At 35.1% G+C, this 55725-nt stretch carries 66 protein-coding genes and 4 pseudogenes (1 of these 70 running past the window's edge); 53 read left to right on the top strand and 17 right to left on the bottom strand.

Annotation, left to right across the window (positions count from 1 at the left end; all coding sequences use genetic code 11):
- The 4 genes from C0T34_RS09830 to C0T34_RS09815 form a co-directional block, all read left to right on the top strand.
- On the top strand, nt 1-1758 hold the 3' portion of the coding sequence (locus C0T34_RS09830) for an ATP-binding protein (RefSeq protein WP_162556823.1). Its footprint begins 195 nt before the window's first position; the window shows 1758 of its 1953 coding nt (coding positions 196-1953); its start codon lies beyond the left edge, outside the window; its stop codon occupies nt 1756-1758.
- A 121-nt stretch (nt 1759-1879) separates the two neighbouring features.
- Complete coding sequence (locus tag C0T34_RS09825; protein ID WP_109850084.1) at nt 1880-2074, top strand: hypothetical protein; 195 nt, start codon at nt 1880-1882, stop codon at nt 2072-2074.
- Nucleotides 2075-2147: 73 nt separating this feature from the next.
- The gene (locus C0T34_RS09820) at nt 2148-3170 is read left to right on the top strand and encodes a site-specific DNA-methyltransferase (protein WP_109850083.1); all 1023 of its coding nucleotides are present in this window, start codon (nt 2148-2150) and stop codon (nt 3168-3170) included.
- Between the two features lie 195 nt (nt 3171-3365).
- A complete protein-coding gene (locus C0T34_RS09815; RefSeq protein ID WP_109850082.1) occupies nt 3366-3956 on the top strand; it encodes a hypothetical protein in 591 nt (196 codons plus the stop codon).
- Nucleotides 3957-4041: 85 nt separating this feature from the next.
- Here C0T34_RS09815 and C0T34_RS09810 read toward each other — a convergent pair whose 3' ends face one another.
- Nucleotides 4042-4254 (bottom strand): hypothetical protein, encoded by a 213-nt coding sequence (locus C0T34_RS09810; protein WP_109400952.1) that lies wholly within the window; start codon nt 4252-4254, stop codon nt 4042-4044.
- A 140-nt stretch (nt 4255-4394) separates the two neighbouring features.
- Here C0T34_RS09810 and C0T34_RS09805 point away from each other — a divergent pair, with 140 nt between their 5' ends.
- The 26 genes from C0T34_RS09805 to C0T34_RS09670 all read left to right on the top strand — a co-directional run bounded on the left by C0T34_RS09805 (nt 4395) and on the right by C0T34_RS09670 (nt 26590).
- On the top strand, nt 4395-4664 hold the full coding sequence (locus C0T34_RS09805; RefSeq protein ID WP_036904926.1) for a bacteriophage protein: 270 nt from the start codon (nt 4395-4397) through the stop codon (nt 4662-4664).
- Nucleotides 4664-5134 carry a lysozyme gene (locus C0T34_RS09800; protein ID WP_109850081.1) on the top strand — a complete coding sequence of 157 codons (471 nt, stop codon included), beginning with the start codon at nt 4664-4666 and terminating at the stop codon, nt 5132-5134. The genes C0T34_RS09805 and C0T34_RS09800 overlap by 1 nt, the downstream gene beginning before the upstream one ends.
- On the top strand, nt 5116-5274 hold the full coding sequence (locus C0T34_RS18215; protein WP_164530183.1) for a hypothetical protein: 159 nt from the start codon (nt 5116-5118) through the stop codon (nt 5272-5274). The genes C0T34_RS09800 and C0T34_RS18215 overlap by 19 nt, the downstream gene beginning before the upstream one ends.
- Before the next feature lie 2 nt (nt 5275-5276).
- The gene (locus C0T34_RS09795; protein ID WP_036904932.1) at nt 5277-5759 is read left to right on the top strand and encodes a lysis protein; all 483 of its coding nucleotides are present in this window, start codon (nt 5277-5279) and stop codon (nt 5757-5759) included.
- 1383 nt (nt 5760-7142) lie between these two features.
- Complete coding sequence (locus C0T34_RS09780; protein WP_109850080.1) at nt 7143-7493, top strand: HNH endonuclease signature motif containing protein; 351 nt, start codon at nt 7143-7145, stop codon at nt 7491-7493.
- The gene (locus C0T34_RS09775; protein ID WP_109850079.1) at nt 7490-7687 is read left to right on the top strand and encodes a hypothetical protein; all 198 of its coding nucleotides are present in this window, start codon (nt 7490-7492) and stop codon (nt 7685-7687) included. The genes C0T34_RS09780 and C0T34_RS09775 overlap by 4 nt, the downstream gene beginning before the upstream one ends.
- 147 nt (nt 7688-7834) lie before the next feature.
- On the top strand, nt 7835-8305 hold the full coding sequence (locus C0T34_RS09770) for a phage terminase small subunit P27 family (RefSeq protein WP_099660116.1): 471 nt from the start codon (nt 7835-7837) through the stop codon (nt 8303-8305).
- Between the two features lie 3 nt (nt 8306-8308).
- On the top strand, nt 8309-10042 hold the full coding sequence (locus C0T34_RS09765) for a terminase TerL endonuclease subunit (RefSeq protein ID WP_109850078.1): 1734 nt from the start codon (nt 8309-8311) through the stop codon (nt 10040-10042).
- A 9-nt stretch (nt 10043-10051) separates the two neighbouring features.
- A complete protein-coding gene (locus tag C0T34_RS18315; RefSeq protein WP_088495902.1) occupies nt 10052-10231 on the top strand; it encodes a hypothetical protein in 180 nt (59 codons plus the stop codon).
- Nucleotides 10231-11460: a phage portal protein gene (locus tag C0T34_RS09755; protein ID WP_023582514.1), complete on the top strand. Its 1230-nt coding sequence runs from the start codon at nt 10231-10233 to the stop codon at nt 11458-11460. Before C0T34_RS18315 ends, C0T34_RS09755 begins: the two co-directional genes overlap by 1 nt.
- A complete protein-coding gene (locus C0T34_RS09750) occupies nt 11438-12082 on the top strand; it encodes an HK97 family phage prohead protease (protein WP_180273015.1) in 645 nt (214 codons plus the stop codon). The genes C0T34_RS09755 and C0T34_RS09750 overlap by 23 nt, the downstream gene beginning before the upstream one ends.
- Before the next feature lie 13 nt (nt 12083-12095).
- Nucleotides 12096-13304: a phage major capsid protein gene (locus tag C0T34_RS09745; RefSeq protein ID WP_099660118.1), complete on the top strand. Its 1209-nt coding sequence runs from the start codon at nt 12096-12098 to the stop codon at nt 13302-13304.
- Nucleotides 13305-13395: 91 nt separating this feature from the next.
- Entirely contained in the window at nt 13396-13698 is a 303-nt protein-coding gene (locus tag C0T34_RS09740) for a head-tail connector protein (RefSeq protein WP_071425267.1), read from the top strand.
- A gap of 6 nt (nt 13699-13704) precedes the next feature.
- A complete protein-coding gene (locus tag C0T34_RS09735; RefSeq protein WP_109850077.1) occupies nt 13705-14031 on the top strand; it encodes a phage head closure protein in 327 nt (108 codons plus the stop codon).
- Nucleotides 14018-14407 carry a hypothetical protein gene (locus C0T34_RS09730; protein WP_109395809.1) on the top strand — a complete coding sequence of 130 codons (390 nt, stop codon included), beginning with the start codon at nt 14018-14020 and terminating at the stop codon, nt 14405-14407. The genes C0T34_RS09735 and C0T34_RS09730 overlap by 14 nt, the downstream gene beginning before the upstream one ends.
- A complete protein-coding gene (locus C0T34_RS09725) occupies nt 14407-14808 on the top strand; it encodes an HK97-gp10 family putative phage morphogenesis protein (RefSeq protein WP_204100978.1) in 402 nt (133 codons plus the stop codon). Before C0T34_RS09730 ends, C0T34_RS09725 begins: the two co-directional genes overlap by 1 nt.
- A gap of 11 nt (nt 14809-14819) precedes the next feature.
- On the top strand, nt 14820-15293 hold the full coding sequence (locus tag C0T34_RS09720) for a hypothetical protein (protein ID WP_006533916.1): 474 nt from the start codon (nt 14820-14822) through the stop codon (nt 15291-15293).
- Nucleotides 15293-15643: a phage tail protein gene (locus tag C0T34_RS09715; protein ID WP_109850075.1), complete on the top strand. Its 351-nt coding sequence runs from the start codon at nt 15293-15295 to the stop codon at nt 15641-15643. Before C0T34_RS09720 ends, C0T34_RS09715 begins: the two co-directional genes overlap by 1 nt.
- Before the next feature lie 258 nt (nt 15644-15901).
- Nucleotides 15902-19207, top strand: a complete 3306-nt coding sequence (locus C0T34_RS09705) for a phage tail tape measure protein (protein WP_204100977.1) — start codon at nt 15902-15904, stop codon at nt 19205-19207.
- A complete protein-coding gene (locus C0T34_RS09700) occupies nt 19208-19807 on the top strand; it encodes a hypothetical protein (RefSeq protein WP_075674150.1) in 600 nt (199 codons plus the stop codon). It begins immediately after the preceding gene.
- Nucleotides 19804-20385, top strand: coding sequence for a hypothetical protein (locus tag C0T34_RS09695; RefSeq protein ID WP_006533911.1), 582 nt, complete (start codon nt 19804-19806; stop codon nt 20383-20385). The genes C0T34_RS09700 and C0T34_RS09695 overlap by 4 nt, the downstream gene beginning before the upstream one ends.
- Nucleotides 20386-20398: 13 nt before the next feature.
- The gene (locus tag C0T34_RS09690; RefSeq protein ID WP_075674152.1) at nt 20399-20674 is read left to right on the top strand and encodes a hypothetical protein; all 276 of its coding nucleotides are present in this window, start codon (nt 20399-20401) and stop codon (nt 20672-20674) included.
- Between the two features lie 54 nt (nt 20675-20728).
- Complete coding sequence (locus C0T34_RS09685) at nt 20729-21127, top strand: hypothetical protein (protein WP_109850073.1); 399 nt, start codon at nt 20729-20731, stop codon at nt 21125-21127.
- The gene (locus tag C0T34_RS09680; protein WP_109850072.1) at nt 21128-24091 is read left to right on the top strand and encodes a DUF1983 domain-containing protein; all 2964 of its coding nucleotides are present in this window, start codon (nt 21128-21130) and stop codon (nt 24089-24091) included.
- A 2-nt stretch (nt 24092-24093) separates the two neighbouring features.
- Nucleotides 24094-25140, top strand: a complete 1047-nt coding sequence (locus tag C0T34_RS09675; RefSeq protein ID WP_109850071.1) for a hypothetical protein — start codon at nt 24094-24096, stop codon at nt 25138-25140.
- 43 nt (nt 25141-25183) lie between these two features.
- Entirely contained in the window at nt 25184-26590 is a 1407-nt protein-coding gene (locus C0T34_RS09670) for a hypothetical protein (protein ID WP_109850070.1), read from the top strand.
- 70 nt (nt 26591-26660) lie between these two features.
- Here C0T34_RS09670 and C0T34_RS09665 read toward each other — a convergent pair whose 3' ends face one another.
- Nucleotides 26661-28217 (bottom strand): methyl-accepting chemotaxis protein, encoded by a 1557-nt coding sequence (locus C0T34_RS09665; RefSeq protein ID WP_109850069.1) that lies wholly within the window; start codon nt 28215-28217, stop codon nt 26661-26663.
- Between the two features lie 715 nt (nt 28218-28932).
- Between C0T34_RS09665 and C0T34_RS09655 the strand changes: the two are divergent.
- From C0T34_RS09655 to C0T34_RS09645, 4 genes and pseudogenes are all read left to right on the top strand, one after another.
- Nucleotides 28933-29100 (top strand): annotated as a pseudogene (locus C0T34_RS09655) (isocitrate/isopropylmalate family dehydrogenase); the annotation flags it as partial.
- 309 nt (nt 29101-29409) lie between these two features.
- Nucleotides 29410-29514 (top strand): annotated as a pseudogene (locus C0T34_RS09650) (cold shock domain-containing protein); the annotation flags it as partial.
- A 7-nt stretch (nt 29515-29521) separates the two neighbouring features.
- Nucleotides 29522-29653: a hypothetical protein gene (locus C0T34_RS18310; protein WP_226892390.1), complete on the top strand. Its 132-nt coding sequence runs from the start codon at nt 29522-29524 to the stop codon at nt 29651-29653.
- Nucleotides 29654-29845: 192 nt separating this feature from the next.
- Nucleotides 29846-30304 (top strand): Hsp20 family protein, encoded by a 459-nt coding sequence (locus tag C0T34_RS09645; RefSeq protein WP_098943205.1) that lies wholly within the window; start codon nt 29846-29848, stop codon nt 30302-30304.
- 130 nt (nt 30305-30434) lie between these two features.
- Here the strand turns inward: C0T34_RS09645 and C0T34_RS09640 are convergent, their stop codons facing one another.
- On the bottom strand, nt 30435-31076 hold the full coding sequence (locus tag C0T34_RS09640; protein ID WP_098943204.1) for a ParB/RepB/Spo0J family partition protein: 642 nt from the start codon (nt 31074-31076) through the stop codon (nt 30435-30437).
- Nucleotides 31077-31088: 12 nt separating this feature from the next.
- Nucleotides 31089-32315 carry a DUF3440 domain-containing protein gene (locus tag C0T34_RS09635; RefSeq protein WP_098943203.1) on the bottom strand — a complete coding sequence of 409 codons (1227 nt, stop codon included), beginning with the start codon at nt 32313-32315 and terminating at the stop codon, nt 31089-31091.
- A gap of 301 nt (nt 32316-32616) precedes the next feature.
- Here C0T34_RS09635 and C0T34_RS09630 point away from each other — a divergent pair, with 301 nt between their 5' ends.
- From C0T34_RS09630 to C0T34_RS09620, 3 genes are all read left to right on the top strand, one after another.
- Complete coding sequence (locus tag C0T34_RS09630; RefSeq protein WP_098943201.1) at nt 32617-33276, top strand: class I SAM-dependent methyltransferase; 660 nt, start codon at nt 32617-32619, stop codon at nt 33274-33276.
- Nucleotides 33277-33338: 62 nt separating this feature from the next.
- Complete coding sequence (locus C0T34_RS09625) at nt 33339-33734, top strand: subtilase family AB5 toxin binding subunit (RefSeq protein WP_138158018.1); 396 nt, start codon at nt 33339-33341, stop codon at nt 33732-33734.
- A gap of 124 nt (nt 33735-33858) precedes the next feature.
- Nucleotides 33859-34194 (top strand): c-type lysozyme inhibitor, encoded by a 336-nt coding sequence (locus C0T34_RS09620; RefSeq protein WP_109850067.1) that lies wholly within the window; start codon nt 33859-33861, stop codon nt 34192-34194.
- Between the two features lie 40 nt (nt 34195-34234).
- Here the strand turns inward: C0T34_RS09620 and C0T34_RS09615 are convergent, their stop codons facing one another.
- Nucleotides 34235-34495: a hypothetical protein gene (locus C0T34_RS09615; protein WP_109850066.1), complete on the bottom strand. Its 261-nt coding sequence runs from the start codon at nt 34493-34495 to the stop codon at nt 34235-34237.
- 54 nt (nt 34496-34549) lie between these two features.
- Between C0T34_RS09615 and C0T34_RS09610 the strand changes: the two are divergent.
- From C0T34_RS09610 to C0T34_RS09600, 3 genes and pseudogenes are all read left to right on the top strand, one after another.
- Nucleotides 34550-34767: pseudogene (locus C0T34_RS09610) on the top strand (lysis system i-spanin subunit Rz); the annotation flags it as partial.
- 288 nt (nt 34768-35055) lie between these two features.
- Nucleotides 35056-35439, top strand: coding sequence for a NirD/YgiW/YdeI family stress tolerance protein (locus C0T34_RS09605; RefSeq protein ID WP_098943193.1), 384 nt, complete (start codon nt 35056-35058; stop codon nt 35437-35439).
- Between the two features lie 736 nt (nt 35440-36175).
- Nucleotides 36176-36634 carry an anti-virulence regulator CigR family protein gene (locus C0T34_RS09600; RefSeq protein ID WP_098943191.1) on the top strand — a complete coding sequence of 153 codons (459 nt, stop codon included), beginning with the start codon at nt 36176-36178 and terminating at the stop codon, nt 36632-36634.
- 229 nt (nt 36635-36863) lie between these two features.
- Here the strand turns inward: C0T34_RS09600 and C0T34_RS09595 are convergent.
- Nucleotides 36864-36998 (bottom strand): annotated as a pseudogene (locus C0T34_RS09595) (integrase); the annotation flags it as partial.
- Nucleotides 36999-37216: 218 nt separating this feature from the next.
- Here C0T34_RS09595 and C0T34_RS09590 point away from each other — a divergent pair.
- Nucleotides 37217-37537 (top strand): hypothetical protein, encoded by a 321-nt coding sequence (locus C0T34_RS09590; protein WP_109850065.1) that lies wholly within the window; start codon nt 37217-37219, stop codon nt 37535-37537.
- 73 nt (nt 37538-37610) lie between these two features.
- Nucleotides 37611-37925 carry a hypothetical protein gene (locus C0T34_RS09585; protein WP_109850064.1) on the top strand — a complete coding sequence of 105 codons (315 nt, stop codon included), beginning with the start codon at nt 37611-37613 and terminating at the stop codon, nt 37923-37925.
- 169 nt (nt 37926-38094) lie between these two features.
- Here C0T34_RS09585 and C0T34_RS09580 read toward each other — a convergent pair whose 3' ends face one another.
- Nucleotides 38095-38499, bottom strand: a complete 405-nt coding sequence (locus C0T34_RS09580) for a hypothetical protein (protein ID WP_109850063.1) — start codon at nt 38497-38499, stop codon at nt 38095-38097.
- Between the two features lie 558 nt (nt 38500-39057).
- Between C0T34_RS09580 and C0T34_RS18210 the strand changes: the two genes are divergently transcribed.
- From C0T34_RS18210 to C0T34_RS09570, 3 genes are all read left to right on the top strand, one after another.
- The gene (locus tag C0T34_RS18210) at nt 39058-39213 is read left to right on the top strand and encodes a hypothetical protein (RefSeq protein ID WP_192940876.1); all 156 of its coding nucleotides are present in this window, start codon (nt 39058-39060) and stop codon (nt 39211-39213) included.
- Between the two features lie 610 nt (nt 39214-39823).
- Nucleotides 39824-40081, top strand: coding sequence for a hypothetical protein (locus tag C0T34_RS09575; protein WP_196556539.1), 258 nt, complete (start codon nt 39824-39826; stop codon nt 40079-40081).
- Between the two features lie 335 nt (nt 40082-40416).
- The gene (locus tag C0T34_RS09570) at nt 40417-40638 is read left to right on the top strand and encodes a DUF465 domain-containing protein (RefSeq protein ID WP_098943185.1); all 222 of its coding nucleotides are present in this window, start codon (nt 40417-40419) and stop codon (nt 40636-40638) included.
- A 211-nt stretch (nt 40639-40849) separates the two neighbouring features.
- On the opposite strand, the gene C0T34_RS09565 is transcribed toward C0T34_RS09570, so the two are convergent.
- From C0T34_RS09565 to C0T34_RS09555, 3 genes are all read right to left on the bottom strand, one after another.
- Nucleotides 40850-41116, bottom strand: a complete 267-nt coding sequence (locus C0T34_RS09565) for a putative Se/S carrier-like protein (protein ID WP_098943183.1) — start codon at nt 41114-41116, stop codon at nt 40850-40852.
- Entirely contained in the window at nt 41091-42176 is a 1086-nt protein-coding gene (gene yedE / locus C0T34_RS09560; protein ID WP_226892299.1) for a YedE family putative selenium transporter, read from the bottom strand. Before yedE ends, C0T34_RS09565 begins: the two co-directional genes overlap by 26 nt.
- Nucleotides 42177-42411: 235 nt before the next feature.
- The gene (locus tag C0T34_RS09555) at nt 42412-42843 is read right to left on the bottom strand and encodes a hypothetical protein (protein WP_109850062.1); all 432 of its coding nucleotides are present in this window, start codon (nt 42841-42843) and stop codon (nt 42412-42414) included.
- Between the two features lie 299 nt (nt 42844-43142).
- On the opposite strand from C0T34_RS09555, the gene C0T34_RS09550 reads away from it, so the two are divergent.
- From C0T34_RS09550 to C0T34_RS09540, 3 genes are all read left to right on the top strand, one after another.
- Nucleotides 43143-43424, top strand: a complete 282-nt coding sequence (locus tag C0T34_RS09550; protein WP_098943178.1) for a DUF5339 domain-containing protein — start codon at nt 43143-43145, stop codon at nt 43422-43424.
- A 346-nt stretch (nt 43425-43770) separates the two neighbouring features.
- On the top strand, nt 43771-44157 hold the full coding sequence (locus C0T34_RS09545; protein WP_162556822.1) for a hypothetical protein: 387 nt from the start codon (nt 43771-43773) through the stop codon (nt 44155-44157).
- Nucleotides 44158-44200: 43 nt separating this feature from the next.
- Nucleotides 44201-44446: a hypothetical protein gene (locus C0T34_RS09540; protein ID WP_098943176.1), complete on the top strand. Its 246-nt coding sequence runs from the start codon at nt 44201-44203 to the stop codon at nt 44444-44446.
- A 52-nt stretch (nt 44447-44498) separates the two neighbouring features.
- Here the strand turns inward: C0T34_RS09540 and C0T34_RS09535 are convergent, their stop codons facing one another.
- The gene (locus C0T34_RS09535; RefSeq protein ID WP_098943174.1) at nt 44499-45038 is read right to left on the bottom strand and encodes an AAA family ATPase; all 540 of its coding nucleotides are present in this window, start codon (nt 45036-45038) and stop codon (nt 44499-44501) included.
- Between the two features lie 654 nt (nt 45039-45692).
- Between C0T34_RS09535 and C0T34_RS09530 the strand changes: the two genes are divergently transcribed.
- The 4 genes from C0T34_RS09530 (at nt 45693) to C0T34_RS09515 (ending at nt 48388) form a co-directional block, all read left to right on the top strand.
- The gene (locus C0T34_RS09530) at nt 45693-45890 is read left to right on the top strand and encodes a ParD-like family protein (protein WP_098943172.1); all 198 of its coding nucleotides are present in this window, start codon (nt 45693-45695) and stop codon (nt 45888-45890) included.
- 12 nt (nt 45891-45902) lie between these two features.
- Entirely contained in the window at nt 45903-46679 is a 777-nt protein-coding gene (gene map / locus C0T34_RS09525; protein WP_109850060.1) for a type I methionyl aminopeptidase, read from the top strand.
- A gap of 272 nt (nt 46680-46951) precedes the next feature.
- Nucleotides 46952-47293, top strand: a complete 342-nt coding sequence (locus C0T34_RS09520; protein ID WP_098943169.1) for an antiterminator Q family protein — start codon at nt 46952-46954, stop codon at nt 47291-47293.
- 231 nt (nt 47294-47524) lie between these two features.
- Nucleotides 47525-48388, top strand: a complete 864-nt coding sequence (locus C0T34_RS09515; RefSeq protein WP_098943168.1) for a triacylglycerol lipase — start codon at nt 47525-47527, stop codon at nt 48386-48388.
- A gap of 76 nt (nt 48389-48464) precedes the next feature.
- Here C0T34_RS09515 and C0T34_RS09510 read toward each other — a convergent pair whose 3' ends face one another.
- A complete protein-coding gene (locus C0T34_RS09510; RefSeq protein ID WP_098943167.1) occupies nt 48465-48902 on the bottom strand; it encodes a hypothetical protein in 438 nt (145 codons plus the stop codon).
- A 243-nt stretch (nt 48903-49145) separates the two neighbouring features.
- Between C0T34_RS09510 and C0T34_RS09505 the strand changes: the two genes are divergently transcribed.
- The gene (locus C0T34_RS09505; RefSeq protein WP_098943166.1) at nt 49146-49883 is read left to right on the top strand and encodes a phosphatase; all 738 of its coding nucleotides are present in this window, start codon (nt 49146-49148) and stop codon (nt 49881-49883) included.
- 74 nt (nt 49884-49957) lie between these two features.
- Here C0T34_RS09505 and C0T34_RS09500 read toward each other — a convergent pair whose 3' ends face one another.
- The 5 genes from C0T34_RS09500 to C0T34_RS09480 all read right to left on the bottom strand — a co-directional run bounded on the left by C0T34_RS09500 (nt 49958) and on the right by C0T34_RS09480 (nt 55089).
- The gene (locus C0T34_RS09500; RefSeq protein WP_204100976.1) at nt 49958-51556 is read right to left on the bottom strand and encodes a methyl-accepting chemotaxis protein; all 1599 of its coding nucleotides are present in this window, start codon (nt 51554-51556) and stop codon (nt 49958-49960) included.
- 675 nt (nt 51557-52231) lie between these two features.
- Nucleotides 52232-52831, bottom strand: coding sequence for an NADH:ubiquinone reductase (Na(+)-transporting) subunit E (gene nqrE, locus C0T34_RS09495; protein ID WP_098943165.1), 600 nt, complete (start codon nt 52829-52831; stop codon nt 52232-52234).
- Between the two features lie 336 nt (nt 52832-53167).
- On the bottom strand, nt 53168-53719 hold the full coding sequence (gene cyaB / locus C0T34_RS09490) for a class IV adenylate cyclase (protein ID WP_098943164.1): 552 nt from the start codon (nt 53717-53719) through the stop codon (nt 53168-53170).
- A 242-nt stretch (nt 53720-53961) separates the two neighbouring features.
- The gene (locus C0T34_RS09485; protein WP_098943163.1) at nt 53962-54342 is read right to left on the bottom strand and encodes a DUF2628 domain-containing protein; all 381 of its coding nucleotides are present in this window, start codon (nt 54340-54342) and stop codon (nt 53962-53964) included.
- A gap of 312 nt (nt 54343-54654) precedes the next feature.
- Nucleotides 54655-55089, bottom strand: a complete 435-nt coding sequence (locus tag C0T34_RS09480; protein ID WP_109850059.1) for a universal stress protein — start codon at nt 55087-55089, stop codon at nt 54655-54657.
- Between the last annotated feature and the right edge of the window lie 636 nt (nt 55090-55725).

Raw genomic sequence — 55725 nt, 5'->3', positions numbered from 1 at the left:
CACGAAAAAATAGACCAATTATTTGGTAGTTTGGGTGGATCTTGGAAGAAGTCAGCAAAAAAAACTCAAGGATATGAATACTTGCATGGTGAGAATGGTCAGGGAAGATTCAAGGCCTTTTCGTTGGGAGAGAAAGTTACATGGTCCAGTTTTAGTGAGGAAGTTGGATGCTTTAATATAGAAGCTAATGCTAATAACTTACTGACATTCAATGTAAAAAAAACAAATGGAATGAGACATAATGGAACTAATGTTAGCATCTCAAATGTAAGTAAAGATTCATCGATATTACTGAAATCCTCTGATATAAAATTAGCTGAGATATTTTTTCTTTACCTTTCAAAATATAAAAATAAAAAACTAACATTGAATAATGAAGTTATAAGTCCAGAGTTAGTTCAAGAGAGGGTTACAGAAAAAAATCTAGGTGACTGCTTTATTAATGAAGACTTAACCATACAACTTAAACTATATATAGTTGAATGGAAAAAAAATGTTAAAGCAGGTAAACAAATAAATTACTGTTGTGGTAACGGTTTTACTCTTTATGAAGAGAAGGTTGATAAAAAATTTGATGCTGTAGATTGCAAGTTTACAGTATTTGCAGAATCAGATTATTTCTCTATTTGTAATGAAAGCAATCAACTTAGTCAGATAGATATCAGCAATGAATTGACCACCATACGTGAAATTATTTTAGAATCAACTCGTTCATATTTTATCGAAAAAGAAAGGATAAAAAGAGCGAAGGTAGTTACAAACTGGATTGATGAGGGTATATATCCATATGACAAAAATAATTATATTGACCCAACTCGAGAATCTGAAAGAAAGGTGTTTGATATACTAGCGGTTAATGTTCAAACCTATCTAAGTAAATTTTCAAAAGCAGATAAAAAAACGAAAAAATTCACCTTTAAATTACTAAAGCAGGCAATAGAGGCGAATCCCAGTTCAGTACAAAAGATAATAAATGAAGTGCTAGGGTTGTCACCAAATGAGCAGCAGGATTTAGCAAACCTATTAGATCGGACAACGCTATCGTCAATTATTAGTTCGTCTAACATTGTGGCAAACAGGATTGATTTTCTTAATGGCTTAGAACGCCAATTATTTGATGACGAAAATAAAAAGAAAACTTTAGAGAGAGATCATCTACATAAAATACTAGAAAAGGAATCTTGGATCTTTAAAGAGGAATTTTATTTAGCTGGAAGTGAAATATGGTTAGAACAATTGTTAGAAAAGCATCTAAATATATTAGATAAAGGCGATGAGTTTAATAAAGATGATTCAGTTCTTTTACCTGATGGACGAAGAGGAAGAGTAGACTTAATGCTATCTAAGGTTAGAAAACCATCTGATGATACAACTGAAATCTTGGTCGTTGAACTAAAAAGGCCTAGTAAAAAAATAGATGATACTGTTCTTTCTCAAATAGAAAAGTACGCAATAGCAGTTAGTGAGCATGAGAGTTTTCATCATGAAAAAGTTAAGTGGATCTTTATGGCTATATCAAATTCAATGGATTACTACGCAAAGAAAAAAGTAAACCAAAGAGGGAAAGCAAAAGGGCTACTATATGATGATGCAGAATATAACGTTGAAGTGTGGGTATATACATGGGCTGAAATTATAAGTAATGCAAGAGCAAGACTGAACTTTTTTAGCGATCAATTAAAATATCAAGCGAATATCGAATCAGCTGAGAAATACTTAAAAACGGTTCATGAAAAACATATTCCAACACTATCTTGATGAAATAAGGCCTGCTCCGGCAGGTTTTTTGTTATTAAAAAGAAGATAAGACTTGCTGTTCTATTTGGTCAGAGTTACATGTGTAGTTATGCACGATAACTGACCAAAGGTATAAAATATCATGTTAAAACAGTGTGATATGACAACACAGGCAAGTTGTGTACTTGAAACAATCTCAAAAAGTGATTGGCAAACAGTACAAACAATTTCAAATAAAACTGGGTTAAGTAATGAAAATTGTGAATTTCTATTAACTCAGTTTGAAATAGCAGGGTTTGTCGCAAAGCAAGGAAATAGCTATATGCGTACAGCCTAAAAAATATAAAGAATTTATAAAGCTGGTGGCTTAACGGTTATAGGCTTTTTTATTGTGTAGAAAAGGACTTCTGATGCAACTATTTAACGACGACGCACTCTCTGTATTAAAAACATTACCTGATAACAGCATTGATTTAATCGCGACGGATCCACCTTACTTTAGAGTAAAATCGTGTACATGGGATAATCAGTGGGATAGTGTTGAGGAATATCTGTCTTGGCTTGATGAGGTATTAGCTGAGTTTTGGCGGGTATTAAAACCCAATGGCAGTTTGTATTTATTCTGTGGTTCTAAATTGGCGTCAGATACCGAATTGCTTGTTCGTGGGCGATTTAATGTATTAAGTCATATCATTTGGGCTAAACCATCAGGACCATGGCGACGACAAAATAAAGAAAGTCTACGCGCTTTTTTTCCTTCAACAGAACGAATACTTTTTGCTGAGCATTATCAAAAGCCAGTCACAGCTAAAGGTTCTGAATTTTCTTTAAAATGCAAAGAGCTAAAGCAGAATGTATTTAAACCGCTAATAGACTATTTTAGAAATGCGCGTTTAGCGCTGCAGGTGAGTGCAAAAGAAATAGATAAGGCTACGGGTAAGCAAATGAGTAGCCACTGGTTTAGCAATAGTCAGTGGCAATTACCTAGCGAAGAAGATTATAAAAAGTTACAAACACTGTTTACACATATTGCTGATAAACAAGAAAAACTATCACCGTTATCTCGTCACTTTAGTGAGTTAGAACGAGAGCAATTTACATTACAAAAAGACTACCAAGAGTTAATAAAAGAATATGGTTTATTAAGACGGCCATTCTTTGTAACTGCAGATGTTCCTTACACCGATGTGTGGACTTATCCTCCTGTTCAATACTATCCCGGTAAACACCCTTGTGAAAAACCATCAGACATGATGGAACATATTATTCGCTCTAGCAGTTGTGAAGGGGACTTGGTTGCTGATTTCTTTATGGGATCAGGTGCAACACTGAAAGCAGCACTAAAACTTAATCGAAAGGTTTTAGGTGTCGAGCTTGAGAAAGAGCGCTTTGAACAAACAGAGCAAGAAATAAAAGCATTAATTTGTAAGTAACTTTTACAGATTTAATTATCAGGTAGTTAGAATATAAAGGACTATTTAAATAGATTCTCTTTTAGATGAAAAATATTATTGTAAACAGTATTATACTGATTGAAATATATAAAAGTGTTAAATGTGTAAATATTGGTATTAGCTGTAATGTATAGCTTTTATAATTAATAATAGTAATCTTAAATGGATATAATAATGTCTAATTCCACTGAACAAATAACTAATACTCTATCTGTGATAATTGAAGAATTACCTAAAATATTGGTATCAACATCTTTTTCATGGGAAACAGTGATTAGTTCTTTTTTTGCTGCTCTAATTCCATCGTTTATTGCTTGGTATGCATTAAAAAATAATTATAGACTAGCGGAATATCAAAATACATTAAAAGCTAAAGATGAATGGGTTATGGAATTTCGCAACACTTTGGCTGGGTTTGTAACTGATTCAACAATATTAATTGCAAATATAGAATTAAATTGTGAACTGCGTAGAGGAAACTGTATCGGATCAATAAAAAGATCCTATGAATCAGAGAGAGATGTTGAGTTTGGAGTACAAAAATTACTTTTACTACTAAGTAAACATGATGAATATGAAGCAAAGTTTTCAACTTTTGTTATTAATGTAAATAATTTAATTCAAGAATTAAAAAAATACGCCCGCTTAGATGCTGATCTTGTGGACTGTCTTGATCGTTTGTTAGTGAAACAATTAAGAATTGAATTAAGAAATATTATGATTGAATCAAGAGAAGTTATTATAGCAAAGTACAAAAGAGATTAATTTGTTTCATGATAGAGAAGGTTATCAGGATAAGCTTTTTTCTTCTAAAACAGGCTATCACTGTAGCCTGTTAAGTATAATGAAATCATTCGTCAATTATTTTGAAGTTTTTAATGTAGTTACTTGTTATTTGGTTAGGAAATTTTTGCAAATTTTTTATAAGTAACGCCCTATCATCTGTTGGTAAATTATTGACTAAAAGTGTTATTATTAACTTTAAAACACTAATTTCTTCTAATAGTTCCTCTTCTGTTTTTACGTTAGAGGTAAAATTATAATTTACATTTTTTGTTGTCATTTAATTTCTCACACCGAAGTAAATCAGCCATTCCTCCGGTTAATTACATCGGGCTGACCTATCACTTTAACTTAAGTTTAATGTTTTCACGTTTAACTTACTCACATTAATCATCAACGGACACTCCGTAGGGGGTGTATATGCGCATGGAAAAATTGACCAATGCTACCTACGGAACGGCTGGCTTAACTGCCTTTTTTGCAAGTCTCTCATTGTATGAATGGGGATTTGTAATAGGGATGGGATTCAGCATGCTCCTTGGATTAGCAACTTACTTTATGACACAGCGAGAACAGCGGAAACGAACAGCGTTATTTGCTGAATTAGTTCATCGAAATTGTTCTAGCGATCCGCAAGACATAGAAAAGATAGTTGGCGAGATGCTGACTAAAGCTAAAAAGGACATTTAATGAACCTAAAACAGAAGGTAGCTGCAGTTGCGAGTGCTGGTGCGGTAAGTATTGCGCTAACAGTGATTGGTTACTTTGAAGGCATGCGTTACGAGCCTTATCGTGATGTTGCTGGTGTTCTGACGGTTTGTTATGGCCATACTGGAAACGACATCATTCAAGGTAAGACATACACACAGCAAGAATGTGATGAATTACTGCAGAAAGACTTTATCAGAACGCAACAGCAAGTTGATGCTCTGGTTAAAGTATCACTGGATGATAAAACCAAAGCCTCTCTATATTCCTTTGCTTTTAATGTGGGTACCACAGCTTTTGCACGTTCTACGTTGCTCAAGAAATTAAATGCAGGTGATCAGTATGGCGCTTGTGAAGAAATGAAACGCTGGGTTTACGCTGGTGGCAAAGTATGGAGAGGGTTAGTCAGTCGTAGAGATGCGGAGTCAGCACTATGTCATGGAAACCTTTAATCATCATTATCAGCTTTATCCTTGCATTACTCATCACTGTTGCTGGTGGCATTTATCTCTCAATTGATAATTCATGTGTTAACGACAAAGCCAGTTTAGAAAAGCGCTGTCAGGTAGCTCTCTCACATCATCGGTACTAATTATGAAGCATTGGAAACTTTACATTGTCATTGTGATAGTGGGTATTGTTGCTGGTGGCTGCGTGCTGATTAATGCACAAGCGAAAAGAATTAATACACAAGCTGAAAAAATTAACACGCTGACAAAAAACAACAAAGAACTTACTAATACGCTCGAAGAACAAAAGGCCATCAATGCTGACTATCAAGTGCGCATAGAGCGACTAAATCAACTCGATATTAAATACACTCAGGAGTTAGCTAGTGCAAAGAATGAAATTGATGGGTTGCGTGATGATATTCGCAATGGCTCTAAGCGGGTGTATGTCAAAGCCGAGTGTCCAGCAGTCACCAAGAATTCCACCGAAAGCGGAAGCAATGAAAACACCGCACGACTTAACAAAGCAGTTGAACAAGATTATCTACGTCTCAGAGAAATGATAGTCGAGAACGAACAGCAAACTTTGTATTTGCAGAATTATATTAGGACGGAGTGTGTGAACTAAAAAAAGCCCTACGTAGGGTACGAGGGCTAAAATAAACCAAGTTGAAAAATATCAATCTTTAATTAGTATAGTATACGTAACTAAATATACTCATAGTACAAGAATAAAAATATTACTTTTAATTTTAACTGGAATTCTCTTTGTTAATTAATCCGTAAACTTATTACATTAGTTATCAAATAATATGTTTTTGTTTATGTTGAAATAAAATTTAAGTGTAATAATAATTATTAGATTACTTAACTATAAGGGTATTTATGTTCAATCATAGAATAATAAAATGCTTCTTTGGAGTTTGATGCCATCAATCCTTGATATATGCAAAATGGCACTTCATTATACTGATGTTTTTCCCCACATTTGAAATTAATTGCTAATGTTTTACTGTGGTAATCGTAAGCAACAGAGATGATGTTAGACGATGAAATATAAATTTTATCCATTAGAGTAAGCTCTATTAGGTAAATGTAATAAATGAAAAATAGGTTTTTGACCTTAGCTATTGTTAATCTTAGTAGAAATATTAAATTAGTTTTATGTGATAATGGAAAAGTAATGGAATTTATTATTTGTGTGAAGTTAATCACAATAAAGATATGGAATACTTAGAATAAAAAAAGCCCAGCATTAAGCATGGGCAAACTAACAAGATGTCAATCAAAGTATAGCGATGTTTGTTTAGTATAGATTAAATAAGTGTATATACCAGTTTACTGTTGTTAATTATCTAATTTTAATTAATTGACATAAAACAAGATGACTATACAGGGGTAAACTGGGCAGAGACTGAATTAATAGGGCAATTACTAATAGAGCGCTATTTAGGAAATTATTTAGTAGGTAGTTACCAGATCTCTTCATCAGCGGAGTATGGTTAAAAAAAAGGCCCTAAAGGGCCAAACACAAAAAGGCATGAAAAATAATCAATCAAAGTGTGAGTACAAATACTACATTAGAAAAATATTAAATAAAGTAACAAAGTGTAAGAATAAAAAAATACTTCTCCGTAAATTAAATTTAAGTAAAAAAAAGCCCACATACATGGGCAAAACTAACGAACCACAAAGTAATAGGGGGGAGAGATATTCTTTTAGTATAATCAAAGAAAGGAGAAATACTATTTTAATGTTATTAAATATTTTGTTTTATGTTAATCATTTGAATCTATGTTACTGAACCTGTTAGGTGTTATGTAGCTGGCATTATTGAGTTAATACAAAAATAAAAGTTAAACACCAAATGTGCCTCAAGTTATGAATGAACTAAATAACAGAACGTGGTGCAGTCAGAAGTAAAGTCGGGAAATCCCGCCTTTAAAATCAAAGGGGATTATCCTCCTCTTTAAAATGGCAAATATCTGCCCTTTAAATTATAGGAGATAACATGCCACCTCGCATACCTCGCGCATGTCGTAAACAGGGATGCGCCAAGACAACAACAGAACGTAACGGTTACTGTGAAGAACATCAGAACTTAGGATGGGAAACCCACCAGCGCGGTAAGTCTCGTCATCAACGTGGTTATGGTACCCAATGGGATAAGTTACGAGCACGTATACTCAAGCGTGATAAGTATCTCTGTCAAGAATGCCTAAGATCAGGACGAGCCACCGAAGCGAAAACAGTGGACCATATCATTGCCAAAGCACATGGGGGTACCGATGATGATAGTAACCTGCAAAGCCTGTGCTGGTCCTGTCATAGAGCTAAGACAGCAAAGGAAAGAATAAAATGACGCAAGATGAGCAGACCTTACTTATGTTTAAAGGGTTGGTTGCTGAACTTCCCGAACAAAGCAAAGTGAAGGTTGAACATTGTATTACTGAAATAAAAAAGTTACTGACTAAATACCCTGATGGTGAAGCATTGCTTGCTGTGGGCTATATCGGTGCAGAACAGCAGATGAAAGGTAATCTTGGTCAAGGATAACAGTGCCATTCCTCATAGGGGAGGGGCGGGTCAAATCCCTACCACTCTCGCCACCTAGGACCGCCCCCTTACCTCTTTTCACATCACCGCAGGTTAGAAAACTTTTTTTGGGGAACCCCAAGCGATTATTGATAGGAGATTTCTATTATGGCTGGACCGCCTAAAACCCCGTCACATCTGCAATTGGTGAGGGGGAACCCATCAAAACGACCGATTAATAAAAAAGAGCCAAAACCGCCAAAAGGGGTACCCCCAACTCCGAAGCATTTCACTAAGCAAGGTAAGTATTGGTTCAAGCGTATTGCTGAAGAACTTGATGCAATGGGTGTCATGAGTCAGATGGATGCCAAGGCATTGGAGTTACTCGTCGAAGCTTACACTGAATATCGACATCATTGTGATGTTCTCGATGAAGAAGGCTATACCTACAAAAACAATACAGAAAGTGGATTGATGATAAAGGCGCATCCATCCGCTGCAATGAAGGCAGACGCATGGAAACGTATTCGCGCCATGTTAAGTGAATTTGGTATGACTCCCGCTTCTCGAGCAAAAGTCACGATGAACACTCCAGCCGAAGAAGATCCTTTTGAGGCATTTTTGAAAAAGCGCAAATGATGAATGGCAATCGTAGCAGATGGAATTCAGTACGCCGAACAGGTGGTTGCTGGAGAAATTGTTGCGTGCGAATTGGTACGTTTAGCGTGCCAACGGTTTTTGAATGATTTAGAGAATGGGCCTGAGCGTGGCATCTATTTCATTGAAGATCGCGCACAGCACATACTCGATTTTTACAATTTTATTCCTCATGTCAAAGGGGCATTGGCCGGTAAGCCCATTGATTTAATGCCTTGGCATATTTTTATCTTAATTAATATTTTTGGCTTTGTTATTCCGTTAATTGATGAACAAACGGGTAAAGAAGTTATAGATGAAGATGGTGATGTTGTCTTTGTCCGTCGTTTTCGCACAGCTTACAACGAAGTTGCACGTAAAAATGCAAAATCCACATTGTCATCAGGTATTGGGCTTTATATGACCGGCGCTGATGGTGAGGGCGGTGCCGAAGTTTACTCTGCAGCAACGACACGTGATCAGGCTCGTATCGTATTTGAAGATGCGAAGAACATGCTGAAGAAGTCCAAAGCGACACTAGGTCGTTTATTTGAGTTTAATAAACTCGCTATTTATCAAGAAGAAACTGCCTCTAAGTTTGAACCGCTTTCCAGTGATGCCAATAACCTCGATGGTTTAAATATTCACTGCGGTATTGTTGATGAATTGCATGCACACAAAACTCGTGATGTATGGGATGTATTAGAAACCGCTACCGGTGCGCGTCTGCAGTCTCTTCTTTTTGGGATCACCACTGCGGGTTTTAATAAGGAGGGGATTTGTTACGAACTGCGGGATTACGGTATTAAAGTGCTTCGTGGCCAAGTGGATGATGACTCGTTTTTCGCGATTATTTATACCTTAGATAAGGACGATGATCCCTTTAATGAAACCGTATGGCAAAAAGCGAATCCGGGTCTCGGTGTTTGTAAGCGCTGGGATGATTTACGCCGTCTAGCCAAGAAAGCCAAAGAGCAGGTTTCTGCACGGATTAACTTCTTCACCAAACACATGAATATTTGGGTCACTGCTGAATCTTCATGGATGGATATGATGAAGTGGGATAGTGCTCCTGAACTCGCATCAAAACAAGAATTACAAACTTATCCGTTATGGGTCGGTGTTGACCTTGCTAATAAAATTGATATTTGTGCGGCCGCTAAAGTATGGAAACAGCCCGATAACGGTCATGTTCATGCTGATTTTAAGTTTTGGTTACCTGAAGACCGGCTTGAGCGTTGTTCTAAACAAATGGCGGAGCTTTACCGCAAATGGGCTGATATGGGGTATCTCGAATTAACTGATGGTGAAGTTGTCGATCATGCTCAAATTAAAGAAGAAATCATCGAATGGGTGACGGGCGAGAACTTAAACGAACTGGGTTTTGACCCATGGAGTGCGACACAATTTAGTTTATCACTGGCTGAAGAAGGGCTACCCCTTGTTGAGGTTGCTCAAACGGTGCGTAACTTTTCTGAATCCATGAAAGAGATTGAAGCACTGGTTTATGCGGGTAAGTTTCATCATGGCCAACACCCTGTTATGAACTGGATGATGTCGAACGTCACGGTTAAACCGGATAAAAACGACAACATTTTCCCTAATAAATCAACCCCTGAAGCCAAAATAGACGGCCCTGTTGCACTATTTACGGGTATGAGTCGATTATTGGTGAATGGTGGAGATCAGGAACAAAACCTCTCTGATGTCCTCGCTTCTCGAGGCTTACGCTCTCTCTAAGGAAATTTAATGAAATTTTTAACAATAACAGCCTTATTGGTTGGGATTGCGGGTGCCTTTTTGTTGTCATGGGGCGCTTGGTTAATCTACCTACCGATGGGCTATATTTGCGCGGGTTTATTGTGCCTTTTATGGTCATACCTTGTTTCAAGAGCGCTTGGACAACCTAGAAATAACAAGGAGGAATAATGTTTTTCCCTGGGTTATTTCAGAAATCTCAGAAAGAGATGACCTCATCAGAACTGAGTGAGTTAATTGGATTGTCTTATGACACTTATTCTGGTCGAAGAGTGAGTACACAACTCGCTATGCAACTGACTTCTGTATTTAGTTGTATTCGTGTTCTTGCAGAATCGGTAGGGATGTTACCATGCTCTTTATATGAACAATTAGAAAGAGGAAATAAACGCGCCACCAAAGAACGGTTACACAAATTACTGGCGGTTAAGCCCAATAATTACATGACACCACAAGAGCTTTGGGAACTATTAATTGCCTGTTTGTGTTTAAGGGGGAATTTTTATGCTTATAAGGTGTACGCCTTAGGCGAAGTGGTTGAATTACTACCTCTCGATCCTAGTTGTGTCACGCCAAAATTAAATAGCCAATGGGAGCCTGAGTATCAGGTGACATTTCCAAATGGTAAAAGTGAAACACTGACACAGCAAGAAATCTGGCATGTGCGGATTTTTACTCTTGATGGTTTAGTGGGATTAAGTCCAATCGCCTATGCACGTCAAGCCATTGGTTTAGGATTAGCCACCGAAGAGCATGGTTCGCGTTTATTTGGAAACGGTGCGGTGACAAGTGGTGTATTACAAACGGATCAATATCTAAAAGATGATGCTTACGAAAGACTGAAATCTGACTTCGGTGAACGGCACCAAGGGTTAGCCAATGCACACAAACCGATGATTTTAGAAATGGGGTTGAAGTGGCAACAAATCAGTTTATCGGCTGAAGATGCGCAATTTCTTGAAACACGAAAGTTTCAGTTAGAGGAAATTTGCCGTATTTTTCGTGTTCCCCTTCACATGGTGCAAAACACCGATCGCGCCACATTCAATAACATTGAAAACTTGGGTATTGGTTTTATTAACTACTCACTTGTTCCCTACCTTATTCGTATAGAGCAACGTATTAATGCAGGGCTAGTAAAAGCCAGTAAGCAAGGGACTTTTTATGCCAAATTTAATACTGGCGCTTTATTACGTGGTGATATGAAATCGCGATTTGAAGCCTACTCAACAGGCATTAACTGGGGGATTTATTCGCCTAATGAATGTCGTGAACTCGAAGAGTTAAATCCTCGTGAGGGTGGTGATATTTATCTCACACCGATGAACATGACCACTAAACCAGAAACCCAAAAACAAGAGGAGAAAGCGCATGCCGATGACGACCAAACAACGGCTTGATGTGCCATTGAAAATTAAGTCTGTTAGTGACTCTGGCGAGTTTGAAGGCTACGGCTCCGTTTTCGGGGTAAAAGACAGTTATGCCGATATTGTGATGCCGGGGGCTTTTCTTAATTCCCTGAGTCAGTGGAAAGAAAAAGGTTCATTACCCGCCTTACTTTGGCAACACCAAATGGCTGAGCCTATTGGTATTTATACCGAGATGCGAGAAGACAGCACCGGACTCTATGTAAAAGGTCGTCTGTTAATTGATGACGACCCGTTATCTAAACGTGCACATGCTCATATGAAGGCCGGATCACTCTCCGGCCTTTCTATTGGTTACATTCTTAAAGATTATGAATATGACCGCAGTAAAGATGCCTTTCTACTGAAAGAAATCGACCTATGGGAAGTCAGCTTAGTGACATTTCCTTCCAATGATGAAGCGCGAGTCAGTGATGTGAAGTCAGCATTTGCTCGTGGTGAATTACCCACACAAAAAAGTATTGAGCGAGTCCTGCGCGATGTTGGGCTTTCGCGAACACAAGCCAAGGCTTTTATGGCCAAAGGCTACGATGCACTTTCTCTGCGTGATGTTGAGCAAGAAGCATTAGAAACATTGAAATCTATTTTTAAATAATAAAGGAAAAATTATGGCTATTGATCATAAAGACGTCAGTGAAGTTGCGCAGGAATTAAAAGGTCAGTTTGACGAATTTAAAAAGTCGAATGATAAACGCATCAATGCGATTGAAGCTGAAAAAAGTAAGTTATCAGAAACGGTTGATACCTTAAATAGCAAATTATCAGAGCTGGATGAATTAAAAAGCAATTTAGAAGCGGAACTTGCTTCGGTAAAACGTCCAGATGGCAACGTGACGAATAAAGATGTCTCTGAGCATAAAACTGCGTTTGAATTATTTGTGCGTAAAGGTACCGATGATGGGCTTGCGGAATTAGAACGTAAAGCAATGCAGGTCGGTTCAGATCCTGACGGCGGTTATGCTGTACCCGAAGAATTGGATCGTAATATCATTACGGCATTGCGTGATGAAGTGGTTATGCGCCAAGAGTGTAATGTGATTACGGTTGGCACAGAAAAGTTTAAACGCCTTATTAATCAAGGTGGCACAAATAGTGGTTGGGTTGGGGAAGTGGACAAACGCCCTGAAACCAACACATCAAAACTCGCCTCTATTGAGCCTGTATGGGGAGAAATTTACGGCAACCCTGCTGCTACTCAAACTATGCTTGATGATGCCTTTTTTAATGTTGAGCAATTCATCACCAGTGAGTTAGCCACAGAATTTGCGGAGCAGGAAGAAGCGGTATTTACCCACGGTGACGGTATTAAAAAGCCTAAAGGTCTGTTGGCATACGGCAGTGACGATAAAGGCGATAAAGAACGTGAGTGGGGTAAGTTACAGCATTTGTTATTGAAAAAACCGACAGAAATCACTGCGGATGAAGTCATGAAATTGATTTACACCATGCGAAAGGTTTATCGTACAGGTGCTAAATTTATGATGAATAACAATACATTATTTCAAGTTCGCACACTGAAAGATGCTCAAGGTAATTATTTGTGGCAACCCGGTCTGCAATTAGGGCAACCTTCTGCATTATTAGGGTATGGCATTGCAGAAAATGAGCAATTTGCTGATGTCTCTGCTGACGCTGTGCCGATTGCTTTTGGTAATTTTAACCGCTGTTACACGATTCTTGATCGTATTGGTGTTCGTATGTTACGTGACCCATACACCAACAAACCGTTTGTCCATTTCTATACGACGAAACGCGTTGGCTCTATGTTGGTTGACAGTAATGCGGTGAAGTTACTGAAAGCTGGAGCCACTAAATAATCTGAGTTTATGTATCTCAGTTTCATATATACCGCTTAATTGCGGTTTTTTTGTGCCTGCGATCAGGATGGTCGCAGGTATTGGGGGATTTATGCCACTACCCACACTGGAAAAATTAAAGCAACAATGCCGGCTAGATGAAGATAATACCTTCGAAGATGAACTGCTAAAAACTTATCTGATGGCGGCAAAACAACGAGCTGAAGGATATATCAATCGACATCTTTATGAAGAAAATATACCAGAGGAAGATCCTGACGGTTTATTAATCACTGATGATATTGAATTAGCGCTTATGCTGGCCGTTGGTAATTTCTATGAAAATAGAGAAACAGCTATATTACCAGCGGGATTTAAATTACTGCTCGATCCCTATCGTCATATTAATTTGTGAGGAATGATGAAAGCCGGTGAACTCAACAAACGTATTTCCCTTTCTCACTATGTTACAGAACGTGATGATTTAGGGAGTGAAAAAGTCGTTTCAAAAAAAGTGGCTGAGGTATGGGCTAAAGCCGAATCGATGTCGAGCCGTAAGATTCGTACCGCAGACCAAGATCAGGTAATTGAAACCTATCATTTCACTGTTCGACCTCGTTCTGATGTTGATATGGGGTGGTTGGTGGGCTATCAGGGGCGACTATTTACTGTACGCGCTGTTGACCGAAATCAGGCTGATAGGACCATTATTACCACGGAGGCGAATATCCAACATGATAGAAGTTGATATTAAAGCCGATCTGGAGCGTATTACGGGGTTGTTAGCTTATCCGTTAAAACTCCCCTCCGATAAATTAGAAGGGGTCATCTATCAACGGATTAGTGATCCAAAGATAGACTCTGGATTAGCCCGTACATCACTGGTTCAAGCCCGTTTCCAAATCGTTATTCAAATACCTGATGACTATCCAAAAGCCTTAAAACTGGAATCGACTCTCTGTCGTGAGTGGGAGTCCATCCAACATGGTTATATTGGCAACTACCCCGTCCAAACTGTTCAGCGAGGCAATTTTCTGCAGGACATGATTGAGCAAACGGAGAACCGTAAAATTTACCGTATTTATCGTGATTTTATTATCACCTACCCTGAGGATGCAACGTGATAACCAACCTTAGCGTGACAGGGTTGGATGAATTAGGTCGGAAATTAAAGCAGTTAGACATTGAATTAAAAACCAAGATATTACGCGATGCAGGGCGAGAAGCCATGCAAGTCGTGAAAGAGGATATGGAAACACATGCAGGGTTTGATGCAAAAAGCACTGAACCTCATATGCGAGACAATATCACCATCAAAACGACACGAGTAAAAAACACGAATGGGGCTGTCATGGTCACCGTAGGACCGACAAAACCTCATTATATGAAAGCGCGTGCCCAAGAGTTTGGCACCATCAAACAAGTTGCCCGTCCTTTTATTCGTCCAGCCCTCGATTACAACCAACGTGCGGTGCTCAATACCTTAACTGAGCATATTCGCCATGCCCTTTCTTTATATACTTAGGAGTAAAAATAATGGCAGATCAAAAAACATCGCCAGAATACGCCATGCTTCCCGCCGGCACTATTGTGAAATTTGGTAAAGCGGGTGATACCGTTGAACAAATGAAGCCACTGGTTAACTGTAAGGCATTAGGTGCCACAGGACAATCAGGGAGCTTTGTTGACGTCACGACACTCATCGATAAAAACAAACAATTTATTTCTGACTTACCGGAAGGACCTGAAAAGTCGTTAGGCTTCATTGATGATCCAGAAAATGAAAACTTTGTTGCGTTCTTGAATGCAGCAGAAAAGCGTGAAACGGTGCAGTTTTACTGCGAGCTTCCTAATAAACGTACCGCAACCATGATCCTTTCATTGTCAGGCTGGGAATTAAATGACATCTCAGCGCCTGCTAATGAAGCCATCCAGATCACCGTAAAAGGAAAACAAAATAACCTTGTATGGGGAACTTCTTCTGCAACATCAACAGGAGATCAGGGTTAATGAAAGGATTAAAAGCCTCTTTACTTACAGCGAAACCTCAAATTATCGAAGTCGATATTCTATGTGGAGTAAAGGTAAACATTCGTCGTATGACGGCTAACGAGTTGATGAATTTGGAACTTGAGGTTTCTGAATTAAATCAATATGGCAAATTACGTGAGGCATCATTACGTAACGTAGGTATGTTGCTGAATTGCTTGGTTGATGATGAAGGTAAACCGATAAGTAAATCGTTACTACCCAAACCAGAAGAATTGGTTAACGTCCATGATAACGCGATCCTCATCGAAGCGATTAACGTCGTGAAGCAACACTCCATTGGCACGTTAGACGAGACAAAAAAAAACTAACGGATAGCCCATTACTCTATTTTGCTTATCAACTTTCTGAAGAGTTGGGTGAAATTGATCCCTATCGCGTTCTCAATTTGCCTGCCAATACATTACTGGGTTGGCAGGCTTATTTTGCGCTCAAATCAGAAAAAATAGGTGTAATACCACCATCAGATATACCTCCCTCTCCTGAAAGTGCACATCAACCAACAAGCACCTCTAAATCTGTTGAACAGCAATGTTCTGACGTAATGAAAATGATAGGAAGATAATATTATGGCCACTAATTTAGCCGATTTACGGGTTGGGTTATTGCTGAATGACGCCAGTTTTAGAAGCAATATTACAGGCGCATTAAACCATGCAGGGCGTGAAACAGAACGTTTTTCTAATAAAGCAAAGCGTGAAACAAAAGCGGTTGCAGATGGTTTTTATTCAATCAGTCATCAAGTGACGAATGTTGCAGGACGACTGGCGATGTTAGGTGGAGTGAGTTTATCCATTGGTAGCATTTTAAATATTTCTCGCAAGTATAGTCAGGCAATTTCTGATCTGAGTGCGATTACGGGGGCGTCTATTGAGCGCATGAAAGAGTACAGTATTGCTTCTCAAGAAATGGGGCGAACAACAGAATTTGGCGCGATAAAAGTTGCGGATGCCATGAAACTTATTGCGTCAGCAAAACCGTCATTACTGCAGACAGCGGGAGCCTTAGAAGATGTAACGGCTAAATCGATTACCTTGGCGCAAGCTTCAGGTATTGAGTTAGCCGATGCGGCGAAATCTCTTACCTTAAGTCTTAATCAGTTTGGTGAGTCCGCTGTCTCATCTGAGCGTTACATTAATGTGTTAGCAGCAGGTGCGAAATATGGTGCATCTGAAATAAACGAAACAGCCCAAGCCATTGTGAAAAGTGGTACCGTTGCTTCTCAAGCCGGTGTTTCATTTGAGCAACTTAATGCTTCAATCCAAGTTTTAGCAGGAAAAGGGATTAAGGCTGAAACGGCAGGAACAATGTTGCGTAATGTCTTTTTAGCATTAGAACGTTCAGCAGATAAAAACTTGCGTCCATCTGTTGTGGGTTTGGCCACGGCATTAGAAAACCTCGACAAGAAAAACTATTCCACTACTGCATCGACAAAGATATTTGGTCGCGCCAATGTCAGCGCAGGCACCATTTTAGTTAAAAATCGGGATCAGCTAGTTGATTTAACTAAGGCGCTTACTGATACCGAAACAGCGTATGAGCAAGCAGGGAAAAGGGCACAAAATCTAAATGCTGACTTGGAGGTAATGGAAAGGTCGTTTGAGGGATTGGCGATTAAAGTTGGTACCAGTGCCGATGGTCCTTTACGAACAGGGGTGCAAAATGTTACTTCCGCTGTAAATGCACTAAATAATAACTTCTCAACTTTAGCTAACATTGCAACTTACGCTGTTTTACCTGTCATTGGTGCCAGAATGACTAGAGGGCTTCAAGAGCAAACCAAAGAATGGGTGAAAAATGAAGCAGCAGTCAGAAGTAATGCTAAGCAACAGGCTGAAACCGCCAGAAGAGGGATTGCTTCAGCTGATGCCACCATTAATAAACTAGCTCAGCAAGGCCAGGCATTGACTCAACAGAGCGCCATAATGAATCGGCATGGTTTACAGATGCAAGGATTGGCTAGTGAACGTAATCGACTAGTTAGACAGGAAGCGGAAGCATTAGCGTTAAGATCCAAATATACCGATCAACTTACAGCAGCTAATAATCGACTTTCATATAGCCAAAGGGCATTACGAGCATCTAGCTTAGGACTCCGAAGTGTTGTTTCTGCCTTAGGTGGGCCAGTTGGTGTGTTGGCTTTAGCGGGTTCAGCCATTTATTATTTTGCAACTAGAGCTGATGAAGCTAAGTTGAAAATAGAAGGGATGAAAGGGGCTGTGGTCGAGACTATTACTGAACTTCAGCGTCTTTCTAGGGTGAAAATAGAAGTTCAACTTGATGAAATTAAAGAAGAGCTCTCCTTACTCGAGGCAGAAAAGAAGCGTCTATATGGAGAGCAGGCTACTTATTCAGAAAAACGCGAAGGCGAAATGTCTTCGATAAAAAATGGCAGTTGGTTTGGTTATGCCGCAGTTAGCCTTTGGGGAAAAGACTCTGAAGAGTTTGCAAAAGGACGAAGAAAAGTATTAAGCGAAATCGAGGATATAGATAAAGAAATTGAAATTCGGAAGCAAAAAATTGCAAATCGAGAGAGTGCATTAAAAACAGGCGTTTTTAGCCAACCGACTAAGGAAGACAAACCAGTAGGGGATGGTAGTGGTAGTGGTAATGATTTAGAAAGCAATAAAGGTTCTACACAAAAAGTTAGCCAATATCATCAATTACGTATGCAAATAGAACAAGAGCATGCAACGAGCTTGGAGCGCATATCATTAAGCGAATCGGAAACAATGCGCAAGCTCCAAGAAAACTTAAAAGCCGGTGGTATGAAGCAGGAAGAGTATGAGCGATTAAAAACACTCAATGCTGAAAATCATATGAAACAACGTGCAGAATTAGCAGAAAAATACTCTCCTATGCGCGCATCCATCCGAAATGAACAAGAGATGACAAAAGAGCTTAAATCACTCTTTGAACAGCAATTGTTGACTGAAAAAGAATACCAATATGCACGGCGCCAAATGGCACAAGATACGACAAAATATCGTTTATCAGAGCAAGCAAAAGGCATTTCTCTCCCTAATATCAGCATTCTTGGCGAAATAGATCCCGTTATTCAACTCAGAAACCAACTGGAAGAACAAAAGGCGCTTTATCAGGCTTACTATGAAGATGGTTTAGTTAGCAAAGAACGTTATGAACAGTTAGTTATTGCGGCTACAAATAAGTCAAAAGAAGCACAATATCAATCAAGCAAAGAGCTGTATGCCTCACAAGGTATGTGGCAACGTATGCAAATGAATTTAGTTGATGCTGTTGAACAACGAACCGCTAATGCAATGACAGGCATGTTGATGGGAACGAAGTCCTTTTCAGAGGGCATTAAAGAATTTTCTTCATCATTAGCCAGTTCAATTATTTCTGATCTTATTCGTATTGCAATTCAAGCTCAAATTACCAATGCATTGACGGGATTAATGGGCGGTTTTGCTGGTGGCAGTAGCGGTGCAGCAAGTGGCGCTAAAGCGGGTAAGGTGGGTGTAAAAGCGAACGCCAAAGGGGATGTTTACAGCTCACCAAGCCTCAGCCAATATAGCAACCAGGTGGTTAGTTCACCGACATTATTTGCCTTTGCAAAAGGTGGTACGCCTAATCTTGGCTTGATGGGGGAAGCTGGAAGCGAGGCGATCATGCCTTTAAAACGTGGACCTGATGGATCTTTAGGCGTTAGAGCAACCGGAAGCAACTCTGTTGCGTCAGGCGATACCATTATTCATCAAACATTTCATGTAACAGGTAATGGTGATGAAGCGCTTTATCAAGCTATACAGGAAGCAGCAAGAATGGGAGCAGAACAAGGTGCATCAAAAGCCAAATCTGACATTATGCGAGACTTTCAAACCAATGGAACATTAAGAAGGAACCTACGATAAATGGCAACGATATTATCGTGGCCACAATCCATCGTGCCAGCCTCATTAAGCTGGCAACTCGTGAGTAACAGTAAAACCTTTACATCAACTTTTACGGGGAGTGTGCAGACAGTACGCTTTCCCGGCTCGCGTTGGCGTTGCAGTATGTCATTTAATAATTTGACCGATGAGCAAGCAAGGGTTTTAGAGGCGTTTGTTGCCGAGTTAGATGGTGAAAGTGGTCGAGTGAAAATTAGTGATTGGGCGCGTTCTGGTTTAACTCAACGCGGTAAACCTAAAGTTAGCCAACCCAATCAATCTGGAAAATTATTAGAAAGTAAAGACTGGTTACCCAATAGCATTGTTTTACGCATTGGTGATTATATCACGGTAAATGATGAACTAAAGCGAGTGACGGCTAATGTGATTAGTGATGCACAAGGAAACGCAACAATCCCTATTGCCCCTATATTACGTTATGCACCGGCGGTAAATGATTTGATAGAAAATGAAGCGCCATACGGTATTTTTAAACTAACTAGTAACGATCAGGGTAATTTCCAACGTAAACCGGGCATACTTACTAGCACTTCTTTGTCATTCGAGGAAGCATTAACATGAAATATCATCCCTTTAGTAATGATATGGTTAAGGCAATTAATGAGGGATATTATTTAGTTGTTGCCTCTCGTTTAGATCTTAAATCAGGTGTGGTGCGTGCACATACCGGTGTGGGTAATATCATTATTGCAGGTGAAATTTACCAAGGTGTTGGCCAGTTTGGTGCAATTGAGTCTGTGGGAGAAAATATGACCACTAGCCCACAACAGCTTATCATGAAACTCTCAGGCTTCGATTCTTCATTAATTGGCGAGGTGATGAATGAGCGAGTTCGTGGGCGAAATGCACAATTGATGTTAGTTGCATTAAATGAAGAAGGTAAACCTGCGCTTGCTGAAGTTTTATTTGCAGGACAAATATCCACAATTGGTGTGACAACAGGTGAAGAAAATGAAATAGCAGTCACTGTTTCAAACCGTTTCGAACGCTGGTCTTATGGTTTACCTGACAGATTTACTGATGAATCATGGTCTAAACGTAAAAAGGGCGATAGGATATTCCGTTATGTGGCGCAGATGGCTGATCGGGCTATTTATTGGGGTAGCAAGAAAAATGCACCTGCGTTTATTTATAAATGATTAAAGGTTTGCTATGAAAAATATATTTATTACGGCAACGTTATTATTCTGCTTTTCTGCTTCAACTTATTCTTTTGACTCCAATAAGGAATGGTATGAGGGATGCCCTAAATATACTAATGAAGAAATAGAAAACTTAAAAGGAGGACGAGTAGAAACAGTTGAAGAATTACAGCAGTACTCAAAAGAATATTTAGAAGAAAGCAGTAAAAAAATTGACTGTGAAATAAAAAACCTAGAAGAATATAAAAAGCGTTTAATTAAAAAACTAGAAATAAAAAGTAATTAAATACACTTTTTCGTCAACCCGCTTCGGCGGGTTTTTTATTGTCTGGAGAAAACCATGAGACACCCACAATGGACTACTCGCCTACCTGAAACTTTAAAGAATGCCATAAATCGCCCTTTTGTATGGGGTGAACATGATTGCTGTTTGTTTGCCTCTGATTGCGTCATTGCTGTTTGTAATTTTGATCCTTGTGAAAACATTCGCGGGCGCTATAAAACAAAAACTGGCGCATTCAGAGTGTTACAAAAAGAGTTCGGAACATTGGAAAGTGCTGTGAGTCGTTTTTTTGATGAAATTCCAACAAACGAAGCAGGGCGTGGTGACATTGTGATGTTTGAAGGGGATGAAGGGAAAACGCTGGGTGTGTTATGGGCTGGCAAGCTATGGGCAGTTTCAACGGATGGAGTTCGCGCTGTGAGCAATAAACCAATTAAAGCATGGAGAGTACAATAAATGGGTAAGACAGTTACAAGCGTTGTCTCTGCTGGCTTAATGATAGCAGGGGTTATTGCCACAGGTGGTTTGGGGACGGCTTTGATTGTTGCCGGTATTGCAGTTCAAGCTGCAAGTGCGTTTATCTTTAAAGATAAGGTGCCTGGCTCAGGCTATCGGGATCAGTCCGAACGTAAACAGATGTTGCGTTCAGCATCAGCACCAGAAACTGTGGTGGTAGGTAAGACAATGATGTCAGGTTTACTTTTCTTTGCTGAAGAAGAGGAAGGTGAGCAAGACGAAAATGAAGAACTCTACATGGCATTAGCGATCGCCTCTCATCCCATACATAAGTTAGGTCAAATTTATTTTAACGATGACAAAATTGAAGATTTAGGAGATAACGCACAATATGAGTTTCATAATGACAGAACTGAAGTAGATCCCTATTTATTAAAAAAAGCGCCATCATGGAAAGAAGATATGATTGGTCGAGGTCTTGCATGGTTGCGCTTAACATTACGTTTCGATCAAGAAAAATTTCCTTATGGTGTACCTAATGTCAAAAGCGAACTATGGGGAAAAGAAATTTACGATCCCCGCACTGAGAAAACAGAGTGGTCAAATAACGGTGCTTTGATCATATTAGATTACTATCGGCATTACTTAGGTGTTCCAGACTCCGATATTGATTGGGATGCATTTAAAAGTGCAGCAGATATTTGTGATGAAACCGTACAAACGCCAGATGGAAAAAGTGAGCCTAGATACACTTTAAATGGCGCTTATGAACTTGAAGAAAGTCCTGCCTCTGTATTAGAGATGATGCATAAATGTATTGCTGGAGAGCCCACTTATATAGCGGGTAAGCATGGCATTATGATGCAAGTCTATAATGGGCCAGCACTACTGACGATTGATGAGTCACAAATTATCGATACAGTGACGGTGACACCCGAACTTTCATTACGTGATGCAACTAATGCGATTTATGGCACTTTTGTTGACGCAGAACAACAGTATAACAAAACCGATTTTGAGCCAGTGGTTATTGATGAATGGATAGAAGAAGATGGCTTAGAAATTAAAGAAAATATGGACTATCGTTTTGTTACTAGCCCATACCAAGCCAATCGACTAGCCAATCTCTATTTACGTAAAAAACGCGCAGGTCGTCGTATTCAATTGCGCATGAATTTAGATGGTTATGCTTATCGCCCTGGTGATGTTGTAAAACTCGAATTACCTTCGCTGGGGATTAGCGATTTAGAATTTCGCATTGCTGATTGGAAATTTCACCCATCAGAGGGGGTAGAGATTACTCTCGAAGAAGATGGTCCTTATATCTATGAAGACTTAGCCAGTAAACCTTTTGTTAGACCTCCATTCACTAAACTACCCACTGGTGGCGTACCAGCACCGATCAATCTGGCTTTTGTTCCTCTTGCTGTCACCGATATCGTTCAAGGTTACATATCATGGCAGAACGTGGCATCTGATATTCGCTATAACACGGTTAATATTCTCCAGAATGGCAAGGTTATACAGTCTATTCAGGTACCGGGTGAGCGTGTTGATATTAATGGTTTAGCGAGAGGTACTTATCGTGTCGAAGTGAGAGCTATTAATGTTGCTGGCGCTATGTCTGCACCGGCTATCAGTGATTTTGCAATTCAAGCACCTCCGTCACCAATCGGTGTTGAAATAACGCCAGGTATGTTTAGTTTAACGGCGTCACCTAAACAGGGTGATAGTGCTGTTTTTGGTTATACCTTTGAGTTTTGGTTTAGTGAGAAAAAACTCGCTAATCTCTCTGAAAATGAAGTGATCACCAAAACAAACAAAGTTGGTCAAGGAAATTTCTGGACGCAAGAGAATTTAAAAGCTGGCCACACTTACTATTTCTATATCCGAACGATCAATAGTTATGGTAAATCTGCATTTGTAGAAGCTTCAGGTATTCCAGTTTCATTGCCAGACGACATATTTGATGATTTAGATAACACGGTTAGAGAAACGGATGCGTTTAAAGAGCTGGATAATAAGCTTGATTGGAATGCTGAGACCGCAATTATTTTAAGTAACGCAAGTCATCGTAATTTCAGACAGTTGTTAATAAAACATGCCGAATCACAAGCTGGTATTAGTGAGCTATGGCAAGTTCGTGCAACGGATAACGAAGCATGGGCACAGGAAGTTAAAGAAATTTACTCCGCTGTTGGTGATAACACGTCTGCAATTAAAGAAACTCAAACGTCAATTACTGAGCTAAATAAAGCTTTCGGTCAAACAACTACGGAGATCCGCACAGAGTTAAAAACAACTAACCAAAATTTAGCTAACACAGATAAAGAAGTCGGTCGCATTCGTGCTGATGTTATGACGAATAAAGAGGCAATATCTGAAACAAATAAAGCTATGGCTAAATCAGAGGATCAAGTGCAAGCTCAATTTGGCAAACAGCAGGGCATGATTAACCAAAAAATGCAGGCCGAGTTTAGTCAAACGGGCGATGGTGTTGTCACTCATTCCATCAATATCACGATTGTTCATAACGGCACTAAATACAATGCAGCAGGTCAGGTCATTAGTACTCAAGTTAAGAATGGCAAGCTTGAAAGTTTTATAGGCTATAACGCTAATAATTTCGCATGGTATAACCCAAGTAACGGAAAAATGGAATTGTTCATGTACGTTAAAAACGGCCAGATGTTTATGCGTGAGGCCTTTATTAACGAGGCATGGCTTAATTCCGTTGTTGTTACCGAATATATTAAATCTGGTGATTATGTACCCGGTAAGGATGGTTTTTTGATTGACGGTAAAACTAGCAATATTGAAATGAATAAAGGAACGTTCCGGGGTGAATTAGATATAGGAACAAATAAAACGGGTGCGCATACCGTTATCACCAATGAACGGATTGCGGTTTACGGTGCTCAAGGAGAAATTAGGATTGAAATAGGAAAAATAGAAGGGAGATAACCATGTATGGTGTTTATGTTAAACCCGATATAGGCAACGAATATTATTTAGATGCTGATGATAATCAGGTTATGGGGTATTTAGGTTCAGCAAAAATAGGGTGGTACAATAACCATTTCTACCCAATAAATGAAGGGTGGAATACAATGAAGCACAATATTCCTGAATATGAAAAGTACAATATTATTATTATCCCACGAGTAGTATCTCGGACATACAAAATACCCGGTTCCTATTATTGGTTCTCATCAAATGTAACAGCGTATAATATATCCGGTGATAATTTTAATTTTTATGTTGATGAAAGGCCAGCCGGATCGCGAGTAGATTCAGAAGATGACGAAAGAGACCCAGAATTCATGTTTGATTTTTATGGTTACCCAAAATCAAATAGTGAATCATACGGAATACGTCTACATGGAATGAATGGTATTAGTGAATTAACGCCCTCAATGCGAGGGTATTGTGTATTTGCTGACATCGTACAAATAAATGCAGGTAAAAATAATGGCTGGAGAATGCCATCAAATATTACTGATGAAATGAATCCTGTTATCTTTGTAAGACCAAAAAATTCAGGTGCTGTATTCTCATATAATAAAGCAAGAGGTTTAGTTGTTAGTGCTTCTTGTGAAATGTATGTTGTTATATTTTGTACTAACTTTAAATTAAACCCGCCAAAATATGGCATTGTGATTTATAACGATAAAAAAGAAATTACATTTTCATCCAACTATAAACCTATGAAACTCGGAGAGACGACACGATTTAGTAATCGAAATGGTGCTTCATTCTCTAAACTTAAGAAGCCGATGATTATTCCTGATGCGCAATTTGTTAACTGGAGAATACAAGGCAGTAATAGAGATGATGTTATTTATATGCGCACGGGCTTTGGCTTTAGAAATGATAGCAATAGTGTTTATTGGGATGATATATACAGTATAGGTTCAGAATATGGTGGCTCTTACGGCGCAATTGGCGGTAATGCATTTAAAATAGAATTTAATATCTACGGTATCGAACTCAGCGACTACTTCAATATTTAACTCTTCATCAAACTTCTTTATTTATACATTTAGGAAATAAATCATGATATACACAACAGGCACTGTTAACACAGTGTCAGGGTCTGCTATTGTCAAAGGCACTGGCACTAAATTTAAAAATAATAATCCAGCCATTAATATTGGAATGACGATTTTAATTAAATCAGGAAATACTAATATTCCGTATATGATTAAATCCGTTAATTCCGATACTGAATTAGTATTAGCTCATCCCGCATTAGCGACTGCAACTAACACCGCATTCTCAATTCATGTTACAGAACCCGATAATAATAGTGATGCAGCAAGAACGATGGTTGCAATAAATGCATACACGCAATATTTTCTCGATGCGATGAATACATGGATGAGTGAAACGGGCCAAACAAAAATTGAGATGCCAAATGGTGAGATTGTTACGATAGATAGTATTAAGAAGATGCAGGGGGATATTAGTAAAAAAGCGGATGATAATAAAACAGTACATATTGGGGATTTTGGTGTTGGTGCTAGTGCTTTAAGTTCTGACAAGATAAGCCCTCCAAGCGTTATGGATGCCAATTCAATTAATCACGGTGGCTTTTATGCTGGTGGAGGTAATGGAGCATTAAACTTTATAGATCCATATATGCCAATCATAAACGCATCAAGAACTGGTGGTGATGGAACTGGTAGTGTTTTGCAGATTCAGGCTACAACTGATTTCAATGCTGGTGAATTTGGTTATAGGCGTAGAAGTAATAACCTGTGGAATGAATGGCAATTATTAGCAAATAAAACGACAAAGAATACACAAATATTTAATGGTCAGTTAATGTCTTACCAGGGGCTTTATAGTTCAGATAAATCTAATCCAACAAATTATTTTGGGTTATTGAGAGCTGAAAAGAGCGTTCCTTACGGCTTTTACCTTTCCTATGATGGCGCTGGATACACAATTAGATTTCCTGAAAGAAAGGGCGGCGAGATATTAACAACGTCCACAACGACAGTAGATAGCAATGGTTTTATTAAGCGCGCCTCTCCAATCATCGACATCAATCCTGACGGCACATTTACAACTAACGACGAATCAGAAGGCGCTACGGTTACTCGAGTAGCTCAGGGTGAATACCTTATCGAGGGCGTGCTTGGCTTTAATGCTGATGCTGGCTGGGGTGGCATCGATGGCGGTATTGAAATTCCACTCGATGTCAATAAACAGCCTTTAATTTGGGTGAATTCTGAAGTTAATGAGAACGGTTCTATTCTCGTTAAAACCTATCATCGCACTCATCCTAATGCACCTAAGTTCGCCCGTAATGATATTGATGGTTATAGCGATGGTGACCCGATTGATATTCCTGATGGTCGTTTTATTTCCGTTCGTGTGCAGATGCCAGAGCAATCCCTCTATAACGTGAGAATGCGTGAGATGGAAGAAGCGCAAAAGATAAAGCAAGTGGGTTGATTTATTTAACCTCCCTCGCTTGCTTAGAATGGCTGTTTGTGTTGATTAGTTGTGTTAAAAATTATTATTTTTATCTTAATTTAAATTTCTCGACTGCAAGCTGTAACTGTTCTGATTGAGTTTTCAATTCTAAAGCCTCAGTTGTTGATTTTTGTACAAGCGTTGCATTTTGATGAGTAACTTGGTCTATTTGAGTGATGGCTACACTTATTTGCTCAATACCTTGGCTTTGCTCATCAGAAGCAGAGGAGATTTCATTTATAAGATGACATACATTTGTAATAGCGCTTATAATTTCATCTATTGTCTCTCCGGCTTCATTAATTAAATTAGAACCAGTGTTTACTTTATTTTCTGAGTTTTCTATCAGAGCCTTAATTTCTTTTGATGCCTGGGCACTGCGACTAGCTAAATTACGTACCTCATCTGCCACAACAGCAAAACCACGCCCTTGTTCCCCAGCTCTAGCTGCTTCAACGGCTGCATTAAGTGCTAGAATATTGGTTTGAAATGCAATGCTATTTATTACATTTGTTATTTGTGAGATTTGTTGTGAGCTATGAGTTATTTCCGTCATTGTATTAATGATTTTATTCATTATGTGACCCCCTTTTGTCGCGATATCGGTAGTGCTTTCAGCCAATATCGTGGCTTCTTTTGCATTTTGGGAGTTTTGTTTTACTGTTGTCGTTAACTCTTCCATGCTTGCTGCTGTTTCTTCTAATGAGGCAGCCTGTTGTTCGGTACGAGATGCTAGATCTGTGCTTCCTTTAGTTATTTCATCTATACTGAAATGAACCGCGCTAGTATTAGCATGTACTGCATTTACCGTGTTTACTAATGATGCTTGCATTTCGTGTAAGCTCGTAGCTAATTGTCCCATCTCATTACGGCCCGAAATGTTTATATTATTAGTAAGATCTCCATTCGCTATATTATGAATATGACACATAATAGATTTTAAAGGCTTTAATAAGAGGTGTTGTAAGCCAAACCAAACAATTATTAGCACTGTAATAATAACGATAGTAATTACACCAAGAATCCATTGCATTTGAATGAAGCTTTTATGATTTTCATCTTCAGCAATTTCTTGTAAAAGATTATTTTCATCTCTCCAGTTATTAAATGCTACCTCCATTTCATTTTGTATTTGTTGTGCTTCTAAATTACTATATGATTGGTAGTCATTTGAGCTTAGATATTCAATAGATAAATTCATGGTCTCATACATATTTTCCCACGTTTTTTTGATGTTATCGATCAATTCTGTTTGTTTTTTATTAACATCAGAAGATTGTAACCAAGATATATAATGAGATTCAGCTTCATTTAATGTGGTGCGAGCAACCCCTAACATATCATTGATATCTATTATATAACTTGAGTCTTGTTGGCTTTTGATATACCGAATAGCAACTCTTGCTATAGTTAAACGTGTTTTTATTAGGGCGTTAACACCGTCACTTAGTTTTTGTTGTTGTTCATTTAAGTTTTCAAAATTTTGAAAATTATGGAGATCTTTGTTTATAATGGAATAAGAAAAACCAGCTGTGATTAGTTGTAATGCACAGAATATAGTTAAGGCAAAAATAATACTCTTAGTAATATTTAAATTATTTAACATTTTGATTACCCTGTTATAATTTCATGATGATACAATCATAACGGCTTATCTCAAATAATCTTTAATTTTAATATCTAATAAAGCTATAACATTTTGATTTTTATCATTAAATAAAATTAATGATTTATTTAACATTTTTGAATTATTGTTTCTTATTTTTCTGTTTGAACCAAGTGATTACCCATATGCGTATAAAATATTTTATTAACTCATCATCTAAGATGAAAAATACTTTATAATTAGTAAAGTCTATTATATATGCTTATTATCTAGAAATAAAAATTAAGAATATCGTTATCTAAATTTTAACTAATTAATAAAATTACTTTTAAATCTAATTAATGCTTTTCTATTACTCAAGTTTTGTCTATGGATAATATATTACTCTTTTTTAGAGATAATAGCTTTTCACACCATATATCAAGTGTTTCACGTTTTTCTCTTAAATAATCATATCTGTCATAGTGTTTCTGAGAAACTCCGGGTCTTTTGTGATTTTGTACCATATCTCTTAACTCAGAACTAATCCCCCATCTCTCCAGCTAATGTTTCTAATACTTATTAAATTATGTTTACAGCTCTAATATGTGGTTATCAAAACCAATAAAAGTGTTATGGTAATCAATTGGTTATAAAAAGGCATAACCATTGTCTTTTAGGTCAGTGAAGAGTAAATATACCTTAATAAACAAATGCTTAATGATGGTGGATTTATATAATGTTACGCCATATGGGCTGGACTGAAGCTGCTGACTTAATCATTAAAGGTATGGAAGGCGCAATTGCCGCTAAGACTGTAACTTATGATTTCGAACGTCAGTTAGAAGGCGCTAAACTGCTGAAATGTAGCGAGTTTGGTGACGCGATTATCAAACATATGTAATATAATTCGCGTTGCGAATTGATTACGGGAACTTAAGGGTTCCCGTTTTTGTTACAGGCTTTCTTATGAGTTTGTGTAACGTGTTGATGCGTGTTTTTGTATTAAAAGTAGCCAGATGTAGCAAAAGCAAACAAACAATGAATAAAACGTCAGCGTTAAAATCAAGCAATAGAAATAGGCGATAAAGTTTTATTTACGGGATATGAAAAATAATCTGCAAACCGCATGATAAAAGTGGCGAAAATTATCATTTGCAGATTATCTGATGGATTAAAATAAGATCAGAAATAAGGTTAACATGCGATGGTTATCCAAAGTGATAACTTCAAAACATTAGCGGAAGGCCAACAAGTTTCATTCACCATGGAAAATGGTATGAAAGGCCCAGCAGCAGGCAACGAGGTGGCTCTCTAAAGGCGCTATTACTATTCGCCTCTATTTTAAATGCCCAAGTTGTCACGGTTCACAATATAGAACATCACAATTTGATGTCACAGTGAACAATCCACACGGCGCAAAATGTATCTTTTGCAAAAGTGTGATGACAGCTTAAATGAGTTAGGCATTAAATAGTTGAATATACAAAACCTCGCTTCGGCAGGGTTTTTTGCTATCTACAATCTCATATTGGTTAAAGATAAAAAATTTAGATTTTAGGGCTTGAAAAACACTTGTTCGTTCATATTTATATTTTGGGCAAAAAAGATACCGCCCATAATTTACTAAATATTGAAGGAGGAGTTATATGCCTAACATTAAACCTTTTTCATTATTCCCAACATTATCTGACAACTTACTTTCAAATCGTTTTGATCAGATAGATCGCCTGTTTAGTCAGTTAACAGGCAGTAAGCCCATTGCATCACCTGTACAGACTTATAACCTGAAACAGATTGATGATAACCATTATGAACTGACAGTGAGTGTGCCTGGATATCAAGAAAATGACTTATCGGTTTCATTAAAAGGAAGTCGTTTATTGATTGAAGGGAAAAAAGAAGAAAAATCAGAAGAAGACAATGATAAATGGATCCACCGAGGCATATCTCAAGGACAATTTACGTTGCAGTTTGACCTCGGTAAAAATGTTAAAATAGACAAAGCCGATTTATCAAGTGGACTTCTGACCATTGCTATTGAGTATGAGTTACCTGAAGAAGAGAAACGGCAAACAATAGCGATAGAGAATAAAGACAAAAAATAATTGAGTTAGATAATGTGAATAAGATTAAGGCTACGCATAATGTGTAGCCTTAATTGTTTTTGTCAGAGCTTTAAATTGGATTAATTCAATCTTGAGTTGATTAGTTTTATCGATAGAAAACAATTATTTCTTATTTTACTGTCCAAGCTTCTGAGAAAAGGCGCTTTGAAAATAATTCAGCTAACCCACAGATTTGTTTTAAGCGTAATACTTCATCTTGTGACATACCTAGTTCATCACCAATCCGTTTATCGCTCCATCCTAATCGTGATAGATCTCTAACTATATCTGACATAGCTGCGACTTGATGTTGTCCTCTTGCTCGATTATGACGAATAGTTGTGGCTATTTGATCTGACATTGTGTTGTTTTTAACATCAAGGATGGTGACGGGTAAATAATTATTAATTCGTTTTTTTAAGGCGTTTTCTTTACTTAATAAATAACGATGATAGCCATCAACGATTTGCCATTGCAATTGTTTAGCTTTATTTTGTGGTGCAGATAATACTACAACGGGTTGAGTATAACCGTCTTTTATCAATGAGGTTTTGAGTAATCTCTTTTCTGTAGGAGACATAACATTAGGATTGTAGTCATTTGCTATGACTTGGTTTTGCTTTACCCAAAGAACACAATCTATAGGTTCATTTTTGAACGGACTAATTTGATGAAGAAATAGTTTGATTTTATTGATAGCTTCGATTTTTTGCTCATCATTGAGTTTTAATAGATAATCTTTTAGCGAAGAAAACTCTATTTCAATAGTCATATTCACCTCTTGTTAAATCAACTGCCAATTTTTACGTTTTTCCTGCATCCGTTTGCAATATCGGTCATAACAGTGTGATTTAGTAGGACTAAATGCTAATGTTCTACACCAAAAATCATTGCGTAAAATAGTTTTACAGATCCGTCGCCAAGACGGGATTTGTTTACTGCTAGTATCACCGTCTTGTTCATCTGGTATTCCATTTGGGTAATTTCGCTCAACATACCAATGAAGGTAAACTGCGATTTTATTTCGGTAATGTTCGGCGGTTTGTTCTGGTAAGCTCGCTAGTAAAAAGTGGGCGTAAGATTTCCATGTATGATGGGCGGGTTTACTAATTTTACGTTGCCCAAAAAAGCCTGATTTATTACGAGGGTGGGTGTATAACATACCTGTATCAGCGCCACTCACTCGTTCACAGGCGAGACTCCAAGTCTCAGGTTCTAAAACATGGTATAACCATAGCCCTTTACGTTGTTCAGGGCCAAATGGCTCGCAAATGCGCATTTGACTTAAACTAACCCCAGCTTGGTGCATTAGATCATAAATAGAATTATAGGGTAGATTAAAGCGTGAAATGTATGTCCAAATATCTTTTACATGCCAGTCATAAATAGGATAGGCCATATAATAAAAACCTTCGGGTGATGCCGTTGTCCATGGGATATCATCGGCATAACGTAGTTTTTGGTTGTTATTGATAGCAATAAAGCGATTTAATGATTCATCGGTTCTGATCCCTAATAAAATAACTGAACTACGATGATTTCCTGTGATCCACTGATTAAATGCAGGTGTGAAGTCTTCAAAAATCATATTCGGATGATAAAAAGGGAAAAAGTCTGGATCAGTGATTGCGTCTTCTGGCGGTTGCCTTACCCATTTTTTTCCTGGTTCCCAAGCTGTCCAAGTCGGTTCATATTGTGAGATCCCACTTTCCGTCGTGATAGGTAATGCTATCCAGTAAAATCGCTCCGTACAGTCTTCATACAAAAATTTCATTTTTGCAACATGGCTAATGGTAGCGGAGTATTGCACTTCCCAGTCAAGAAACATGACATTGAATTTTCGATGCCGCTTTCTTGCTTCTGCAGCAACAAGATGAAACAAAACAGTAGAATCTTTACCTCCAGAAAAGGAGAGAGAGATTTGTTCAAAAGTATCAAACAACCATTCAATTCGCGTTTGAGTAGCATCTAGCACATTTATTCCAAGAGGAATTTTGTGTTTGCAAGACATAACTATCACCAGAATAAGTTAGTTAATAGTATTAATACTTAATCATATTTAGATTATAAAGGTAAGTGATGGTTGATGATTATCACTGAGATTTACTTGAAAAATAGAATAATAAATCATATGTCATTGTTATTATTGATAGTCTCTAATAATGAAAGATTTTTTATAATTAAGATAAATAAAGAAAGTGATTTAGTGAGTAGATAATATTTTAAAAATATTACCTGATTTATTATTCGGTATTTTCAACTATTCATACAATAAATAAAAAATAAAATAGTCATTTTATGATAGGTATTGTATGACATTAAGTACACATGATGGAGTTAAAGTATATACACCAGTGTCATTGAAGCTATATGATTGGTGGGTGCTTAATATTTCTAATAGCTATGCATGGCAGTGTGATACGAATAAATATTTAATTCCACATTTTAAAAATCATCTCGGTGATCGCCATATGGATATTGGCGTTGGAACGGGATTTTATTTAAAAAAATCATTAAATTATATAAAAGAAATATCATTGACTGATCTTAATTTGCACAGTCTGGAACATACTAAAAAGTATATACCTGATGACAAATTAATAAATTGCCTCCAGCATGATGTTTTTCAGCCTTTCTCTAATAAATTAAATGCATCTTATGATTCTATCTCATTGTTTTATTTACTACATTGTTTGCCAGGAACGATGGGTGACAAGAAAAAAGCGATAGAAAATATAAGTTATTTACTGACTGAAAAAGGGGTTTTATATGGCACAACGATTTTAGGGCAGGGAGTCAAACATAATTTTTTTGGTAAAAAATTAATGTCTATTTACAACAAAAAAGGTATTTTTTGCAATTATTCTGATTCGGTGGACTCTTTGGAAGAAATGCTTTCCTCTTTATTCCATGACATTTCTATACATGTACAAGGTACTGTAGCTTTGTTCACAGCGAAGAATAAAAAATAATAAGAAATATTATTCTGGATTAGAGGCTTTTTATCTTTATTTTCTTAAGGAATGGTATGTTAATGCGTAGTCTATTTTTTGCCTTTTTATTATCAACACCAACGGCATTTGCCACAGATACATTAAGTCATAATATTGAATATTATTCTAATGTTACGTTAACGGATTTTAATTCGGGAAAAATTGAAGATGGTCGGTATTTTTGTGTTAAAGCTATGAATCATGGCGGTGAATTTATCGCCTGTGCAGTATCTAACAAGTCAGATTGGGCTTCTTCTTATGAGCACTTTTTTCAACAAGCACATTATTACTACACAACAGGTAAAAGCTTTAGGTTATATGTTCAACCTAATGTTTGGACTCACCCAAAATTTACTCGAGTATATTCAAATAAAGCGATAGCAGGGTTTGCTAGTTGTCATAATAGTCGTTGCATGGGGCCGACAAAAGATAACTAATTGATTAATGTTAAATTTTATAAATTGGATAAATCCCATTAGAGTATCAGATAGATTTTTTTAAATTAGTGAAGAGTAAAAGAATACTCTATAAACGCTAACTTAATGATATTTAGGAGACTATATGAAATTTTTATTTAAAAGTGTTTTTCTTGCGGTAGGTATTTTGTCTTCTAGCTTTGTTATGGCAGATAATGCTGATGAGATAACCAAAATTTCTTATGTGTGTGAAAATAATAAAGTGATGGAAGTTATCTATGTAAATACAGCAAAAGATAGCTATGCGATCATTAATCAAATGGATGAAATGATCCCCATGAAAATCATGAAAATGGCTTCTGGTGCAAACTATGAGGCGATGAATAAAAATTATACTTATAAGCTTTATACTAAAGGTGATAATGCTGATTTAGTCGAAGGAAAAGATAAACCAGTATTGAGTGGCTGCAAAGCTGACTAATTATCACCTTTTATTATGGAATTAGCCAGTTTAAGTCGCGTCAGCGTCTTAAACATAAAACCACCTGCTTTGCGGGTGGTTTATGATTGTCAATTTTGAAACGGTTATCAAAACGAATTATCAAAACCTGTTGATTTTTTAAACAACATTTTTTTAAGGTTAGCTCTAACGTTTTTATTTCATGCTCGATAACATTAAAACCTTCTTTTATGGCCTCTCTGAGTTCAGCACAAATAGCTTCGGTTCCTTGTGCGTAATCAATCATTACTTCAGTTTTTGCAATGTACAATTGTTCATACATTTTTGTTACACCTGTATTTCTCGCACATTCAGTCTGACATCCCAGTAATGTGGATTATGTGATCTTAGTGAGCATAATCCTGACAGGGTGTACATCAAAGCCGAGTGCTAAAAGAGCGCGAGCAATTCCACCGCGAATTGGATGATGCAACCACCGCCCGACCTACTGACACCGCTATCCGAAATTATTGGTTGCTTCGAGAGCGAATTGCAGAGTCAGAGCAAGTGATTAAAGGATTACAGTATTATATTAAAACTGAGTTTTTGAAATAAAAATCATTAATTAAATACTTGTGGTTATTTTTATAAATAATAAAATTAAAATTTAGATTATTAAAAATAATATTATCTTTAATTAGTATTAATACTTGTTAGTTGTATGGTTTAAATTTTCATTGATTTATCTAATTGTCAGGTTTTGTTTTTTAATTGTTATTTTTTGCAAATGATGTTTTTTTTAATTGACTCTGGAGTTGACTCCATACTTATACTCAAATTAGATACACAAATAAGGGCTAACAAAAAACCTTAATAAATAATTATTAATCCTTAGGAGGATTTATGAAAAAGTTATTAGTGGTTGGGGTGTTAAGTGCGGCTATGTTAAGTTTATCTTTTAATGCAATGGCTAATTATAATGGTAATCACCAAGCAAATAGTGGTGGGTTTGTTTCACAATCAACATCTGTTACTAGTGTATCAAATGTTGATAATCTCCCAAATGATAGCACGATAATTATTGAAGGATTTATTGTTAGAAATATTACCCATAACGTATATGAATTTAAAGATGATTCTGGAAGTATCCGTGTGAAAATTGATAATGATAAGTGGAATGGACTTAATATTTCATCTGATACAAAAATTCGGATAGAAGGAAGAGTTGATAACCACCTAGTTCAAGATGAAATAAACGTAGATAAAATATCTCTAGTAGGGCAATAACAACCCAATCAAGGTCTTGCAAAGCATGACCTTGATTTTAATAGAAATAAAAGGGAGTGTGATAATGAGACTATTAAAAGGCCCGATTAGTTATTTATTTATAATAATTTTAATTGCTATATCCTTTATTTATCGTGACTCAATCTTATTACTCTATAATTATCTTATATCTCAGCAAGATTTAATTTCTCAAATTCTAGATGGTATTAATAAAGTTACGACGCTATTTCAGTAAATAATAATATATGTATCGAGTTTTATTTTATTTATTTTAATGAAAATAATGTATATATGAAAATGGTGGTTTTATCGATTAATAAAATAGCTCTGTGATTTATAATTACAGGGGTTTTGCTAACTTATCATAATTTTAAAGCTATCAATGTATTCACAATTGATTTATTAGTAAAATTAAATATTATCAATGCTTTCATACGATTTTTTTCTTAATATGAATAAAAATTTCATAATGTAGATGCTGGTGTTATATATAAGTATATTTTCCAGATGGAATAGATAGGTATTAGATAATTATTTATGAATAGAATAAATAATTAAATAAGGATTAAGTAATATTAGAATAGATAGCGAAAAAAGAGCCATAACCTTAAGAGAATGACATGGAAAATTGAATAACAGTGATTTTCTTGATAGTTCTTTTTCTAGGAATATTACTTATGGTAGTTGTGTAACTTGAAGGATACTCTGTAAAAAATTAATTGCTGAGGTCATAGGCATGGGTATTCTTTCTAGAATAAGTAATTTATTGTTGGTGGTTATAGGTTTATCTATGGTACCTGTTCCTTCTTATGCTGATCCAGATAATGGGCATGGAAGAGGTCAAAATAAAGGATATCAAGGAGAGAAGCCAAACAAATGGCATAATAAATCACAAAATAATCACTTTGATAATGAAACCTCTTTCTCAATTTCTTTATCTTATAATGAGGCTAGATCAATAGCGCTGAACGGTGGATTTACTGGATATTCATCGTTACCTCCAGGTATTGCTAAGAATTTAGTAAGAGGAAAGCCATTGCCTCCTGGTATTGCGAAGAAAATGGTTCCTGAAAAAATGCTTAGCCAATTACCTTATTATCCTGGTTACGAATGGCGTATTGTTGGAAAAGATTTGGTGTTGATCGCATTAAGTACAGCGATAGTCACTTCAATTATTAATAATGTTTTTGATTAAAATACAGTTAGTTAAATATATTTAATGTCATTATTGGGTTTTAATTTATAAAGATAGCCCTGTGAGTTTGGGCTCCCACAGGGCTTTCACTAGTATATGTGTAAATAATAGATTACCAATATTTAAATATCCAATCTGTTAATAATCAACGCTTTTATATCCCCAAAACTGTTCAATTAAACAGCAATAATTTTTGTGTGTTAATTCCTTGTTCTCGATAAAGTCGTTAGGATAAAGAACGTTGTTCATGAAAAGTAGGGGCAGGGCCTTTTTCCCAAGTTAAACCATATTTATTTCTCGCTTTTTTAAACGCTGTGGTCAATATATTTGCAGTAACTTGATCACCAAGTTTAGATTGTGAAGTGATATTGCAATGATAGTAATGCTCATTTTTAGAATAAGCCCATTTTACTATAGTTTTTGTTAACAGTAGTATAGGCGGTTTTGAGCAAGATGTGGCTGATGGTATCAACTCTGTGGCCTATGTTCGCGGTGAGTTGCTTCGGCACTTCACTGAAGATGAAATCTATCGAGTGAAGCTAATCAATACAGGCTTTTTTAGCGAGCAAACAAGGAATTTGTATGCGTTTTCTAACATCAATTATTTGTCTTAATCTGAGCTTGGCGTCTTTTCCATCAATGGCAATTGATGATGTTAATGATGATGGCACTATGACTGCTACCTATTCAGGAGAATTGTTTGACTGCCGACAAGAATTGATTAAGTTAATTGCCAGCAGTAACCATGCGTTAATTCGAGCGGAGCGTGTCACTACAGATAAGCTTGATCTTTTCATCGATAGGCGTGAGGGAGATGAACTGATAATTCAGCTTTCTGATAAAACCCAAAAACCATCCAATGGCTCCCCCTGGTGCAGGAATTTTGGGATGGGTTTCATATGATCTGAAAAGAAATCAACTGCAAGATGTAAGCACCAGTGAGGCCTTAACGTTCAGTGATTCTCAAGGACAAAGAATGCAGTCATGCCTCAAAAAAGAGGAAGCGTGCCATCAAATTTTGAATACTATCCAACTTCAACCCTTCATTGCACAGTCACCAAAATGGCGTGTAATAGGGAAAGGGAGAGCTTATTTTCACGCAGCTCCGACAGAGCAATGTCGCCATAATAATTGGTTTGTAGTACCTGGCGACATTCTTCAAATCAACGGAATGAAAGCGACAAAACCAGTTGATGGGGATAATAATGGTTGGTTATTGGTTGGTTATGGTGATGCGCATGGATGGATAAATGTGAATAGATTAGAGCCAGTAGATGAGCCGATAGAGTAAATGCTGGTCATCATTTATATTTATTTCTACCAATACTATTATCGAGTGATGTTGATAGATCTAATACAAATAAGCCATCAGTTAACCGTGATTAATGTATTGATTGTGATATCTATGTCAATATCTTTATTACGAAATTTTATCGTCAGCATATAGCTAAAAATTAAAATTAATAATGTTCTTTAAGTGCATTTCTTGATAAAAATATTTCTCGCATCATTGGTGTAATATTCCAACAATCACTTAGATCTTCATTATCAAAGCTACACCAATGAAAGATAGTATACGCATGTAGAGGGTATTCTTGCTGTAATAATGTGCTAACTTCTGACTTATATTTGTCAATATGGGCATCTTGTTCTTCTAGTGCCTGTAATATTAGCATCAGTAGTGTGAACTTTTGGTCATCATCAGATAGTTTTTTATAGTGTGAAATATATTTATCTATGTGCTGAGGTTCCGAGACAATATAAGCCCAATCTTGCATCCAACGTTCATTGGGTAAATTCAAATCTGTTGCAAGTTGTTCGATTGCAATAGCAGTTTCATAACGTGAAGGGGGGGAATTATGCATCGCAAGGCTCTTATTGGTTTAAATGATGAAAAAATCATAATAAATCATAAGTCTTATATGTATATAGAGTATACCCAAAATATTAAAATAGTCATTTTATGACTGGAATATTGTATGACATTAGGTACGCATAAAGGAGCGAAAGCCTATGATTCTATATATTTGAAACTTATTGGTTTTTTGTGTTAAATGTATTCTAATACGCTATGCATGATGTTGTGATACCAATAAATATTTAATACTTCATTTTAGAAATCATCTTAGCCATAACCATAAGAATATTGAGGTTGGAACGGGGCTTTATTTAAAAAAGTCACTCTAATTTACCTCAATCTCTGTAGTTTATAATATGCTAAAAAATATTATTAATGAGAAAGTAATGTGAAGTTTTTAGCATAATATTTTTCCTAAAAATAAATAACGAACTATATCGCAAATATCCTATCAATAGCGTATTGCTACTCATCTTTAAATGATGATTTTGTAAAAGCATGTAAGTCAGACCGTTCTGTTGAGGTTTTATGCCAATATTTTCTCTTTTACAAATGGGAAATTATTATGTCTACGATGAAAACAGAAGTTATTGTTATTCGTTTAACGAAAAAAGAGCGTGCATTATTGGATTCAATAAAAACAGCGCCACTACTTGCAGATTGGATGAAAGAATTAGCACTTTCTAAATTACAAGAAAAAGATATTTTACCTAATAAATAGTTACTAATGCCGACGAGAAGGAATTTAGTCGGCATCATTATTTTATCATTTAAATGATATTAACTTAATGAAATAGGTTGAGATAGATGTGAACAAAAAAAGCTATTGATTAATAACAGTCTGATGTATGTACAAGTTAAAACTGATTAGGCGACATGAAGTTAAATAATTTTAATCTTAAAAAACAGTTAAATAGAGTTAAAAAGACTCGAATCTGTTGTAATGAAAAATGATATCAATAACTATTGTTAATAAAAAAGCCCAATGTGGCGGCATTGGGCTTAGTGACTCGAATAGATGGGTATAAAAAAACTATTAGAGATCGGTATAAATGTAGTGAATTTTCATTTTATAAATTAACAATAAATGCTTTTTTTTAGTAAAAAGTGTTTTTACGCCTTATGTCGTCCAGTTTTAAGACAAATTGACGTTTTTTCATTCTATTTAGTCAATCGATTTTTTGTAGTTCCACTTATTTTTTACTTTTGCCATGTGAATAGCTGGGCCATATTCTCCTTTGCCAATACTTGGTAGATAACGATAAGCTGATTATAATCAAGAACTAATAAACTCTTTTTTCGAATATTTCTTGTGAAATTGAAGATCTAACATGAATAAAAACAATAAATTATTTATTACTGAACAACAGAAAATTATGTGCGAAAGATATGGTGTTTTGCCTCAAAAACCAGAAGAAATGGTAGCAATTGCTTTAGATAACCTAAATGGTAATCCCATTTATGGAACACGCATAAAGCGATCAGAAGATGACACTATAAGCTGGTTTTTTTATTGTGAGGAATATTGTGAACAGGACGATTTTTATCAATCATTACATACAGAACATTTGGAAGAAGTGGCTACCTGAAGTAATAAATTATCTTTATTTACCAAAAGGGCATAATTTTATTATCGATAGAGACGGATATGAAGATATTTGGTTTGAAGAGATAAGCGAATAAGTATTTATCATTATTTTATAATTTTTGGATTAAGTAGATTTACAGTTTTATATGCTCTTACGTATTGAAAATCATAACTATACTAAGAGTGTATAATATAAAAATATTAAGTTATTTTGAAAATTGAAAATATTAATTGATGTTGGTCTTATTTTTAACATAAAGACAATGACAGGTTAATCAGTTTGGGTAAATATTATAAGAGTATTTAATTCACAATTAATAAGGAAGGTCGCTATTTATGTTTCCAGAATATCGTGATTTAATTTCAAAACTTCGTCAGACTGATCCTCATTTTCGTGCTCTTTTTGATCAACATAACGAACTTGACCATAAAATTGTTAGATTAGAGCATAAAGATAGAAGAGGATATGGTGAAGAGGTTGTTGGGCTAAAAAAACAAAAATTAAAACTGAAAGAAGAAATTCATCAAATCCTCAAAAATCCGCCGGAAGAAGAGTAAGTAATAAAAAATAATTACTCTATAAATACATAAAGATGCAGAAACCATCTAATTAAAAAGAGATGGTTTTTCGTTTTTAGAAAGATAATTTATTTTTGAATAAAAAGTTATATAAATCAGATGGTTTTATTTATAAAGAAAAGGCTACATTTGTAGCCTTTTAACTGTCTAGGTTCTAAAAATAATAATGATAATTTGGTTATGTACTATGTCAAAATTCGTTTTTCCAAAGTACATCAAAATGATGTGAACTTATTTTATAAACAGCTCTAACATTATCATTAATATACTGTTTATAAATTTCATCGTTAGAAAAATAAATGGATACGGCCAATTCACATTCTGATGATATTTTTCGTGGAGCATCAATAATTTTTGAGGAAAAATTATCTTGTTGGAGTTGTTGCTGAAGTTTTTTTACAGCGTATTGCTCATGAAAAAGAAATAAGTAATTATGCGTCATTTTTGCTAATTCCATTATCTTTTGCTTTATTTACAGCATAGGTGTAAACAGTAGCAACAATGACAGCAAATAATAAACCAATAATAACAACTAACTTGCCATTATCTGTAACACCAGCAGGACTTGAGGCATAAGAGAAATTATGTGCAAATGCAGCTCCTACTAACATACCCACGACGCTTACAGCTGCATCTGAGTTACCTTGACCTGCATTAGCGAGTTGTCGTAATGGACAACCTGTAATTAATACACCACATAGACCGACAAGCGCCATAGAGAGAAAATTCCATACTCCATCATTGTGGGCGATTGGTTGATTTTCAAAACCAAGATTAAACTTACCTAAATAGATATTACCCAAAAGAACAACGAGTGTTAGTGCAATTACGCCAAACGCCATATTATAATTTCGTGACAAAAATACATGTTTGGCCATTCCAATAAAACAGAACCTTGTACGCTGAATAATAAAACCAATAATAAGACCTGCGATGATAGACATCCACACAGGCGCATGACTTGCTCCAGGGCCTTTTACACTGGCATTGAATATATCACTATTCCATAAGAATAAAGCAAATAGGAATATACATATAGCAGGCAAAATCAAACCTTCAATAGAAGATTGGCGATAATTTCTTGGGAGAGAAAATCCTTTTTTAATAAATAAGCTTCCTATACCAATGCCTATAATTAATCCAACTAATCCTATTACAGCATTTAAATCACCAGCTCCGATACGAAGTACCATTCTTAAAGGGCAACCTAAAAAAACTAAACAGCCTGCCATCATTAGAAAACCTAGTACAAAACGAATAACAGGTGCAGAACCCGCCTTTGATTGAAACTCCTTGAAGATAAGAGCAGCGGCAAAAGAACCAAGAATAAAACCGAATATTTCAGGGCGAAGATATTGAACTGTTTCAGTGTGATGTAAGCCCATGCTTCCTGCGCTATCGCGAATAAAGCAAGCTACACAAACACCCATATTAGGTGGATTTCCGTTAACACCAAGAAGTAACGCGATAGCACCAATAATAATTCCAGATAGGATTAAAACCCATTTTATAGACATCAAATGCCTCCGTTGATGGGGGAGTTCCCCTGACTAATAGAACCTATTAAGCACGGATCAACTATATATAAGAATAACGTATGATTCTTTTATATAGATCACGTCAAAATTAATAAACTGAATAAGATGAGGTTTTAAAATTTAAGAGTGTTAATTTAATTGGCAATAAGTTAATTATTATTTAAATAACTTATTGCTAATAATGAAGGATGGAAGTTGACTTTTAGAAAGCGGTTTAATTATTTATTCCTTTTTTCCATTTTGTATATGCATTTGTAATTACTGGTGCAATTTTGTCATAATTATCCCATGAGTTTTCAACGTAATATGAAGAAGAGAGTCCTTGGACTAAAATACGCTCGAAATCTTCGAAATAGTTATTATTTTCTGATCCGTAATAATGTTGTGTGAAAGCATATCCTTCATCACTCAAGTCATCACTAATAAATTTTTCGTCGCAAACTTGTATAAGAAATGCAAGACCATCCATTTCTCTTTTACGTACCATTTCTAACTCATCAATTGCATCTTCTTGTAAATCTTCACTTTCTAAATTGTTTTCAATAATCCAAGTTAAATAGAATCCTATATGTATACCTCCATTTTCAGGTGGTAGGTCATCAGGAAAATCACCATATGCGTGCCAGTCGATTCTATCAATTGCCATTTTTCTACCTATATTAATCCAATGGAGATAATTTGATTATAGCGTGTATTATCGATATAAAAATAGCTGTATTACTATAAAAATAATAAATCAATACGTTAAATAATATTGAAAATAATAGGCTAATTTCAATTGTCACATTTTGATTTTATTTTTTATTTTAATCATTATTAGATGAGATTTTATTTTTTTAATTAAGATAATACTTATCCCTATTTTATTCTTCTTTGAGATAATGCTGACTTAAGAAAAATAATGGAAGCTACTTTCTAACTGTAAATGATACTTAAAGGATATTTATGAAAAAGCTTATTCTAGCATTGGGTTTATTATCAATTTCTTTTATCGCTGTTTCTGCTGATTTATCTAAAGCATGTGAAGATTATTTTAAAGAAACTGACTCTTACGTTGAGTTAATGGCAAAAAATGATGCAACTAAAGCTCAAGCAGAAGCGATGAAAGCGCAATATGCTCAAGCTAAAGAACAATTTGCAGCATTACCTAAAGATGTTCAAGAAAGTACTTGTAAGCAAGCTTTAGATTCTTTAGAGCAAATGAAAAAAATGTCAGCAGCTCAATAAATTTTATTTATTGTATTAAGCGGACACCTTGTTGGTGTCCTTTTTATTTCCATGTGACAATAATTTAATATAGTCAGTTACTATATATTTTCTTTAGGTATTACTTTTGTTTATTCATATTCTTCATGAATGGGTGTGTTTTTTATCATTCTAATTATTTTTGTTAAGTGTTTTCTTTATTCTGTATTTTTAACTGAATTATAGCTAAAGTCATTTTATATCATCATTTTATGAGCGAATTTTTCTATTTTTATATAAATGGTAAAATTTATTTTGTTGATGAATCGATTTTGTGGAATAATTATTTACTCCTATTCTTATTGATATTTAATTTATGTATTACTTTTTGTTTTTATTACTTTCTGTATTTATAACTTCTGGTTGTACCACTAATAAGACAACCCAAGCTAAATTAATTGAGATACACGCTGATAATCGCACTCCGAATAGTCACGAGGTAAATAATAACTTAGTTTTTATGTTGGGAAAGCAATCTCGTTTTGAAATGGAAGTACAAGAAGAAAAACAACGGTTTGGACAAGTTTTTAAAGTTGGTTTAAATGAGAAAAAGCCATCAATAAATAATCAGTATTTAAATAATAATTCAACATTAAAGCCTATTCAAAAAATAAGCTTTACCATGCCAGTTCCTGAGCCTATTTGGAATGAAGAAAAACAAACAGTTGAATTCAAATGGAAACAAAAACTACATTATACTTTTGATGCCTATTAATACTTTAATATCGATTTAAAATTTAATTTCATATGGAAAAATTATGCGCATAGCAATCACTTTATTATTATCATTTCTATTACTAGGTTGTGCTACTGATAATGTTACTTTTAGTACGGGTAATTCAGGAAGTCATAGAATAGGCAGCCCAGTGTGTTCTACATTAGTTTGTGGTAAGAATACTCGAACACCAGGAGAGCAAAAAGCAATTAATGAAGCTGTTCATGAACAACAGCGAGCTATTATGCGAGGAGAAAAACCTGATTTACGGATCATGGCTTCTTATTAAAATTTAATACTATTATCTATGCCAGTAATTATTACTGGCTGATAATAAATCTCTAAATTTTATTAATAATAAAATTAGCTCTATTAGTTATTTCTATTTTAGGTAACTCTATTAAATTATAATTATATTTTTTATAAACAGCTATCATAGCTAAATAGGTTTCTTCTGCTTCTTTCTCTGTTTGTTTTCGTTCTTGATCTTGAGTGTATATCTCAGGCCATGGTGGTGCTATAAACACATTTGTAACATAACGAAATAAGGTAATTGCCTTATCAAGATGTTTGGGAATAGCTAAACCACATAGGAGTAAATATCCTGCAATATCAGGGATGCCTCTATCATAGAAATAGGGTATTTTATTATTGTTTGCTTCATGCCATGAGCGTAATTCCCAAATTAGCATTGCTTGTGCAAAAGCGTTAGGATCTATCCATGGTAATGCATTTCCTTCAATAACACTTTGATCTTGGATAATGGCTCTTCCTGCTTCTAAAGAGCAGGGATAGCCTCTATTTTTAAGTTCGTTTATTAGTGTGGTTTTTCCAGAGCCGGGGCCACCAGTTAGTATAATGCGATGTGATTTTTCAGGCATAATAATTCCTATAATTTTATATAATTAAGAAAGAAAAAGAGAATAAGGATAGTATGTAAGGGGAGTTAATACGGGAGCTGTTAGAGATTAAATATACCTAAAAAATAGAACTAGAAAAAGTGCATTAGCATTAAATGTTAATATAAATCTCAAGCTGTTTTATTTTATGGGAACTCAAAAAATAACGTAATAATTTACGCTATTTTTAGAAGAAAAAACTTAATGGGTAAATATTAAGGAATACCAGGCTCTGGTGCATAGTTACTGTTTGGGAAAGCATTTGGTAAATAACTACATTTTCTGATTATTTCTTGTGTGCCTTCTTTTGATTCAAAAAGGGCAACACCAATTATACCCGTATTTCTTTTATCACCTTGAGCATTGTAGTGTACATATCCTTCCTCTGGTGCGCTAAAGCGAAAAGCGGCAACTTGTTGCTGATTTTTTCTAAAACCTTCAACAAATAAAGCATCTCCAGGCCTTAATAAATAACCTTTATTTTGAGTACTATTTCCTCTTATTTTCTTATTTTCTTATTTTCTTATTTAGGCATTTTATGCCTACGATAACTATCTAATAGCAATTGAAAGAAGAAGAATTTGATTCTATTATAGAACGTATATGTTTTATTATGATCTGTATATAAGGATTGTTGTGGGTATTGTAAAAATTTCTGATGAATTACATGAATACTTGCGAAAGGCAAGCAATGTGATGTCACGCTCTGTTAATGCTCAGGCAGAGTTTTGGATAAAAATTGGCATTCAAGCAGAGTTAAACCCAGATAAAACGTTTCCAATGATTATCAATGAAATGCTGGAAAAAGAAGTCATCAAGCAAGAAGTAGAATAAGAGGAAAGAAGAATGGATAAAATAACGATTAAGACGGCCGGTGAAATTGAGTTAATGCGCGAATCAGGACGATTATTAGCGAAAGTTTTTACAATGCTTGATGATTTTATTGTACCAGGTGTTTCTACACTAGAAATTAACGATAAGGTTGATGACTTTATTGTCAATGAACTTCAATCGAGACCAGCAAGTAAAGGTCAATATGGTTATGAATATGTGTTAAATACATCTATAAATGAAGTTGTTTGCCATGGTGTACCAAAATCAGATGAGCGCTTAAAAAGTAAAGATATTATTAATGTTGATATCACACTAGAAAAAAATGGATTTATTGCTGACTCTAGCAAAATGTATATTATGCCTGAGGCATCTCCTATTGCGCGAAAATTAGCAAAAACAACGTATCAAGCAATGTGGGAAGGTATTAAGGAAGTAAAACCAGGTGCGACATTAGGTGATATTGGTCATGCTATTCAAAGCTTTGCACAAAGTCATGGATATAGTGTAGTAAGAGAATACTGTGGGCATGGAATAGGAAGAGAAATGCATGAAGCGCCACAAGTACTACATTATGGTATTAAAGGGCAAGGTGTTGAATTAAAAGAAGGCATGACTTTCACGATTGAACCAATGATAAATCAAGGCGGCGCTAAAATAAAAACCAAAAAAGATGGTTGGACTGTTGTGACAAGAGATAAAAAATTATCTGCTCAATCAGAACATACTATTTTGGTAACAGCAACAGGGTATGAAGTACTCACTTTACGTCCAGAAGAAGTATTACCATAATTGTAACTCTCTTATATTTATAGCCATTTTAAGAAAAAATATTCTTTATAACTTCAAAATGATTTATTTTTTAATTAAAGTGGCTAGTTGCATCTTCTTTATTTTTCATTTCTATCAATAAATTAAGTTTACAGTTCATATTTTTATAAATCCGAGTTGTAAATTACACTTTGGCCACTATATTAATATCAATACTTATTAAGTATTAATGGATCATCATTAAATGATTGCAGGATGCGATTGTTACTCTATGGAAAAATAAGGATGTTAATATGGAAAATATTTCAAAAACTTTAGAAGAGTGGGGATCATGGGTAGCCAATGATCAAGATGCTGTTAATGTATTGAATAATAAAAAAGAAGTTATTCCAGACCGTATAAAATTAAGAAAAAAATGCACTCATCATAATGCAAATATTATCAATGATTTAATGAAAAGATTAATGACGCACAACAAAGAAGATTATCAGTTAATTATTAATTATTATGTTTTTGGTAAAACGTTCCTACAGCTTGCAAAATATGATCAATGTTCTGATACGTATATTGGTAAAAAGTTAAAAAAAGCGGAAGGAATGATTGAAGGTATGCTAATTTTCTCCAGAGTTAATTGAGACCATCAGTAAAAAATCGAAATTGATTAAAATAATGCTTTACGATCGTAAAATAGAGATTAAGCTAATGACACTTAGAACAAATAAGGCGTCAAAATACGATGTTTACTATAATTTTTGTACTTCAAAGATTGTATTTTAAATATTGTATTCTAACTATTGTTTTAAGTATTGCTAATAGGATGTTTAGCAAATTAAATAAATTAATTTAAACCCAAGGAGTGGAAAAATATGTCAACTATATATCCAATTGTTTTAGTTCATGGTTTATCTGGTTTTGATGATATCGTCGGCTATCCTTATTTTTATGGTATCGCTGATGCATTAGAAAAGGATGGCCATAAAGTTTTCACTGCATCTCTTTCTGCATTTAACTCGAACGAAGTTCGTGGCGAACAACTTTGGGAATTTGTGCAAAAAGTTCTCAAAGAAACGAAAGCAAAAAAAGTAAATTTAATCGGTCATAGCCAAGGCCCATTAGCTTGCCGTTATGTTGCTGCGAAGCATGCTAAAAGTATTGCTTCTGTTACCTCTGTTAATGGTGTAAACCATGGTTCAGAGATTGCAGATTTAGTACGACGCATTATGCGCAAGGATAGTGTGCCAGAATATATTGCTGATGCAGTAATGAAAGCTATTGGTACTATTATTTCTACATTTTCAGGTAACCGTGGTAATCCACAAGATGCCATCGCTGCATTAGAAGCATTAACGACTGAAAATGTAACGGAATTTAATAAAAAGTACCCACAAGGGCTGCCAGCCATTCGTGGTGGTGAAGGCAAAGAAGTTGTAAATGGTGTTCATTACTATTCATTTGGTAGTTATATCCAAGGTTTGATTGCTGGTGAAAAAGGCAATTTACTGGATCCTACTCATGCAGCAATGCGTATATTAAGTGCATTCTTTACAGAGCGTGAAAATGATGGCTTGGTAGGTCGTACAAGTATGCGATTAGGTAAACTGATTAAAGATGATTATGCTGAAGATCATCTGGATATGGTAAATCAGGTTGCAGGGTTAGTCGGGCGTGGTGAAGATATTGTTGCTATTTATACAAACCATGCCGAATTCTTAGCAAGTAAAAAGCTTTAATTATCTTGCATACTGGTTGTGAAATAATCTAATACGAATGGCTCTAATTAATTTAGAGCCATTTTTATTTTAATTATTATTGATTGATATCTTTATTAACGCTGACAGAAATGGTATAGCCTAATAAATAAAGTGCCTGCTCTAGACTATCTACTTTTGAGGTCTGATTAATTTCAAGTAGACGCTCTATTTGAGCACTCGTTAAATTCATCTTTCTTGCAAGATCAGATTTTTTTGTCTTTGTTTCTAACATCGCATTATGTAACGCAATTTTTAAACAGCTAATAAGAGGTAAGTAGACAATGAAATCACCAGCTTGTGCTTTGGATGGTGTAGGAATAGGCAGTTTACTCGCAACAAACTCTTCAAGACCTACATGCAAAATATCAGAGGCTTCTAGTTCAATATCATCTTCTGTATAAGCAACAGCGTGTATATTATCAAAATCACGGTAGGTGATTTCGTAAGTTTCACTTTCTTCATCAAAATGAGCGACTGCTGGATAGCTGAACATAAATAACCTTTTATAAAGTTGAAAGCCATATTTAAAATGAAATTACACAATATAATGTGTTTTTAAAATTCTTGTGTATAGTACTAAAGTGAAACTTTATTTATCTATTTGATATTAAATAGTATGTTAAAGATTAAAGCATATTTATCAAAAATTATCTTCTTTTCTTGCTTATGTGAGAAAAAGAGAAGTGAATAGTATATCGCTTGTTAGTTGTTAGGTATTTTTAGGAAGGAGTTGTTTATGTATCCCGTTGATTTACATGCTCATACTATTGCTAGTACACATGCTTACAGTACAGTTAGTGAATATTTCCAACAAGCTAAAAAGCAGGGAATTCAATTATTTGCAATTACTGACCATGGCCCAGATATGGATGATGCACCTCATGAATGGCATTTTTCTAACTTACCTGTGATCCCTCGTATTATTGATGGTGTTGGTATTCTTTATGGTATAGAAGCGAATATTAAAAATATTAAAGGTGAAACAGATTGCAGTGAGAAAATGAGCAAGAAATTAGATATTGTGCTTGCTGGTTTTCATGATCCGGTAATGAGTTCATTAGGCCTTGTTGATAATACAAAAGCGTTAATTGCAACAATAGCAAGTGGTTGTATTCAAATGGTAACGCATCCGGGCAATCCAAAATATCCAATAGATATTGCTGAAGTTGCAAAAGCAGCTGCCACTTACAACGTTGCTTTAGAAATGAATAACTCATCATTTATTCATTCTAGAGTAGGAAGTGAGAAAAACTGCATAGAAATAGCGAAAGCAGTACGTGATGCAGGAGGATTAATTGCATTGGGTTCTGACTCACATATAGCTTCTTCACTAGGAAATTTTGATCGAGTATTAGAAGTATTAGCCCAAATAGACTTTCCACATGAGTGTATACTGAATGTAACTCCAAGAAGAGTGTTAGATTTTCTAAAATCACATGGTAAAAAAGAGATCCCTGAATTTAGCCATTTTTAATATTAATCTAAATCAGTAATAAGAAAGCTATCCTAAGATTAAGATAGCTTTTATGCTGTAAGTAGATTTAATACTTACTGATGAAAAACAGTTAATTCTTGTTTTAATCTATCTGATTGTGTTTGCAAAGAATCTAATGAACTGACTAATTCCCGTGTCATTGTTGAGTTAGCTTGTGTTGTTTGATCTAATTGATTTATTGCATCTTCAATTTGGGCAATACCATTACTTTGTTCATTTGTAGAAATAGAAATATCGTGGATCATTTCATTAATATTTTCAGTATGTTTAGAAATATCTATCATATTATCGTTTGCGTCAGCGGCTAACTGAAAACACTGATTTATTTTTTTACTTGAATTAGCGACAAGTATTTTTATCTCTTTTGATGCTAAGTTACAGCTAATGGATAATTCTCTTACTTCTTTAGCAACAACAGCAAAACCTTTTCCGTGTTCACCCACTCTTGCCGCTTCTACGGCAGCATTTAAAGCCAATAAGTTTGTTTGGAAGGCGATATTGTCAATTGTAGAGGTAATATCGTTAATTTGTTCAGAGAACGTGACAACCTCATGCATATTTTCAACAACGTTAGCGAGCATTTCATTACTTTGATGGATCATCGTATCTGCTTTTGTTACTAGTTCACATGATGTTTGTGTATTTTCTGCATGTTGTTTTGATGTCACACTTAATTGTCGTATTCCTGCTGAGGTTTCGAGTACAGCTGCTGATTGTTGTTCAACACGAATGGCAAGATTATTGTTCATAACAGCAATATCACTTAGTTCGGAATTAATAAGACCGGAGCTGTTATTGATGTTATTGACGATCCGCTTTATCTGGTCTCGCATTTTTTGAATATTAGTAGTGAGAATATTTATTTCAAATAGACCTTTTGTGGTGACATCAGTCGCTAATTCTCCATTACTAATATCTTCGATATTTTTCATTATCGCATTTAAAGGTGAAATAAAGTTTTTTCGCAGTACAACCTGAACTAAGAAAGAAAAAATAACAATTAATATTGAAATGACAATTAAGCTATAAATAATTTTATCGTACAGTAACTCGCCTTCACTCAATGAAGCCGTGTAATAATTTTCTAGTTGTTGATGATAGGTAGTATAAGCTTGTTCAAAATTATCTTGATAGGTTTGTGTTGGTTGATTTAAGTATTCGTATGTTTTGCCTTGTTCTAGAAAGGCTAAAAATTCAATTAATGCGGCATTAAGCTCAGTGTATTTCTGCTCTAGTTGTTGTATATAAGTTTGATTTTCAACATTATGAGGAAAGCTATTGAAACTTTCCCACCCGTTTTCAACGAGTTGAAGTTTTTCTTTAGCTTGTTGTAATAATGAAGAGATATCCGTGTTCGCAGTAGCCATTTTATTAATAATTAATAAGTGGCGGGAGCTGGCCCTATTTAGAGTATTACGCGTTTGTAAGAGGTTTTCCCAAGTGTTATTTAATAGTGATTGTTCGTGATAGATATTGTTTAGTGTGTTTAAGTTTCTCTTGTAATTATTGACTGAAGAGAGGAATAAAACACAAGCTAGACCAAGAAGTAAGATTAAAGAGCATGTAATAAGCCAAACTAAAGTGGTTGTTTTTAAACTCGACATAGTAAAAGAGACGTTTGGCAAATAACGTTGTTTGAAGTTCTTAAACATGTAATGTTATTTCCTTTTTCATAAAAATATAACTGTGTAGTTTATTGATTTTTAAGTTTTATTTTTACTTCCTGTAACTGGTATAGACAAAGAATTAAGAAAAAAATAAAAATATTTTTCTAGGTCACTCTTTGATTTAATGCCATATATCCTTTTGATTTTTTCAAATACTAAAAAATAGTATCGGCATTTTATAAATATTCTTTATGCTTATTTATTGTTCTAATTAATAAATTTATTAAATATATCAATTAATCTTGCAACACTTTGATTTTTAATTAATTTATCTTAAATATTAAAAGTTAACGATAAATGATAAAAATGAGATAAAAGATGTCATCTCAATAAATAAGTTTTAACCTGTTGATTTGTTATTAATTTTATGTGACTGGTTAGTTTTTTTTAAACAATTAGATTTAAATAGTGTAAGTATTTCTATTTATAAAATAAAAAAGTAATAATGATTAAAACAGCAATGAATTAAATTATTTTTTGTTGGTTTAAAAGAATAAATAAGAGAGTCTAACGTTAAAAAGGGGAGGGAGATAAAAAGATCACAGTAGATAAAAAGTAAGAAAACAGATGAAATCACTATAAACGGAAGGTATATTGCTCTCCCGTTTATAAATAAAGCTTACATTAATGATGTATGAAAATTTGATGCATAATAAGCGTTTAAAGTGAAATCCCTGAGAACGACATAAAACCAAGAGACATTAATCCTACCGTGATAAATGTGATCCCTAGCCCTCTCAATCCTTTGGGGATATCTGAATATTTCATTTTTTCACGTAAACCAGAGAGCGCGATAATCGCAAGTAGCCAACCTATGCCACACCCAGCACCATATATTACTGATTCAGTAAAGGTGTAGTCACGTTCAACCATAAAAATAGTGGCACCAAAGATAGCGCAGTGAATAGTCAATAAAGGCAAAAAGATCCCTAATGAATGATAAAGCGAAGGGATAAATTTATCTAAAAACATTTCTAAAATTTGGACTAATGCCGCTAAAACGCCAATAAAAGTGATATATCTAAGAAAGCTAAGATCAATATCTTCGACTACCGCATCTTTCTTTAGAATGAAATGATAGATTAAGTTATTGATAGGTGTGGCAATAATAAGTAAGGCAGTAACAGTAAGACCCAATTTTAATGAGGTTTTTACTTCTTTAGAGACAGCAAGAAAAGTACACATTCCTAAAAAGAAACTTAATGCCATATTCTCAACAAAAGTCGCCTTAATAAAGATATTAAGGTAATTTTCAAGCATAAACCCTCCTATTAATATATTTTTTTACTAATTATAGTAAAAACAGCACCTTAATATAAGTGGTATTACATAAATATCTTTAAATTTAGATCTAAATGACATTTTTTGACTAAGAAGATGCTTTATTTGAGGTAAGAAAAATAAAATTCTAAGATAAATATAATAAATACGGCACTCAAATAAAATTTCTATTCGACTTGTCATTTTTTACTTTTTAATAGATAAGGTAAAACAATGTTAGAAATGATAAAGCACCAATATCTATTGATAGAATATCGGTGCTCCGATTAGAGAATTTTGATAATTTTTATGAAGATATCTACTGAGTAAAATTGTTTATGACTTGAGGTTATTTAACATTAGTGTTTTATAGTTATTTTTCTCAAGATCTTTTTCTGTAAAGCCAAATTTTGTGGCTAAGTGCTTTAGCTGGTCAGCGTAGAGCGAGAGTTTGTTTTGGTCGTCCGTCATGATAGCAAATTCAGCAAATGAGCCCAGTTTATCTAGTTTATCGATAGTGATATGAAACTCATCTAGAAAATAGATTTCTCTTGATTTTGTATAATTGAGAATACAATGGTAACCAAGCGTCGTGAACATAGAGACTGTTTTTTCTGCATCTTCAATACGAACGGCTTCACATTGTGATAAATCAGGGCCTTTAACGATAAGAAGGTTTATTCCTGCAGGGAGCATTCTTCTTACACATAAACTGATAGTAGGAGCTGAAAATTCAGTATTATCATGCTCCATGTACCAATCGGTTTCTTGATTCTCAGGCGTAAATAATGTGGCTCCTGATTTTTTTAATTCGTTAATAAATTCTTTTGGATTTTGAAGGTGGTATTTTAGTTCGGCTTCAAATTTACCTTGAAAGTGATTAGACATACGTTTTCCCTAATTTAGTGTTAATGCATTATAGCATTAGCAAAGTATCCTTCTGAGGTAAAAACGAACTTTTGGTGTTATTTCATTATTTTCTATTTAAAAAAATTATTATGGAGAATTATATGGAAATATTTAAATAGAGTAATGGATAGAATGTCTATGAAATAAGGAGAAGGAGGGAGCGTGTTATTAGTAAAGAAAAGAATAAGAGAAAATAAAAGGGGCCATTGCCCCTTTTAATATTACAGAACACCTTCAAACGGGTTCCAGCTTTGATCATTTTTGGTTTCTTTCAAGTAATACGCATAGTTGGCTGTTATAGCCCATAAAACGTTAATTGCGATACCTACAGCATTGATAACACCGTTATTTACAGGTAAAAAGCCAATAATAGTAAAAATAGCAATGTTAATAGCAAATAATGTTAATGCCTTGCGCCATAACCCTAAAATAAGAAAATAAATAAAACCAAAGAAAAATGCCCAGATATTCATTCCGATAAGAATACGCTTACCAAAGGAAAGTGCTTTATAAGCAGCTTTATATTCTGATGTTTTAGGTGAGCCATATTGATCAAAAAATGAAAAACGCTCTTGCCATTTTTCGGAAATTTCTTTATTCATTTTAATTCCTTTTACCTTGTTGATTAAATTTAGTCTTAATGGAAAAGTATCTTTACATAATTTGACATTATGAACAATATAAATTTATTAGTAGAAGATTAATATAGTCGTTTATATAAAGGTATTAAAGAGAATGCACTTTTGTTTTTTTTAATAATTATCTTATTGCTTCAGAATATATTTTTAATTACCACTCTTAAAAATAAGAGTGATAAAATAAAATATTATTTTGAATGGATTTTATGGTGAAAAGAATAAGAAATCTGGCTTATGACGAATACCAGATTTCTTATAAAAGCAGGGGGTGGGTAATTAACGCACGATTAATACAGATGATTCTGCGTAACTGACCACGGAAGATGCGGTAGAACCTAGAAGATAAGTTTTCATCCCAGGATTACGAGAACCAATGACAATCAGTTCTGCTTGAATTTTTTTTGCGGTTTCTAAAATTTTATCACGAGGATTACCTATAGACACATAAAATTGAGTAGTACTATTGGGAATATCAATGTGCGATAAATTTTCTTTTAGCGTGGATAATGCGATTTCAATACGTTGTTTGTCACTAGCTAGTCTATCTTGGCCTGCGAATGCAAATCCGACAAAAGACTCATAACTTGGAATGACTGATAAAAAATGAATATTCAATTTGTCAGCGACAGACAATGCTTTTAGATGAGACACAACCTTGTCCAATAAACCAAGCTCTGTAAAATCAACGGGTACTAACACTGTTTTTGTCATAGTGGCTCCTAATTAACCTTTTATTATGATTAGGGCTTTAATATTAATTTTTTGTGCATACAAATATGAGTTACCTACTAATCTTATCAGTCAAAATGAAAAACTGCACAAAAATTGAAATTATTTTTATTTTTTGAGAGTTATGTGTTTTTTTATATGAAAAAAAGTGAAAAAAACTGCGGTCTGAACCAATAAATGTGTAGCAATATCAAATAGAAATTATAGCAAAAGGGTAGTGATAAAAAGCAATGGAACGGATACTTTATTTTTCTAATAATAATTATTATAGATATCAATTAGCATATATTTTCTGATATATTCTAAATCTTTTTTTGAATATTCTTTAATGGATGAAATATAATTTGTATTTAGCTTTAATACAGGGATTTCGGATACTAAAGAAAAAATTAATAAATATGAAAGTTAAGGTTAAAATTCAAGAGTGAATATTATGTTTTTATATTTCAATGTGTTATATTGTTTTTATGATAATAATTAAATATGTGTTCACTCTTAATGATAATAAGTACTATTTATCATTAAAAAAGAGAGAAGGCATATTACAAATGAGATTGGTTTTTATTTTTATTACAGTTAATTTATTGAAAAAAATAAACAAAAACTATATTTAAATAG

Origin of the sequence: Proteus sp. CA142267 (genome assembly GCF_003336825.1) — a bacterium.
GTDB classification, from domain to species: Bacteria; Pseudomonadota; Gammaproteobacteria; order Enterobacterales; family Enterobacteriaceae; genus Proteus; species Proteus terrae.
The sequence above is the reverse complement of the archived record's forward strand: the minus strand, read 5'-3'. Positions and strand labels throughout refer to the sequence as shown.

Excerpts from the sequence above, each read along its gene's own strand:
- C0T34_RS09540 (WP_098943176.1), top strand. The coding sequence starts at position 44,201 with ATGCGCATAGCAATCACTTTATTATTATCATTTCTATTACTAGGTTGT.
- C0T34_RS09740 (WP_071425267.1), top strand. The coding sequence starts at position 13,396 with ATGCCACTACCCACACTGGAAAAATTAAAGCAACAATGCCGGCTAGAT.
- C0T34_RS09715 (WP_109850075.1), top strand. The coding sequence starts at position 15,293 with ATGAAAGGATTAAAAGCCTCTTTACTTACAGCGAAACCTCAAATTATC.
- C0T34_RS09580 (WP_109850063.1), bottom strand. The coding sequence starts at position 38,499 with ATGCATAATTCCCCCCCTTCACGTTATGAAACTGCTATTGCAATCGAA.
- C0T34_RS09600 (WP_098943191.1), top strand. The coding sequence starts at position 36,176 with ATGGGTATTCTTTCTAGAATAAGTAATTTATTGTTGGTGGTTATAGGT.
- C0T34_RS09810 (WP_109400952.1), bottom strand. The coding sequence starts at position 4,254 with ATGACAACAAAAAATGTAAATTATAATTTTACCTCTAACGTAAAAACA.
- C0T34_RS09770 (WP_099660116.1), top strand. The coding sequence starts at position 7,835 with ATGGCTGGACCGCCTAAAACCCCGTCACATCTGCAATTGGTGAGGGGG.
- C0T34_RS09510 (WP_098943167.1), bottom strand. The coding sequence starts at position 48,902 with ATGTTCAGCTATCCAGCAGTCGCTCATTTTGATGAAGAAAGTGAAACT.
- C0T34_RS09620 (WP_109850067.1), top strand. The coding sequence starts at position 33,859 with ATGAAATTTTTATTTAAAAGTGTTTTTCTTGCGGTAGGTATTTTGTCT.
- C0T34_RS09570 (WP_098943185.1), top strand. The coding sequence starts at position 40,417 with ATGTTTCCAGAATATCGTGATTTAATTTCAAAACTTCGTCAGACTGAT.
- C0T34_RS18315 (WP_088495902.1), top strand. The coding sequence starts at position 10,052 with ATGAAATTTTTAACAATAACAGCCTTATTGGTTGGGATTGCGGGTGCC.
- yedE (WP_226892299.1), bottom strand. The coding sequence starts at position 42,176 with ATGTCTATAAAATGGGTTTTAATCCTATCTGGAATTATTATTGGTGCT.
- C0T34_RS09680 (WP_109850072.1), top strand. The coding sequence starts at position 21,128 with ATGGGTAAGACAGTTACAAGCGTTGTCTCTGCTGGCTTAATGATAGCA.
- C0T34_RS09575 (WP_196556539.1), top strand. The coding sequence starts at position 39,824 with ATGAATAAAAACAATAAATTATTTATTACTGAACAACAGAAAATTATG.
- C0T34_RS09670 (WP_109850070.1), top strand. The coding sequence starts at position 25,184 with ATGATATACACAACAGGCACTGTTAACACAGTGTCAGGGTCTGCTATT.
- C0T34_RS09750 (WP_180273015.1), top strand. The coding sequence starts at position 11,438 with ATGACGACCAAACAACGGCTTGATGTGCCATTGAAAATTAAGTCTGTT.
- C0T34_RS09735 (WP_109850077.1), top strand. The coding sequence starts at position 13,705 with ATGAAAGCCGGTGAACTCAACAAACGTATTTCCCTTTCTCACTATGTT.
- C0T34_RS09745 (WP_099660118.1), top strand. The coding sequence starts at position 12,096 with ATGGCTATTGATCATAAAGACGTCAGTGAAGTTGCGCAGGAATTAAAA.
- C0T34_RS09640 (WP_098943204.1), bottom strand. The coding sequence starts at position 31,076 with ATGACTATTGAAATAGAGTTTTCTTCGCTAAAAGATTATCTATTAAAA.
- C0T34_RS09630 (WP_098943201.1), top strand. The coding sequence starts at position 32,617 with ATGACATTAAGTACACATGATGGAGTTAAAGTATATACACCAGTGTCA.
- C0T34_RS09705 (WP_204100977.1), top strand. The coding sequence starts at position 15,902 with ATGGCCACTAATTTAGCCGATTTACGGGTTGGGTTATTGCTGAATGAC.
- C0T34_RS09695 (WP_006533911.1), top strand. The coding sequence starts at position 19,804 with ATGAAATATCATCCCTTTAGTAATGATATGGTTAAGGCAATTAATGAG.
- C0T34_RS09550 (WP_098943178.1), top strand. The coding sequence starts at position 43,143 with ATGAAAAAGCTTATTCTAGCATTGGGTTTATTATCAATTTCTTTTATC.
- C0T34_RS09590 (WP_109850065.1), top strand. The coding sequence starts at position 37,217 with ATGCGTTTTCTAACATCAATTATTTGTCTTAATCTGAGCTTGGCGTCT.
- C0T34_RS09480 (WP_109850059.1), bottom strand. The coding sequence starts at position 55,089 with ATGACAAAAACAGTGTTAGTACCCGTTGATTTTACAGAGCTTGGTTTA.
- C0T34_RS09505 (WP_098943166.1), top strand. The coding sequence starts at position 49,146 with ATGTATCCCGTTGATTTACATGCTCATACTATTGCTAGTACACATGCT.
- C0T34_RS09690 (WP_075674152.1), top strand. The coding sequence starts at position 20,399 with ATGAAAAATATATTTATTACGGCAACGTTATTATTCTGCTTTTCTGCT.
- C0T34_RS09635 (WP_098943203.1), bottom strand. The coding sequence starts at position 32,315 with ATGTCTTGCAAACACAAAATTCCTCTTGGAATAAATGTGCTAGATGCT.
- C0T34_RS09535 (WP_098943174.1), bottom strand. The coding sequence starts at position 45,038 with ATGCCTGAAAAATCACATCGCATTATACTAACTGGTGGCCCCGGCTCT.
- map (WP_109850060.1), top strand. The coding sequence starts at position 45,903 with ATGGATAAAATAACGATTAAGACGGCCGGTGAAATTGAGTTAATGCGC.
- C0T34_RS09515 (WP_098943168.1), top strand. The coding sequence starts at position 47,525 with ATGTCAACTATATATCCAATTGTTTTAGTTCATGGTTTATCTGGTTTT.
- C0T34_RS18215 (WP_164530183.1), top strand. The coding sequence starts at position 5,116 with ATGTCATGGAAACCTTTAATCATCATTATCAGCTTTATCCTTGCATTA.
- C0T34_RS09520 (WP_098943169.1), top strand. The coding sequence starts at position 46,952 with ATGGAAAATATTTCAAAAACTTTAGAAGAGTGGGGATCATGGGTAGCC.
- C0T34_RS09775 (WP_109850079.1), top strand. The coding sequence starts at position 7,490 with ATGACGCAAGATGAGCAGACCTTACTTATGTTTAAAGGGTTGGTTGCT.
- C0T34_RS09675 (WP_109850071.1), top strand. The coding sequence starts at position 24,094 with ATGTATGGTGTTTATGTTAAACCCGATATAGGCAACGAATATTATTTA.
- C0T34_RS09555 (WP_109850062.1), bottom strand. The coding sequence starts at position 42,843 with ATGGCAATTGATAGAATCGACTGGCACGCATATGGTGATTTTCCTGAT.
- C0T34_RS09805 (WP_036904926.1), top strand. The coding sequence starts at position 4,395 with ATGCGCATGGAAAAATTGACCAATGCTACCTACGGAACGGCTGGCTTA.
- C0T34_RS09685 (WP_109850073.1), top strand. The coding sequence starts at position 20,729 with ATGAGACACCCACAATGGACTACTCGCCTACCTGAAACTTTAAAGAAT.
- nqrE (WP_098943165.1), bottom strand. The coding sequence starts at position 52,831 with ATGCTTGAAAATTACCTTAATATCTTTATTAAGGCGACTTTTGTTGAG.
- C0T34_RS09485 (WP_098943163.1), bottom strand. The coding sequence starts at position 54,342 with ATGAATAAAGAAATTTCCGAAAAATGGCAAGAGCGTTTTTCATTTTTT.
- C0T34_RS09605 (WP_098943193.1), top strand. The coding sequence starts at position 35,056 with ATGAAAAAGTTATTAGTGGTTGGGGTGTTAAGTGCGGCTATGTTAAGT.
- C0T34_RS09730 (WP_109395809.1), top strand. The coding sequence starts at position 14,018 with ATGATAGAAGTTGATATTAAAGCCGATCTGGAGCGTATTACGGGGTTG.
- C0T34_RS09625 (WP_138158018.1), top strand. The coding sequence starts at position 33,339 with ATGCGTAGTCTATTTTTTGCCTTTTTATTATCAACACCAACGGCATTT.
- C0T34_RS09825 (WP_109850084.1), top strand. The coding sequence starts at position 1,880 with ATGTTAAAACAGTGTGATATGACAACACAGGCAAGTTGTGTACTTGAA.
- C0T34_RS09645 (WP_098943205.1), top strand. The coding sequence starts at position 29,846 with ATGCCTAACATTAAACCTTTTTCATTATTCCCAACATTATCTGACAAC.
- C0T34_RS09565 (WP_098943183.1), bottom strand. The coding sequence starts at position 41,116 with ATGGAATTAGCAAAAATGACGCATAATTACTTATTTCTTTTTCATGAG.
- C0T34_RS09615 (WP_109850066.1), bottom strand. The coding sequence starts at position 34,495 with ATGTATGAACAATTGTACATTGCAAAAACTGAAGTAATGATTGATTAC.
- C0T34_RS18210 (WP_192940876.1), top strand. The coding sequence starts at position 39,058 with ATGTCTACGATGAAAACAGAAGTTATTGTTATTCGTTTAACGAAAAAA.
- C0T34_RS09500 (WP_204100976.1), bottom strand. The coding sequence starts at position 51,556 with ATGTTTAAGAACTTCAAACAACGTTATTTGCCAAACGTCTCTTTTACT.
- C0T34_RS09585 (WP_109850064.1), top strand. The coding sequence starts at position 37,611 with ATGCAGTCATGCCTCAAAAAAGAGGAAGCGTGCCATCAAATTTTGAAT.
- C0T34_RS09755 (WP_023582514.1), top strand. The coding sequence starts at position 10,231 with ATGTTTTTCCCTGGGTTATTTCAGAAATCTCAGAAAGAGATGACCTCA.
- C0T34_RS09820 (WP_109850083.1), top strand. The coding sequence starts at position 2,148 with ATGCAACTATTTAACGACGACGCACTCTCTGTATTAAAAACATTACCT.
- C0T34_RS09795 (WP_036904932.1), top strand. The coding sequence starts at position 5,277 with ATGAAGCATTGGAAACTTTACATTGTCATTGTGATAGTGGGTATTGTT.
- cyaB (WP_098943164.1), bottom strand. The coding sequence starts at position 53,719 with ATGTCTAATCACTTTCAAGGTAAATTTGAAGCCGAACTAAAATACCAC.
- C0T34_RS09800 (WP_109850081.1), top strand. The coding sequence starts at position 4,664 with ATGAACCTAAAACAGAAGGTAGCTGCAGTTGCGAGTGCTGGTGCGGTA.
- C0T34_RS09700 (WP_075674150.1), top strand. The coding sequence starts at position 19,208 with ATGGCAACGATATTATCGTGGCCACAATCCATCGTGCCAGCCTCATTA.
- C0T34_RS09815 (WP_109850082.1), top strand. The coding sequence starts at position 3,366 with ATGTCTAATTCCACTGAACAAATAACTAATACTCTATCTGTGATAATT.
- C0T34_RS09765 (WP_109850078.1), top strand. The coding sequence starts at position 8,309 with ATGGCAATCGTAGCAGATGGAATTCAGTACGCCGAACAGGTGGTTGCT.
- C0T34_RS09720 (WP_006533916.1), top strand. The coding sequence starts at position 14,820 with ATGGCAGATCAAAAAACATCGCCAGAATACGCCATGCTTCCCGCCGGC.
- C0T34_RS09780 (WP_109850080.1), top strand. The coding sequence starts at position 7,143 with ATGCCACCTCGCATACCTCGCGCATGTCGTAAACAGGGATGCGCCAAG.
- C0T34_RS09665 (WP_109850069.1), bottom strand. The coding sequence starts at position 28,217 with ATGTTAAATAATTTAAATATTACTAAGAGTATTATTTTTGCCTTAACT.